Source organism: Aeromonas sp. FDAARGOS 1414 (genome assembly GCF_019047065.1).
GTDB classification, from domain to species: domain Bacteria; phylum Pseudomonadota; class Gammaproteobacteria; order Enterobacterales; family Aeromonadaceae; genus Aeromonas; species Aeromonas veronii_A.
In genome coordinates, this window is record NZ_CP077210.1 from 3,376,590 (window position 1) to 3,433,383 (window position 56,794).

Annotated in this window: 56 protein-coding genes and 1 tRNA gene (2 of these 57 only partly in view); 28 read left to right on the plus strand and 29 right to left on the minus strand. The window is 58.3% G+C overall.

The annotated features are described in order from the left end of the window. Window positions 1–411: the 3' portion of an outer membrane protein assembly factor BamD gene (locus I6L44_RS15245; protein ID WP_019446583.1), read on the plus strand. The gene continues 345 nt to the left of window position 1, outside the view; the window shows 411 of its 756 coding nt (coding positions 346–756); its start codon lies beyond the left edge, outside the window; it ends in the stop codon at window positions 409–411. Between the two features lie 289 nt (window positions 412–700). Here I6L44_RS15245 and I6L44_RS15250 read toward each other — a convergent pair whose 3' ends face one another. Next, window positions 701–2,383, minus strand: a complete 1,683-nt coding sequence (locus I6L44_RS15250; protein WP_216952252.1) for a glycosyltransferase family 39 protein — start codon at window positions 2,381–2,383, stop codon at window positions 701–703. Continuing rightward, the gene (locus I6L44_RS15255) at window positions 2,370–3,737 is read right to left on the minus strand and encodes a UDP-glucose/GDP-mannose dehydrogenase family protein (protein ID WP_216952253.1); all 1,368 of its coding nucleotides are present in this window, start codon (window positions 3,735–3,737) and stop codon (window positions 2,370–2,372) included. Before I6L44_RS15255 ends, I6L44_RS15250 begins: the two co-directional genes overlap by 14 nt. Before the next feature lie 401 nt (window positions 3,738–4,138). Here I6L44_RS15255 and arnB point away from each other — a divergent pair, with 401 nt between their 5' ends. Genes arnB through arnF form a run of 7 tightly spaced genes read left to right on the plus strand, consistent with a single transcriptional unit; the run spans window position 4,139 to window position 11,565 of the window. Next, window positions 4,139–5,275, plus strand: coding sequence for a UDP-4-amino-4-deoxy-L-arabinose aminotransferase (arnB, locus tag I6L44_RS15260; protein ID WP_216952254.1), 1,137 nt, complete (start codon window positions 4,139–4,141; stop codon window positions 5,273–5,275). 6 nt (window positions 5,276–5,281) lie between these two features. Then, complete coding sequence (gene arnC, locus I6L44_RS15265) at window positions 5,282–6,262, plus strand: undecaprenyl-phosphate 4-deoxy-4-formamido-L-arabinose transferase (RefSeq protein ID WP_216952255.1); 981 nt, start codon at window positions 5,282–5,284, stop codon at window positions 6,260–6,262. Beyond that, window positions 6,259–8,250, plus strand: a complete 1,992-nt coding sequence (gene arnA / locus I6L44_RS15270) for a bifunctional UDP-4-amino-4-deoxy-L-arabinose formyltransferase/UDP-glucuronic acid oxidase ArnA (protein WP_216952256.1) — start codon at window positions 6,259–6,261, stop codon at window positions 8,248–8,250. The genes arnC and arnA overlap by 4 nt, the downstream gene beginning before the upstream one ends. Further along, window positions 8,243–9,142: a 4-deoxy-4-formamido-L-arabinose-phosphoundecaprenol deformylase gene (arnD, locus tag I6L44_RS15275; protein WP_216952257.1), complete on the plus strand. Its 900-nt coding sequence runs from the start codon at window positions 8,243–8,245 to the stop codon at window positions 9,140–9,142. The genes arnA and arnD overlap by 8 nt, the downstream gene beginning before the upstream one ends. 31 nt (window positions 9,143–9,173) lie before the next feature. Then, window positions 9,174–10,817: a lipid IV(A) 4-amino-4-deoxy-L-arabinosyltransferase gene (gene arnT, locus I6L44_RS15280; RefSeq protein ID WP_216952258.1), complete on the plus strand. Its 1,644-nt coding sequence runs from the start codon at window positions 9,174–9,176 to the stop codon at window positions 10,815–10,817. Continuing rightward, window positions 10,817–11,161, plus strand: a complete 345-nt coding sequence (locus I6L44_RS15285) for an EamA family transporter (protein ID WP_216952259.1) — start codon at window positions 10,817–10,819, stop codon at window positions 11,159–11,161. Before arnT ends, I6L44_RS15285 begins: the two co-directional genes overlap by 1 nt. After that, window positions 11,158–11,565: a 4-amino-4-deoxy-L-arabinose-phosphoundecaprenol flippase subunit ArnF gene (gene arnF / locus I6L44_RS15290; RefSeq protein ID WP_216952260.1), complete on the plus strand. Its 408-nt coding sequence runs from the start codon at window positions 11,158–11,160 to the stop codon at window positions 11,563–11,565. Before I6L44_RS15285 ends, arnF begins: the two co-directional genes overlap by 4 nt. 72 nt (window positions 11,566–11,637) lie before the next feature. Here arnF and I6L44_RS15295 read toward each other — a convergent pair whose 3' ends face one another. From I6L44_RS15295 to yqhD, 7 genes are all read right to left on the minus strand, one after another. Next, on the minus strand, window positions 11,638–12,966 hold the full coding sequence (locus I6L44_RS15295) for a CoA-disulfide reductase (RefSeq protein ID WP_216952261.1): 1,329 nt from the start codon (window positions 12,964–12,966) through the stop codon (window positions 11,638–11,640). Window positions 12,967–13,063: 97 nt separating this feature from the next. Then, window positions 13,064–14,464, minus strand: coding sequence for an L-cystine transporter (locus I6L44_RS15300; RefSeq protein ID WP_088870353.1), 1,401 nt, complete (start codon window positions 14,462–14,464; stop codon window positions 13,064–13,066). A 133-nt stretch (window positions 14,465–14,597) separates the two neighbouring features. Beyond that, window positions 14,598–15,884, minus strand: a complete 1,287-nt coding sequence (locus I6L44_RS15305) for a serine dehydratase subunit alpha family protein (RefSeq protein WP_216952262.1) — start codon at window positions 15,882–15,884, stop codon at window positions 14,598–14,600. Between the two features lie 279 nt (window positions 15,885–16,163). Further along, entirely contained in the window at window positions 16,164–16,940 is a 777-nt protein-coding gene (locus I6L44_RS15310; RefSeq protein ID WP_216952263.1) for an ABC transporter substrate-binding protein, read from the minus strand. 98 nt (window positions 16,941–17,038) lie between these two features. Continuing rightward, entirely contained in the window at window positions 17,039–18,523 is a 1,485-nt protein-coding gene (pntB, locus tag I6L44_RS15315; RefSeq protein WP_005339759.1) for a Re/Si-specific NAD(P)(+) transhydrogenase subunit beta, read from the minus strand. An 11-nt stretch (window positions 18,524–18,534) separates the two neighbouring features. Continuing rightward, complete coding sequence (gene pntA / locus I6L44_RS15320; protein WP_216952264.1) at window positions 18,535–20,061, minus strand: Re/Si-specific NAD(P)(+) transhydrogenase subunit alpha; 1,527 nt, start codon at window positions 20,059–20,061, stop codon at window positions 18,535–18,537. A 507-nt stretch (window positions 20,062–20,568) separates the two neighbouring features. Next, on the minus strand, window positions 20,569–21,732 hold the full coding sequence (gene yqhD / locus I6L44_RS15325; RefSeq protein ID WP_139476757.1) for an alcohol dehydrogenase: 1,164 nt from the start codon (window positions 21,730–21,732) through the stop codon (window positions 20,569–20,571). Window positions 21,733–21,889: 157 nt separating this feature from the next. On the opposite strand from yqhD, the gene I6L44_RS15330 reads away from it, so the two are divergent. The 6 genes from I6L44_RS15330 (at window position 21,890) to I6L44_RS15355 (ending at window position 26,481) form a co-directional block, all read left to right on the plus strand. Continuing rightward, window positions 21,890–22,792 (plus strand): AraC family transcriptional regulator, encoded by a 903-nt coding sequence (locus I6L44_RS15330; RefSeq protein ID WP_005339751.1) that lies wholly within the window; start codon window positions 21,890–21,892, stop codon window positions 22,790–22,792. Between the two features lie 17 nt (window positions 22,793–22,809). Further along, window positions 22,810–23,322 carry a lipocalin family protein gene (locus tag I6L44_RS15335; protein WP_216952265.1) on the plus strand — a complete coding sequence of 171 codons (513 nt, stop codon included), beginning with the start codon at window positions 22,810–22,812 and terminating at the stop codon, window positions 23,320–23,322. A 456-nt stretch (window positions 23,323–23,778) separates the two neighbouring features. After that, window positions 23,779–24,435: a DUF969 domain-containing protein gene (locus I6L44_RS15340; RefSeq protein WP_198284053.1), complete on the plus strand. Its 657-nt coding sequence runs from the start codon at window positions 23,779–23,781 to the stop codon at window positions 24,433–24,435. Then, window positions 24,435–25,358: a DUF979 domain-containing protein gene (locus I6L44_RS15345; protein ID WP_216952266.1), complete on the plus strand. Its 924-nt coding sequence runs from the start codon at window positions 24,435–24,437 to the stop codon at window positions 25,356–25,358. Before I6L44_RS15340 ends, I6L44_RS15345 begins: the two co-directional genes overlap by 1 nt. A gap of 14 nt (window positions 25,359–25,372) precedes the next feature. Continuing rightward, window positions 25,373–26,020 carry a pyroglutamyl-peptidase I gene (gene pcp / locus I6L44_RS15350; RefSeq protein ID WP_254204228.1) on the plus strand — a complete coding sequence of 216 codons (648 nt, stop codon included), beginning with the start codon at window positions 25,373–25,375 and terminating at the stop codon, window positions 26,018–26,020. Further along, window positions 26,017–26,481, plus strand: coding sequence for a gamma-glutamylcyclotransferase (locus I6L44_RS15355; RefSeq protein ID WP_042657314.1), 465 nt, complete (start codon window positions 26,017–26,019; stop codon window positions 26,479–26,481). Before pcp ends, I6L44_RS15355 begins: the two co-directional genes overlap by 4 nt. A 65-nt stretch (window positions 26,482–26,546) precedes the next feature. Here the strand turns inward: I6L44_RS15355 and I6L44_RS15360 are convergent, their stop codons facing one another. Both I6L44_RS15360 and I6L44_RS15365 read right to left on the minus strand, forming a co-directional pair. Further along, window positions 26,547–28,439: a methyl-accepting chemotaxis protein gene (locus I6L44_RS15360; RefSeq protein WP_216952267.1), complete on the minus strand. Its 1,893-nt coding sequence runs from the start codon at window positions 28,437–28,439 to the stop codon at window positions 26,547–26,549. 207 nt (window positions 28,440–28,646) lie between these two features. Beyond that, window positions 28,647–29,144, minus strand: a complete 498-nt coding sequence (locus I6L44_RS15365) for a lactoylglutathione lyase family protein (protein ID WP_005339743.1) — start codon at window positions 29,142–29,144, stop codon at window positions 28,647–28,649. Window positions 29,145–29,244: 100 nt separating this feature from the next. On the opposite strand from I6L44_RS15365, the gene I6L44_RS15370 reads away from it, so the two are divergent. After that, entirely contained in the window at window positions 29,245–30,117 is an 873-nt protein-coding gene (locus I6L44_RS15370; RefSeq protein ID WP_216952268.1) for a LysR family transcriptional regulator, read from the plus strand. A gap of 144 nt (window positions 30,118–30,261) precedes the next feature. Here the strand turns inward: I6L44_RS15370 and I6L44_RS15375 are convergent. Continuing rightward, window positions 30,262–30,338 (minus strand) — tRNA-Trp (locus I6L44_RS15375). Window positions 30,339–30,539: 201 nt separating this feature from the next. Between I6L44_RS15375 and I6L44_RS15380 the strand changes: the two genes are divergently transcribed. From I6L44_RS15380 to I6L44_RS15400, 5 genes are all read left to right on the plus strand, one after another. Next, window positions 30,540–31,082 (plus strand): hypothetical protein, encoded by a 543-nt coding sequence (locus tag I6L44_RS15380; protein ID WP_216952269.1) that lies wholly within the window; start codon window positions 30,540–30,542, stop codon window positions 31,080–31,082. A gap of 99 nt (window positions 31,083–31,181) precedes the next feature. Beyond that, complete coding sequence (locus I6L44_RS15385; RefSeq protein WP_133249581.1) at window positions 31,182–31,376, plus strand: hypothetical protein; 195 nt, start codon at window positions 31,182–31,184, stop codon at window positions 31,374–31,376. Then, window positions 31,357–32,277 carry an aspartate carbamoyltransferase gene (pyrB, locus tag I6L44_RS15390; protein ID WP_005339735.1) on the plus strand — a complete coding sequence of 307 codons (921 nt, stop codon included), beginning with the start codon at window positions 31,357–31,359 and terminating at the stop codon, window positions 32,275–32,277. Before I6L44_RS15385 ends, pyrB begins: the two co-directional genes overlap by 20 nt. 15 nt (window positions 32,278–32,292) lie before the next feature. Then, window positions 32,293–32,757 (plus strand): aspartate carbamoyltransferase regulatory subunit, encoded by a 465-nt coding sequence (gene pyrI / locus I6L44_RS15395; protein ID WP_005339730.1) that lies wholly within the window; start codon window positions 32,293–32,295, stop codon window positions 32,755–32,757. A gap of 201 nt (window positions 32,758–32,958) precedes the next feature. Next, window positions 32,959–33,450, plus strand: a complete 492-nt coding sequence (locus tag I6L44_RS15400; protein ID WP_005339728.1) for an arginine repressor — start codon at window positions 32,959–32,961, stop codon at window positions 33,448–33,450. Window positions 33,451–33,582: 132 nt separating this feature from the next. Here I6L44_RS15400 and I6L44_RS15405 read toward each other — a convergent pair whose 3' ends face one another. From I6L44_RS15405 to arcA, 4 genes are all read right to left on the minus strand, one after another. After that, a complete protein-coding gene (locus I6L44_RS15405) occupies window positions 33,583–34,989 on the minus strand; it encodes a YfcC family protein (RefSeq protein ID WP_120416203.1) in 1,407 nt (468 codons plus the stop codon). Window positions 34,990–35,112: 123 nt separating this feature from the next. Next, window positions 35,113–36,117 (minus strand): ornithine carbamoyltransferase, encoded by a 1,005-nt coding sequence (gene argF, locus I6L44_RS15410; protein ID WP_021231476.1) that lies wholly within the window; start codon window positions 36,115–36,117, stop codon window positions 35,113–35,115. A gap of 79 nt (window positions 36,118–36,196) precedes the next feature. Then, window positions 36,197–37,123, minus strand: coding sequence for a carbamate kinase (gene arcC / locus I6L44_RS15415; RefSeq protein WP_216952270.1), 927 nt, complete (start codon window positions 37,121–37,123; stop codon window positions 36,197–36,199). 62 nt (window positions 37,124–37,185) lie between these two features. Next, on the minus strand, window positions 37,186–38,406 hold the full coding sequence (arcA, locus tag I6L44_RS15420) for an arginine deiminase (RefSeq protein WP_005339718.1): 1,221 nt from the start codon (window positions 38,404–38,406) through the stop codon (window positions 37,186–37,188). 747 nt (window positions 38,407–39,153) lie between these two features. Here arcA and I6L44_RS15425 point away from each other — a divergent pair. The 3 genes from I6L44_RS15425 to I6L44_RS15435 all read left to right on the plus strand — a co-directional run bounded on the left by I6L44_RS15425 (window position 39,154) and on the right by I6L44_RS15435 (window position 40,445). Then, the gene (locus tag I6L44_RS15425; RefSeq protein ID WP_216952272.1) at window positions 39,154–39,330 is read left to right on the plus strand and encodes a hypothetical protein; all 177 of its coding nucleotides are present in this window, start codon (window positions 39,154–39,156) and stop codon (window positions 39,328–39,330) included. Between the two features lie 97 nt (window positions 39,331–39,427). After that, window positions 39,428–40,075 carry an AAA family ATPase gene (locus I6L44_RS15430; protein ID WP_216952274.1) on the plus strand — a complete coding sequence of 216 codons (648 nt, stop codon included), beginning with the start codon at window positions 39,428–39,430 and terminating at the stop codon, window positions 40,073–40,075. A gap of 1 nt (window position 40,076) precedes the next feature. Further along, the gene (locus I6L44_RS15435) at window positions 40,077–40,445 is read left to right on the plus strand and encodes a CopG family transcriptional regulator (protein ID WP_216952276.1); all 369 of its coding nucleotides are present in this window, start codon (window positions 40,077–40,079) and stop codon (window positions 40,443–40,445) included. Window positions 40,446–41,163: 718 nt separating this feature from the next. On the opposite strand, the gene hemN is transcribed toward I6L44_RS15435, so the two are convergent. The 4 genes from hemN to I6L44_RS15455 all read right to left on the minus strand — a co-directional run bounded on the left by hemN (window position 41,164) and on the right by I6L44_RS15455 (window position 45,059). After that, complete coding sequence (gene hemN / locus I6L44_RS15440) at window positions 41,164–42,537, minus strand: oxygen-independent coproporphyrinogen III oxidase (RefSeq protein WP_216952278.1); 1,374 nt, start codon at window positions 42,535–42,537, stop codon at window positions 41,164–41,166. Between the two features lie 31 nt (window positions 42,538–42,568). Then, the gene (locus I6L44_RS15445; protein ID WP_216954465.1) at window positions 42,569–43,009 is read right to left on the minus strand and encodes a DUF2489 domain-containing protein; all 441 of its coding nucleotides are present in this window, start codon (window positions 43,007–43,009) and stop codon (window positions 42,569–42,571) included. Window positions 43,010–43,020: 11 nt separating this feature from the next. Then, window positions 43,021–43,605 carry a Der GTPase-activating protein YihI gene (gene yihI, locus I6L44_RS15450; RefSeq protein WP_216952280.1) on the minus strand — a complete coding sequence of 195 codons (585 nt, stop codon included), beginning with the start codon at window positions 43,603–43,605 and terminating at the stop codon, window positions 43,021–43,023. Between the two features lie 836 nt (window positions 43,606–44,441). Then, window positions 44,442–45,059 carry a cytochrome c gene (locus I6L44_RS15455; RefSeq protein ID WP_005339710.1) on the minus strand — a complete coding sequence of 206 codons (618 nt, stop codon included), beginning with the start codon at window positions 45,057–45,059 and terminating at the stop codon, window positions 44,442–44,444. A 142-nt stretch (window positions 45,060–45,201) separates the two neighbouring features. Here I6L44_RS15455 and yihA point away from each other — a divergent pair, with 142 nt between their 5' ends. Beyond that, window positions 45,202–45,858, plus strand: a complete 657-nt coding sequence (yihA, locus tag I6L44_RS15460; protein ID WP_216952281.1) for a ribosome biogenesis GTP-binding protein YihA/YsxC — start codon at window positions 45,202–45,204, stop codon at window positions 45,856–45,858. Window positions 45,859–46,634: 776 nt separating this feature from the next. On the opposite strand, the gene I6L44_RS15465 is transcribed toward yihA, so the two are convergent. From I6L44_RS15465 to I6L44_RS15505, 9 genes are all read right to left on the minus strand, one after another. Next, entirely contained in the window at window positions 46,635–46,895 is a 261-nt protein-coding gene (locus I6L44_RS15465) for a DUF1488 domain-containing protein (protein WP_005357522.1), read from the minus strand. Next, the gene (gene aroE / locus I6L44_RS15470) at window positions 46,892–47,713 is read right to left on the minus strand and encodes a shikimate dehydrogenase (protein ID WP_216952282.1); all 822 of its coding nucleotides are present in this window, start codon (window positions 47,711–47,713) and stop codon (window positions 46,892–46,894) included. The genes I6L44_RS15465 and aroE overlap by 4 nt, the downstream gene beginning before the upstream one ends. Before the next feature lie 103 nt (window positions 47,714–47,816). Continuing rightward, window positions 47,817–48,725, minus strand: a complete 909-nt coding sequence (gene hemF / locus I6L44_RS15475; protein WP_216952284.1) for an oxygen-dependent coproporphyrinogen oxidase — start codon at window positions 48,723–48,725, stop codon at window positions 47,817–47,819. A 112-nt stretch (window positions 48,726–48,837) separates the two neighbouring features. Continuing rightward, complete coding sequence (locus tag I6L44_RS15480; RefSeq protein WP_216952285.1) at window positions 48,838–49,398, minus strand: L-threonylcarbamoyladenylate synthase; 561 nt, start codon at window positions 49,396–49,398, stop codon at window positions 48,838–48,840. A gap of 135 nt (window positions 49,399–49,533) precedes the next feature. Continuing rightward, window positions 49,534–50,037, minus strand: a complete 504-nt coding sequence (gene purE, locus I6L44_RS15485) for a 5-(carboxyamino)imidazole ribonucleotide mutase (RefSeq protein ID WP_005339704.1) — start codon at window positions 50,035–50,037, stop codon at window positions 49,534–49,536. A gap of 73 nt (window positions 50,038–50,110) precedes the next feature. After that, window positions 50,111–50,668, minus strand: coding sequence for a type I DNA topoisomerase (locus tag I6L44_RS15490; protein ID WP_216952288.1), 558 nt, complete (start codon window positions 50,666–50,668; stop codon window positions 50,111–50,113). Window positions 50,669–50,723: 55 nt separating this feature from the next. Next, window positions 50,724–51,197: a DUF494 family protein gene (locus tag I6L44_RS15495; protein WP_005339699.1), complete on the minus strand. Its 474-nt coding sequence runs from the start codon at window positions 51,195–51,197 to the stop codon at window positions 50,724–50,726. Further along, a complete protein-coding gene (dprA, locus tag I6L44_RS15500) occupies window positions 51,190–52,305 on the minus strand; it encodes a DNA-processing protein DprA (RefSeq protein ID WP_216952290.1) in 1,116 nt (371 codons plus the stop codon). The genes I6L44_RS15495 and dprA overlap by 8 nt, the downstream gene beginning before the upstream one ends. 1 nt (window position 52,306) lies before the next feature. Next, window positions 52,307–53,401: a LysM peptidoglycan-binding domain-containing protein gene (locus I6L44_RS15505; protein ID WP_216952292.1), complete on the minus strand. Its 1,095-nt coding sequence runs from the start codon at window positions 53,399–53,401 to the stop codon at window positions 52,307–52,309. A gap of 108 nt (window positions 53,402–53,509) precedes the next feature. On the opposite strand from I6L44_RS15505, the gene def reads away from it, so the two are divergent. From def to trkA, 4 genes are all read left to right on the plus strand, one after another. Then, a complete protein-coding gene (gene def, locus I6L44_RS15510; RefSeq protein ID WP_216952294.1) occupies window positions 53,510–54,022 on the plus strand; it encodes a peptide deformylase in 513 nt (170 codons plus the stop codon). A 12-nt stretch (window positions 54,023–54,034) separates the two neighbouring features. Further along, window positions 54,035–54,979, plus strand: coding sequence for a methionyl-tRNA formyltransferase (gene fmt / locus I6L44_RS15515; RefSeq protein ID WP_216952296.1), 945 nt, complete (start codon window positions 54,035–54,037; stop codon window positions 54,977–54,979). 60 nt (window positions 54,980–55,039) lie between these two features. Next, complete coding sequence (gene rsmB / locus I6L44_RS15520; RefSeq protein ID WP_216952298.1) at window positions 55,040–56,332, plus strand: 16S rRNA (cytosine(967)-C(5))-methyltransferase RsmB; 1,293 nt, start codon at window positions 55,040–55,042, stop codon at window positions 56,330–56,332. A gap of 87 nt (window positions 56,333–56,419) precedes the next feature. Beyond that, window positions 56,420–56,794, plus strand: partial view of a Trk system potassium transporter TrkA gene (trkA, locus tag I6L44_RS15525; protein WP_005339689.1) — the 5' portion only. Its footprint extends 1,002 nt past the window's final position; only the first 375 of its 1,377 coding nucleotides appear in the window; it begins with the start codon at window positions 56,420–56,422; the stop codon falls past the right edge of the window.

Below are 56,794 nucleotides of genomic sequence, written 5' to 3' on the forward strand. Positions count from 1 at the left end.
ACCAACATGGCGGCGGATTACAACTTCTTCCAGAGCCTGTTCGGTATCGATCGGGACGACAAAGACCCGGCTTATGCCCGTCAGGCATTCCAGGACTTCAAGACCCTGTTGCAAAACTACCCCAACAGCGTCTATGCCGCCGATGCCCGCGCCCGCATGATTGGCCTGAAGAATCGTCTGGCCCGATATGACCTGAGCGTGGCCGAGTATTACGTGAAGCGTGATGCGCTGGTTGCGGCCGCCAACCGGGCCAAGCTGATTGTCGAAACCTACCCCGACACAGCCGAAACCGAGAAGGCGCTGGAGATCATGGTCGAGTCTTACGACGCTCTGAAGATGCCGCAGTTGGCCAAGCATGCCCGCGAAGTGCTGGCCAAGAACTACCCGGAGAACCGCCTCGGCCGTGGCTGAGTGATACGGATAAACCGGTAATAAAAAACCGATGCCTTGGCATCGGTTTTTTTATCTTTGCAATCCACCAATCCGGCTGGGTGAAGTTCCTGCAACCCATAGCGGTCGCGGCCCCTCACACCCCATCTATCCCATTCATTAGCCACCTGCGAGATGGCCGCATCGTGAAGTTCGCTTATCACCAAGGGTTGCAAACCCGCTGTCAGCCCGACGCCAGGCCGGGAAGAGCGGAACCGTCACCACACGGCCATATTGCCTCATACAGTGCCCCTGAATGGGAATAGATGGCTTAATGGCACTGTAATCCTGTCACCAGAGTCAGTAGTTGCCCCTTGTCCGAGCGCAGAGCGGTCTGGGCCAGCAACTGATAGGGAATCCCCTCCAGCAGCTTGACCCTCTCCCCGGCCGTACCATTGACCAACACGGCATCAAACCGGGCATCACGACAGGCAACCACATCCCTCACTTTCTCCCTGTCCAGATTCATTACCTGCATCTGCTCATAGGCAGAGAGCAGACCAAGCTCCGTCTCCCCCAATTGCCAGCCGGCGATGCGATCCCGCTTCTCGAGCGGTATTCCCTCAAGCAACCGGGCCATCTTTCCCGATACTCCCTTGGCGGCATCGATCAAGGGGTAAACCAGTGTAAAGGTGAGCAGAAACATGATGGCCACCGAGCTGGCAACATGAGTAGCGCCATGCACCTCCTTGCGCCGCAACAACAGCGCCAGCGCAATCACGAAGAGCATACTGGCGGGGATATAACGCCACCCCAGCTTGCTGGCGACCTGTAGCACGTCTGCCGGAACATGACTGGCCACCGGTAGTGAAGGGCCCAGCAGAGGTAGCCCTATGACCACGACACAGAACAGCAGCATGAAACAGAGCCATCCCCGACCATAGCGAGCCGTCCATCCCGGCCAGTTCAGGCTGACCTGACCCAGCATGATGGCAAATACCGGCAACAACGGAAAAAGATAGAGGGTGCGCTTGGTGGATGAGAGGGTTAACAGCAAAAGGGTGCCCACTGCCCAGCACAACAGAAATAACCTCTCACGACTCCAGCGTCGCTGTTTGATGGTTTGCCAACCCCAATAGAAAATGAATGGCAACCAGGGGATGGTATATTCAGCCATCCCCCATAAATAATAAAGATATGCCCCTTTCTTGATATGGCCGAGTTCGGTCGAGGTGCCTGTCAGGCGGCCTACCTGATTCTGCCAGAACCACTCATTCCATAAAGCATCGCCATCGACATGATTAATTAATTCACGAATCCACGCTGCCACTGGCAATATAAAACAGAGCAGCATCAGCAGATGCTGCCAGATAAATCCTGGCAGTTTTTTGTCGATGGCGGCACATATTGCAGCGAAGAAGAATAGCGGGAACCAGCCAAAAAAAACTGTCAGTGGCCCAATAGGACCTTTTGCCATAAAACAGCCCGCCAACCCTATTCCGGCCAGTATCGCCATCCACCGACGGCTTACAAGGTAATATTCTGAAAATGCCCAAAGGGTAAATATGACAAAGAAGGCAAGCGCACTGTCCGTTCTAATCCAGTGCGTGTTGATGATAAATCCTTCCATGGTGCCCAGTGCGATCACCGACCAGATCGCGGCCGATCTATTGCCAAGCAGGCGATAGGCCAGCAGGCCGGTAAAGAGCAGCATACCCGCCGCCCAGACCACGCCCGCCAACCGCAGGCTATTGGTCACCCCCAGCCAGGATTCAAACCCATCAAGAAACGGCAGAGCGGCCATATAGAAGAGCGGCGGCTTCTCGATAAAGCTGTGCCCGCCAAGGGTCGGTACCACCCAATCGCCATTGCGGTACATCTCGAGTGCAATGGCTGCCTCACGCGGCTCGTCAGGGGTCCAGAGCTGATGGTCAAACTGGCCAAACAGCAGCACCAGCGTAACCAGCAGCAACATCCAGCAGAGCGTGCGCTCCGAAATATCAGCACTCTGCATGGCTCATACCTTCTGTAATGGTCTCCCCACGCCCGATGGCATAGTAGGAAAAGCCCAGCCCCTTCATCTTGAGCGGATCGTAGAGATTGCGACCATCGACGATGAGGGGGTGCGCCAGCATCTTCCTGATCTGGGCAAAATCGGGCGCCTTGAACTCGTTCCACTCGGTACAGATGACCAACGCATCCGCCCCCGCCAGCGCTGCCTCCCTGGTCCCCATCAGCGACAGCTCGGGCTGGCAACCATAGATACGCTGTGCCTCCTTCATCGCCACCGGATCGAAGGCCTGCACCCGGGCCCCCTCCTGCCAGAGCGCCTCCATCAACACCCGGCTCGGCGCTTCGCGCATGTCATCCGTATTGGGCTTGAAGGCGAGTCCCCAGATGGCGATGGTCTTGCCCGCCAGCGACTCGCCTCGCTCGTGAAAGTGGCAGGCCAGGGTGTCGAAGAGCTTGAACTTCTGCCGCTCGTTGACCCGCTCCACCGCACGAATAAGCGGCGTGTCGTAGTCGAGGGCCGCTGCAGTCGCCAGAAATGCCCTCACATCCTTGGGGAAACAGGATCCGCCATAACCACAACCGGGATAGATAAACTGGTAGCCGATGCGCTGGTCGGCACCAATCCCCTGCCGCACCAGTTCGATATCGGCACCGACCCGCTCGGCCAGCCCGGCCATCTCGTTGATAAAGCTGATCTTGGTGGCCAGCATGCAGTTGGCGGCGTATTTGGTCAGCTCGGCACTGCGAACATCCATAAACAGAATGCGGTCGTGATTGCGATTAAATGGCTCATACAACTCGCGCATCACGGCTCTGGAACGCTCCTTGCCGGTGCCGATAACAATGCGATCCGGGCGCTGGCAATCCCTGACGGCCGCCCCCTCTTTCAGAAATTCCGGATTGGAGACCACATCGAATTCAAACTGCTTGCCAAGTTCGGCCTGCTGCTCCCTGACCCAGTAAAACACCTTGTCTGCCGTACCAACCGGCACGGTGGATTTGTTGACGATGATCACCTCATCTGCACGATGCTGGGCAATCGATCTCGCCACCGCCCTGACGGCGCTCAGATCGGCCGAACCATCCTCATCAGGGGGCGTACCGACGGCGATAAATTGCACGTCACCATGGGTAACCGCCATGGGAATATCCGTGGTGAATGTCAGCGAGCCATTTTGCAATGTCTGGTGTAATAACACATCCAGTCCCGGCTCATATATTGGTAATTCGCCATGGGATAATCTATTTATTTTATCTGCATCGAGATCGATACAAACAACCTGGTGCCCTACATCTGCCAATACAATTGCCTGTACCAGTCCGACATAGCCACTGCCAAACACTGTGATATTCATAACGATTTTTCCATAATGCGTAATGATGGAAACTTTACATCCTTTACTCAATTGCACTACGGGCAATTTGTAACAAGCAATGTCAATTCTGAATGACACCCAACCTGTTGAGCAATAGCAGATGATTTAGATGGCGACAGTCAAAAAAGTGGCTAAACACCAACCTAAAATAAAGCCAAGCGATTTTTTGTTACGAGATATTTCCATATTAAGCCACGCCATCAAAACGGCAGTAATTGTTACCAAGTGTTGCTATGCGCTTGAATAAAAACTCGTTATTCAGCTACTTTCAAAATATATCGAGCAATCTCGACACTTTCCCCAAGCATATTTCCAGTGAAAATCAGCAATGCAGATTTTCATCGTCATTTTATTTTTTGCGACATTAAGACCGGAGTCGTATGAAAGACTTTCTGCCATTCTCAAAGCCTGCCATGGGCGAGGCCGAGATCCGTGCCGTCAGCGAGGTGTTGCAATCGGGATGGATCACCACGGGCCCGAAAAATCATGAGCTGGAGCAGCGTTTCTGCGAGACCTTTGGCTGCCAGCATGCGGTCGCGCTTTGCTCCGCGACCGCGGGCATGCATGTCACCCTGATGGCGCTGGGGATTGGCCCGGGTGACGAGGTGATCACGCCCTCCCAGACCTGGGTCTCCACCATCAACATCATCACCCTGCTGGGGGCCACCCCGGTCTTTGTCGATGTGGACAGGGATACTCTGATGGTCAGCGCCGACCAGATAGCGCCGCTCATCACCCCCAACACCCGGGCCATCATCCCGGTCCACTACGCAGGGGCACCGGTCGACCTCGACCCCATCCTCGCCCTGGGTCGCCAGCACGATATTCCAGTCATCGAAGATGCCGCCCATGCAGTCGGCACCCGCTATCGCGCGCGCTGGGTCGGGGAAACCGGCACCGCCATCTTCTCTTTCCACGCCATCAAAAATCTTACCTGTGCCGAGGGAGGAATGCTGGTGACCGATGACCAGGCGCTGGCCGACAAGGCTCGCATGCTGAAATTTCACGGCCTGGGAGTCGATGCCTTCGACCGCATGACGCAGGGACGCAAGCCGCAGGCGGAGGTGATCATGCCGGGCTTCAAATACAACCTGGCCGACATCAACGCCGCCATCGCCCTGGTGCAGCTGGCCCGCCTGCCCGAGCTCAATGCCAAGCGGGTCGAACTGGTGTCTCGCTACCATGAACGTCTGGCCAACCTGCCGCTGGCACCGCTGGCCATCCCCACCTACCCCCATCTGCATGCCTGGCACCTCTTCATGGTGCGGGTCGACCCCGAGCAGTGCGGCCTCGATCGCGATCAGCTGATGCAGGCGCTGCAGGAGCGAGGCATCGGCAGTGGCCTGCATTTTCGCGCCGCCCACACCCAGAAGTACTACCGGGAGCGCTATCCGGATCTTTCGCTACCCAACACAGAGTGGAACTCGTCACGGCTCTGCACCCTGCCCCTCTTCCCCGACATGACGCTCTCCGACGTGGATCGGGTTGTGGCAGCCCTGACCGACATACTGGAGTAACAATACGTGAACCATAACGACATCAAACGGGTCTCAGTCATCATCCCCGTCTACAACGAGGAGGCGAGCCTGCCGGAACTGCTGCAACGGGTGACCGACACCTGCGAGCAGCTGAGCCAGGATTACGAAGTGATCCTGATCGACGACGGCAGCAACGACCGATCCGCCACCATCATCAGCGAAGCCGCCAATCGCGAAGGGAGCAAGCTGGTCGCCGTGCTGCTCAACCGCAACTATGGCCAGCATGCCGCCATCATGGCCGGCTTCGAGACGGCAACAGGGGATCTGGTGATCACCCTGGATGCCGATCTGCAGAACCCGCCGGAAGAGATCCCGCGGCTGGTCGCCAGCGCCATGGAAGGGTATGACGTGGTCGGTACCATCCGCCGCAACCGGCAGGACTCCTGGTTTCGCAAAACAGCCTCCCGCTTTATCAACAAGTCGGTACAGCGGGCCACCGGCGTCCAGATGAGCGACTACGGCTGCATGCTGCGTGCCTATCGCCGCCACATCATCGACGCCATGCTCTGCTGTCAGGAGCGCAGCACCTTCATCCCCATCCTGGCCAACAGCTTTGCCCGCCGAACCACAGAGCTGGAGGTGGGCCACGCCGAGCGGGCCCACGGCGAATCCAAATACGGCCTGATGCACCTTATCAACCTGATGTACGACCTGGTCACCTGTATGACCACGGCCCCGCTACGTCTGCTCAGCATCGTTGGCAGCCTGGTGGCGGGGATCGGCTTCACCTTCTCGATCCTGCTGCTGCTGCTGCGCCTGTTACTGGGCGCCGACTGGGCAGCAGATGGCGTCTTCACCCTGTTTGCCATTCTCTTCACCTTTGTCGGCGTACAGCTGATCGGGATGGGGCTGCTGGGTGAGTACATAGGCCGCATGTATACCGATGTGCGCGCCCGCCCCCGCTACTTCATTCACCAAATCGTTCGCTCCACACCGGATGCTTCGCAACAGGAAACTCAATCATGAACGTTGTCGTCTTTGCCTATCACGATATCGGCTGCACCGGTATCGAGTCACTGCTTCAGGCCGGTTATCAGATCCAGGCGGTCTTCACCCACGCCGATGATCCGGGCGAGAACCGCTTCTTCGGTTCGGTGGCCCAGCTCTGCGCCGAACATGACCTGCCGGTCTACTCTCCCGAAGACGTGAACCACCCGCTCTGGGTCGAGCGTATCCGCGAACTGGCGCCCGAGGCCATCTTCTCCTTCTACTACCGCAACCTGCTCAAGCAGGAACTCCTCGATATCCCGACCGTCGGGGCCTTCAATCTGCATGGATCCCTGCTGCCTGCCTATCGTGGCCGGGCGCCCATCAACTGGTGTCTGGTCAACGGCGAACGCGAAACCGGCATGACCCTGCACCGGATGACAGCCCGTGCCGATGCCGGCGATATCCTTGCCCAACAGGCAGTAACCATTGCCCACGATGACACCGCGCTGACCCTGCATGGCAAGATGCGCCAGGCAGCCCGCGCCCTGCTGGAAGGGGAGCTGGTCAAACTCAAGCGCGGTGACGCCACCTTCACCCCGCAGGACGAGAGCAAGGCAAGCTACTATGGTCGCCGCACCCCGGCCGATGGCGAACTGCACTGGGATAAGCCCGCCAGGGATCTCTATAACCTGGTACGTGCCGTTACCCAGCCCTACCCGGGAGCCTTCAGCTTCGCCGGTGATCGCAAGCTGACGGTCTGGCAGGCAAAGCCGCTGGCGATCCAGAGCGACCAGCAGCCGGGCACCATTCTCTCCCACGACCCGCTGCGGGTGGCCTGTGGTGAAGGGGTGCTGGAGATCCTGGCCGGTCAGGTCGAAGGGGGGCTCTATGTACGCGGCGCCCAACTTGCCCGCGAGCTGGGGCTGATGGAAGGGATGAAGATCGGCGACAAGGCGAGCAAGGCCATGCGCAAGGCACGGCTGACCCGGGTGTTGATCCTCGGCGTCAACGGCTTTATCGGCAACCACCTCACCGAGCGCCTGCTCAAGGATGGCGGCTACGAGGTCTATGGCCTCGACATCGGCTCCAGCGCAGTGGAACGCTTCATCGGCCACCCCCACTTCCACTTCGTGGAGGGGGACATCAGCATCCACACCGAGTGGATCGAGTACCACATCAAGAAGTGCGACGTGATCCTGCCGCTGGTGGCCATCGCCACCCCCATCGAGTACACCCGCAACCCGCTGCGGGTGTTCGAACTCGACTTTGAAGAGAACCTCAAGATCGTCCGCTACTGCGTCAAGTACCACAAGCGCATCATCTTCCCCTCCACCTCCGAGGTGTACGGGATGTGCGACGACCACAGCTTCGACGAAGATGAATCCCGCCTCATCGTCGGCCCCATCAACAAACAGCGCTGGATCTACTCGGTCTCCAAGCAGCTGCTGGATAGGGTGATCTGGGCCTACGGCAAAAAAGAGGGGCTCAACTTCACACTGTTCCGTCCCTTCAACTGGATGGGCCCACGCCTCGACAGCCTGGACTCTGCCCGCATCGGCAGTTCCCGCGCCATCACCCAACTGATCCTCAATCTGGTGGACGGCACCCCGATCCAGCTGGTGGATGGCGGCGCCCAGAAACGCTGCTTCACCGATATCGAGGATGGCATTGAAGCCCTGTTCCGCATCGTCGAAAACAGGGGCAATCGCTGCAACGGCCAGATCATCAACATCGGCAACCCGGATAACGAGGCGAGCATTCGCGAGATGGCCGAGGTGCTGCTCGCCAAGTTCGAGGCCCACCCGTTGCGCCACCACTTCCCGCCATTTGCCGGCTTCAATCTGGTGGAGAGCAAGTCCTTCTACGGCGACGGCTATCAGGATGTCTCCCACCGCCGCCCGAGCATCCGTAATGCCCGCAAGCTGATCGACTGGGAACCGACCATCGAGATGGAAGAGACCATCGGCAAGACACTGGACTTCTTCCTGCAGGGGGCGGTCACGACGGGAGTCGAGCATGACTGAAGTGGGTCTGCGGATCGACGTCGATACCTTCAGGGGAACCCGTGACGGGGTTCCCCGCCTGCTGCAACTGCTCGACAAGCATCAGGTGAAGGGGAGTTTCTTCTTCTCGGTCGGTCCGGACAACATGGGGCGCCACCTGTGGCGCCTGCTAAAACCCCGCTTCCTGCTCAAGATGCTGCGTTCCAACGCCGCATCCCTCTATGGGCTCGATATCCTGCTGGCTGGCACCGCCTGGCCCGGCAAGTCCATCGGCAGAGAGCTGGGTTCCCTGATGCGCGACACCGATAAGGCGCACCATGAGGTGGGGCTGCATGCCTGGGATCACCACGGCTGGCAGGCCAATACCGGTCGCTGGGACGAAGCCGAACTGATCCGCCAGACCCGGCTCGGAGTCGATGCCCTGAGCGAGATCCTGGGGCGCGAAGTGGATTGCTCCGCCGCCGCCGGCTGGCGAGCCGATCCCCTCACCACCCAGGCCAAGGAGCAGTTCGGCTTTCGCTACAACAGTGACTGCCGTGGCTGCGGCCTGTTCCGTCCCATTCTGGAGGATGGTCGGCCCGGCACCCCGCAGATCCCGGTCAACCTGCCCACCTTTGACGAGGTGATTGGCAGCCAGGTGACGGCCGAGCGCTTCAACCACTTCCTGCTGGAGCAGCTGACTGCGGCACCGCAACCGGGCCCCCATGTCTACACCATCCACGCCGAGGTGGAGGGGATCGTCATGGCCGAGCAGTTCGATCTCCTGCTCGATGAAGCCAGGTCGCGCGGCATCCACTTCATCCCCCTTGGCAACCTGCTTCCCCCCGACCCAGCCCTCTTGCCGACCAGCCATCTGCTGCGCGGCTCCCTGCCAGGACGCGAAGGGTGGCTCGGTTGCAAGATGACGCCATGAACCCGCTCGCCAGATTGCAACAGAGAATCTCATGAAGATGACCCGATGGGCCCTGCCCCTTTTCTTCCTCGCCTTTTACCTGCTGCCACTCAACCAGCGGATGCTGTGGAGCCCGGACGAAAACCGTTACGCCGAGATCAGCCGGGAGATGATCACCACGGGTGACTGGGTGGTGCCCCACTTCCTTGGCCTGCGCTACTTCGAGAAACCCATCGCCGGTTACTGGTTCAACAGCCTCAGCCAGCTGCTGTTTGGCGAGAGCAACTTTGCGGTCCGCTTCGCCTCGGCCGCAGCCACCGGCCTGAGCTCCCTGCTGATCTTCTGGTTCGCTCTGCAGCTGTGGCAGTGCCGGCGTACAGCGTGGTTCGCCAGCCTGATCTATCTCTCGACCCTGATCGTCTACGGCATCGGCACCTACAGCGTGCTGGATGCCATGGTCACCCTCTGGCTCAATGCCGCCATGGTGAGCTTCTACCTCATCCTGCAAGAAGGGCCGCCCGGTCGCAGAGTGGCAGGCTATCTGCTGTTCGGCCTCGCCTGCGGCATGGGCTTTCTCACCAAAGGCTTTATCGCACTGGCGGTACCCGTGGTAGCCATCATGCCCTACGCCATCTATCAGCGCCGCCTGCGCGAGCTGGTATGTTTCGGGCCGCTGGCCATCCTTAGCGCGGCTCTGCTGGTCGCCCCCTGGGCCATCGCCGTACACCTGCGCGAGCCGGACTACTGGCACTACTTCTTCTGGATTGAGCACATCCAGCGCTTCGCCTCGGAAGATGCGCAGCACAAGGCGCCATTCTGGTACTACCTGCCGATGGGGCTGCTCGGCACCCTGCCCTGGCTCGGCCTGCTGCCGGGGGCACTGAAGCAAGGATGGCAAGCGCGCAAGAACAGCCCGGAAACCCTCTATCTGTTGGCCTGGGTGGTGTTGCCGCTGCTCTTCTTCAGCATTGCCAAAGGCAAGCTGCTCACCTATATCCTGCCCTGTTTCGCCCCGCTGGCCATGCTGATGGCCACCAGCGCCGTGGACAAAATCAAGGAAGTTAAAGAGCGGGCCTTCAAACTCAACGCCTGGCTGAACGGCCTGTTCGGCCTCATCGGACTGGTAGTGCTGACCGTGCTGGCTTTATCCCGCGACCAAGCCATCTACGGTGAAGAGGATCACGGGGCACTGTCGGTGGCCATGGCCATCTTTATCGGCTGGTCCCTGCTCGGACTCATCCAGTTGCAGGCGGTCAGTCGCCGCTGGGTCCTGAGCGCGCTCTGCCCCATGATACTGGCCATCGGCCTGCCCTGGGCGCTGCCGCAATCACTGATCGACTCAAAGCTGCCAGAGCGTTTCATCGAGACCAATCAGGCCGTGCTGCAGGGTTCAGAGACTCTGCTGGCCAGCGATCCGGGACTGGCATCCGCTCTCGCCCGGAGCACACGGCGCGGCGAGATCATGCTGTTCGACGACAAAGGAGAGCTAGCTTACGGCCTGGGCTATCCGGATGCCAAGGGCCGCTATGTTGCCCGTGCAGAGTTCCCGAGATGGTTGGCACAAGCGCGCGAGAAGGGGCAAGTTGCCCTGCTGATGAAGACCGATCACGACGGAGAGACCGGCCCTCTGCCCCCTGCCGACGAGACCCTCGTCAGCCACCGGCTGACCCTGCTCATCTACCATGGAGTACGCTGATGGATATAGTGCTGCTATTACTGGTGTGCCTGCTGACCAGCAGCGGCCAGATGCTGCAAAAGCAGGCCGTTATCTGCTGGCAGCGTAACCCCTGTAACCACCTGCAAAAGCTGCGTTCCCCCTGGCTTGTTGCCAGCGTGGCAGCACTTGGCAGTGGCATGCTGCTCTGGATTTATCTGTTGCAACGACTGCCGCTGAGCATGGCCTACCCCATGCTCAGCATTAATCTGGTGCTGGTGCTGCTCGGCTCACGCCTCTTTTTCCACGAGCCGGTGAGCAGCCACAACTGGCTGGGAGCTGCCACCATCATCGTCGGCGCCCTGCTGCTGGGAGGCCTGCGATGAAGGGCTATCTCTACGTGTTAGGCAGCATAGTGCTGGTGACGGTGGCGCAGCTCTGCATGAAGTGGGGAGCGATCAGCCTCCCTGCATGGCAGGCCGATCCCGCCGTGATGCTGGCTCACCCCCTGCCACTCCTCACCATCGTCATCGGCATCCTCTGCTACGGGCTATCGCTGCTCTGCTGGCTGGCCGCGCTGCACTCCACACCGCTCAATATCGCCTACCCACTGCTCAGCACCAGTTACGGGCTGGTCTATCTGCTGGCGGTGAGCATGCCGGTCTTTGCCGAACCGCTGGTGGCAAGCAAGGCGGCAGGTGTTGCGCTTATCTTCTTCGGCGCCGTGCTGGTCGGCAGCAAACCGGCGACAGGCAAGCCGGAGCGGCAAGATCCCCCTGCCAATCCCTGAGGCAGCTTTAAACAAAAAGAAGAGGCGGCCCCCTGTGCCGCCTCTTCTCATTTTCCGCCTGACCAGCGCCTGTTACTTCGCGACGTTACCCGCCACGTTCAGGGCATCCCAGGTGCGGGAGAAGGGCGGCGCGTAGGCAAAGTCCAGCATGCCGAGCTGCTCGGTGGTCACCCCCATGGTGATGGCCACTGCCAGCGCGTCGATGCGGTGGACCGCCCCCTTGCGACCGAGGATCTGGCCGCCCAGCAGCCGCTTGCTGCCCGCCTCATAGACCAGTTTGACGTGAATGTCGGACTGACCCGGGCAGTAGTTGGTGTGGCACTTGTCCTTGATCACCACGGTGCGATAGTCGATGCTCATGGCCCTGGCTTCCTGCTCGGAGAGGCCGGTTCGGCCCGCCTCCAGCCCCAACACCTTGAGCGCGGCAGAGCCGAGAGTGCCCGGGAACTCCTGCTCGGCCCCCGCCAGGTTCTCGCCCACCATGCGCCCCAGCTTGTTGGCGATGGTGGCGAGCGGTACATAGACCTGCTGCTGCTTCACGCTGTGCCAGACGCTGGCACAGTCACCGGCCGACCAGACGTTGGCGAGCGAGCTGCGCCCCTGACGGTCCACCTTGATGGCGCCGTTACCGAGCCGCTCGATGCCGGTATCGGCCAGAAACTCGGTGTTGGGCTTGACCCCGGTGCAGACCACCACAATATCGGCCTCGTACTCGCCCTGGCTGGTACGCACGCCGGTCACCCGGCCATCCCCCATCAGCGCTTCAACTCGCTCACCCAGATGGAGAGAGACCCCCTGCTCGCGCAGTTCGGTTTCGATGTGCTGGGTGATCTCGCCATCAAACGCGTCGGGGATGACCCGATCCGCCAGCTCGATGAGACGCACCTCCTTGCCCTGATGGACCAGCGCCTCGACCACTTCCAGCCCGATAAAGCCGGAACCAATCACCACGGCGCGGCGATTATTCTTGTCTTGCACCGCAGCTTTGAGCGCCAGCCCGTCGGCCATCCGGCGCAGACCGAATACCCCTTGCTGCTGCAAACCGGGGATGGGGGGCATCACTTCGCGGGCACCGGTGGCAATCATCAGCCGATCGTAGCGATCGGTGAAGATGTCGCCATTGTGCTCCACCTGCAGGGTCTGGGCAGTTGCGTCAACGCTCAGCACCCGATGGCCAATCTTGACCTCGATCCCCTTGGCGGCAAACTGCTCGGGGGTGAACTCGGCCATGTAGCCGGGCTCCTGAAACTCGTCACCGACGAAGTAAGGCAGGCCGCAGGCACCGAAAGAGATCACCTCGGAGGTCTCATACACCACGATTTCGGCATCTTTGGCCAGACGGCGTGCCTTGGCGGCCGCGCTCATACCGGCGGCTTCGCCACCGATGATCAGAATTCTCATTGTTTTTCCTCTCAATGGCGCAGGGAGGGCATGCCCTCCCTGCGGTCTATGACGGGAAAGGGTCGCCCCTTTCCACAGGCAGATCAACCGACGCAAATCAGACGGTGGACTCTTCGCCGTCCAGACTCACTTCGTGATCGCTGTTGAACACATGCATGTCGGTCTCGCCCATCAGGCGGCTGGTGACCGTCCCTGCGGTGATGGAGCCGGAGACATTGAGGGCAGTGCGGCCCATGTCGATCAGCGGCTCGATGGAGATGAGCAGACCGGCCAGCGCCACCGGGAAATCCAGCGCGGAGAGCACGATCAGCGCGGCAAAGGTAGCACCGCCGCCAATCCCGGCCACCCCGAAGGAGCTGACGGTAATGATGGCGATCAGAGTCATGATGAAGCCCGGCTCCATCGGGTTAACCCCGACGGTCGGGGCAATCATCACTGCCAGCATGGCCGGATAGATACCGGCACAGCCGTTCTGGCCGATGGTGGAACCGAAGGAGGCGGCGAAGTTGGCGATCCCCTCCGGAATACCCAGCGACTTGGTCTGGGTCTGCACGTTCATCGGGATGGAGCCCGCACTGGTGCGCGAGGTGAAGGCAAACGCCAGCACCGGAGTGATCTTCTTGAGGAAGCGCAGCGGGTTGATGCCGACCATGCTCACCAGCAACAGGTGCACGACAAACATGATCGCAATGGCGCCGTAAGAGGCCATCACAAAGCTGAGCAGGTTAAGAATATCCGCATAGTTGGAGCCGGAGACCACCTTGGTCATCAGCGCCAGTACGCCGAACGGGGTCAGGCGCAGCACCAGGGTCACCATTCGCATCACGATGGCATGAGCCACAGCCACGAAGTGGCTGAAGCTGGCGAAGATCTCCGGCTTCTTGCGGGCGATGCCGGTAGCGGAGAGGCCAATGAAGATGGAGAAGATCACCACGGCGATGGTGGAGGTCTTGCGCGCCCCGGTCATGTCGAGGAAGGGGTTGGCGGGAATGAACTCCAGCATCATCTTGGCGAAAGACATGCTCTCGACGCTGCCGAGGGTGGTCTGCAGCGCGGCACCACGGGCGCTTTCGGCGGCACCGGAGGTGAGCCCTTCAGCGGTCAGGCCAAACAGGTTGGACATCAGGATGCCCGCCCCGGCGGCGATGGCGGTGGTGAAGATCAGCACGCCGATGGTCATGGCGCTGATCTTGCCCAGCGCGGTGCCACCATTGAGCTTCAAGATAGCGCTGATGATGGAGACCATGATGAGCGGGATGATGATCATCTGCAGCAGCTTCACATAGCCGCTCCCCACGATATCCAGATAGTCGATGGTCTGAACAATGACGGGCGAGCCTGCACCGTAAAGCAGTTGCAAAGCGGCGCCGAACAGAATACCGAGCCCCAGACCGGCAAATACCCGGCGGGTGAAGCTCACATGTTTTTCCTGTAACCGGTAGAGAAAGAACAGCAAGATGGCGGCGATGGCCAGATTGCCGATAACGCTAAATGTCATGGTATGACTCCCCAAAAAGTGGGCTTGGGCCCGAGAAACAAGAGCAAGCGCCATGCTTGCCCTGGCAACCGTGTCAGACGGTCTGCGCCGTCGTGACAAGAACAAGGGGGTCTATCGCCCCCTTGTCACAGATTCACTGCTTCTGCTGTTTCGCTCGCATGATGTTGATGATTTCGATGTCTGTATCCAGCATCCCCTCTTTGGAGAGGCGGCCCAGATTGGCGATGGTCTGGTCCACATCGTCGGAGACGATCCCCTCGCTCTGGGGGACGTGCAGGTTGTTGATAGCCATCAGCGAAGACTTAACCGCCGCCGAGGTGGAGGTGGAGACCTTCATGGAGCAGGCGCTGCCCGCGCCGTCGCAGATGATGCCGGAGACATCGCCAATCATGTTGTTGATGCAGTGGCTGATCTGCTGATACTGGCCGCCCAGCAGCCAGGTGATGGCGGCACCGGCCCCCATGGCGGCGGTACTGGCGGCACAGAGGGCCGACAGCTTGTTCTGATAGGTCTTGATGTAGATGGCCACCAGATGGCTCATCACCAACGCCCGGGTCAGCTGCTCGTCGCTCGCCTTGAGGAAGCGGGCGGCCGCGACCACCGGCATGGTGGCGGCAATGCCCTGATTGCCGGAACCGGAGTTGGACATGGCGGGCAGCATGGCGCCATCCATCCGCGCATCGGAGGCAGCGGAGGAGAGGCGCATGGCCAGGGTCATCAGATCGTCGGAGAGCAGCTTGCGCTCCACCTGCTCGGTGAGGATCTTGCCGATCTTCAGGCCGTAACCCTGCAACCCTTCATCTGCCAGCGCCTGATTCATGGTGGCGGCATCGCGGATAAAGTCGATCTCCGCCAGCGGCACTTCCAATGCAAAATCGACGATCTCCCGCAGGGTCATGGCCGGTTTGGCGGATTTGGCCGGCTGGATCTGCACGCCGGGAGCGCTGGCCTGCGCCATCAGCACCTCGCCATCCTTCTCCATCAGGATGATGCGAGTGTGGTCGGTACAGATCACCACCCGGGCACTGTGCCCTTCAACTTCGGCCAGCACCTCGGCATAGAGCACGTCCGGCACATCCTTCACATCCACCTTGATGACCGGCAGCAACGTCTTGGCCGCTTCCACCTGTTCTGGTGTAAGGGTCTTGAGCACCTCCAGCCCGGCATCCGGGTTGCCGCCGGTGATGCCGACCGCAGCGGCCACCGGAAGACCGATCATGCCGGTGCCCGGCACTCCGACCCCCATGCCGTTCTTGAACAGATTGCCACTGACCCAGACGCTGATGCGGGTCGGAGTCTCCCCCAGCAGCTTGCGGCAGTTGGCCGCCGCCAGCGCCACCGACATCGGCTCGGTACAGCCCAGGGCCGGCACCACTTCACGCTTGAGCAGGGTAATAAAGTCGGTCCATTGTGGTTTCATCTGTGCATTCTCATCTTGGTGGCGCAATGCCTGTCATCGCCACAGGCAACAGCATGGCAAAAAAGGGTGACACGGGATCAACATCAAGCAGGAGCGCGTCGCCAAGGCGTCGCGAGAGAGGTGGCCGTCTGATGACTGCCCCATGCAAATCAACTTAATTTGATTCTAATATCAATAAAATCAAATTAAGTTGCGCAACATCGCTTTTTTAGCGCCATTATGCCCGTCTTTTAACAAAGCGCGACAATTTGTGATGCAACGCACAGACGATGGAGTCACCTAGAGATGATAGCGGGCCAGCAGCTGCTGGTAGGCCGGGGTCTGCTTGAACTGTTTCAAGGCGGCCGAGAAGCGCCTCGCCAACTGGTCATGGCCGGGCTTGTGGGTAAATCCGAGAAAGTTGCGGTTATCGTCGGTCAGCAGGCGGCGACCATTGAACACCTGATCCTGCAGCCCCTGGGTACGCAGCAGATAACGACCAACTTGTTCATTGAGCACGACACCATCCAGTCGGCCGGCCATCATCAGATGCAACTGCTTGACCATCTTGCCATCGCCCGTCATGGCGACCCTGATCACCCCTTCATCGGCCAGAAAATCGGGGCTGTAGGCATAGTCGGCCTGAATGCCGATCCGCAACCCCTTGAGGTCGGAGAGCTGCCTGAAATCCACCGGACGAGCCGATGGATAGAAGAGCACTTCACCGCTGTAAGAGAGCGGCTCTTCGGGGTAGTGGAGCCACTCTTGGCGATCCTTGTTATAGAAGACGTCGAGTACCGCATCCCCCTGCCCGAGGCGGGCCTGTTGCAACACCCGCTTCCATGGCAGCACCTTCACCTCGGTGCGATAGCCGAGCTGCTGCAGCACGGTGCGAGCCAGCTCGAGATCTGCGCCCACCAGCTCCCCCTTGTCGCTGTGCATCACATAGGGGGGCCACAGTTCTGTCAATATGGTCAGGGTCGGCTTGTCATGAGCCATAGCCATGCCACCGACGAGAAGAGATGCCAGCAGCCAGCCGTACCACCCGATCCTTCGCCAACCCTGACACCACATCATGGAGATCCCTCATGGTCCGTATGGATTGAGGATATACAAGGGATGAGCAATAAAAAAGGAGGCCGAAGCCTCCTTGATATTCACTCTCTGAATGGCACTTACAGTGCTTTCAGGATTGCCTCGACGCTGGCCTTGGCATCGCCAAACAGCATCTGGGTATTTTCCTTGAAGAACAGCGGGTTCTGGACACCGGCGTAGCCAGTGTTCATGGAACGCTTGAAGCCGATGACGTTCTGCGCTTTCCATACTTCCAGCACCGGCATACCGGCGATCGGGCTGCCCGGATCTTCCATCGCAGCCGGGTTGACGGTGTCGTTGGCACCGATCACCAGCACGGTATCGGTATCGGCGAAGTCATCGTTGATCTCGTCCATTTCCAGAACGATGTCATACGGGACTTTCGCTTCCGCCAGCAGCACGTTCATGTGGCCAGGCAGACGACCGGCAACCGGGTGGATACCGAAGCGCACCTTGACGCCACGGTCACGCAGCTTCTGGGTGATTTCAGCCACCGGATACTGGGCCTGCGCCACCGCCATGCCGTAGCCCGGGGTGATGATGACGGAGCTGGAGTTCTTCAGCAGGTCAGCCACTTCCTCGGCGCTGGTTTCGCGGTATTCGCCCATCTCCTGATCAGCCGTGGAGGCCACGCCATCGGAGCCGAAGCCACCGGCGATCACGGAGATGAAGGAGCGGTTCATCGCCTTGCACATGATGTAAGAGAGGATCGCACCGGAGGAACCCACCAGAGCGCCGGTGACGATCAGCAGGTCGTTGGAGAGCATGAAGCCCGCCGCCGCTGCCGCCCAACCGGAGTAGGAGTTCAGCATGGAGACCACCACCGGCATGTCGGCACCGCCGATGGAGGCAACCAGATGCCAGCCGAAGGCGAAGGCGATCAGGGTCATCACCAGCAGGGCGAAGGTAGAGCCGCCGGCGTTGACGAAGTAGACCATCAGCGCCAGAGAAGCGACCACGGCCAGCAGGTTCAGCTTGTGGCGGTGCGGCAGCATCAGCGGCTTGGAGGAGATCAGACCGCGCAGTTTGCCGAAGGCAACCACGGAACCGGTGAAGGTCACGGCACCGATGAAGACGCCCAGGAAGATCTCGACCAGATGGATGTTCAGCATGGCGCCGGTCAGGTGCTCGACCTGAGCAACGCTGTTGGCCTGCTCGAACGCCGCACGGGCGGCTGCCAGGGTGGCATCCAGGTTGGAACCGACGGAGACGACCACCTCAGCAGGTGCAGAGGGGTGCAGATCGATGAAGCTGTTGAAGCCCACCAGTACTGCCGCCATACCCACGAAGCTGTGCAGCACGGCCACCAGCTCGGGCATCTCGGTCATCTCGACCTTGAGCGCCAGACGCACGCCGATGGCACCGCCGATCACCATGGCCAGGATGATCCAGTGAACACCACTGGTCTCCGGGTTGAATACGGTGGCGAGCAGGGCGATAGCCATACCCGCGATACCGAACAAGTTGCCATGCTTGGCCGTTTCTTGCTTCGACAGTCCCGCGAGACTGAGGATGAAGAGCACGGCGGCAACGATATAGGATGCTGTTACCAGTCCTTGAGACACGTTAAACCCCCTTAATCCTTACGGAACATCTTCAGCATGCGCTGAGTGACGGTGAAGCCGCCGAAGATGTTGATACTGGCAATCAGCACGGCGACGAACGCCAGCGCGGTGACCAAGGTCGACCCTTGCCCGATCTGCAGCAGGGCACCGACCACGATAATGCCGGAGATGGCATTGGTGACCGACATCAGCGGCGTATGCAGGGCGTGCGAGACGTTCCACACCACGTAGTAACCGACCACACAGGCCAGGATGAATACGGTGAAGTGGGAGAGGAAGGCTGCCGGGGCAACGGACGCAATCCAGCCGAAGGCGGCGATGCCGAGAGCACCGAACACGAACTTCTTGTTGGAAGGCTTGGCCTCTTCCTTCTTGGCGGCCGGTTTGGCGGCGGCCGGTTTCTGCGGAGCGGCAGAGACGGAGATGGCGGGCGGCGGGAAGGTCACTTCACCGGCCTGGATCACCGTCATGTTGCGCTGAACCACGTCTTCGAAGTCGATAGCGACGTTGCCGTCCTTCTCCTTGCACATCAGCTTCATCAAGTTGACCAGGTTGGTACCGTAGAGCTGGGAGGATTGGGCAGGCAGACGACCCGGCAGATCGGTGTAACCAATCACCTTGACGCCGTTGGCGGTGACATGCAGCTCACCCGGCACTGTGTATTCACAGTTGCCGCCAGCCTGAGCGGCCATGTCCACGATGACGGAGCCCGGCTTCATGCTGCCGACCATCTCTTTGGTGATCAGCTTGGGAGCCGGCTTGCCCGGGATCAGGGCGGTGGTGATGATGATATCCACCTCTTTGGCCTGCTGGGCGAACAGCTCCATCTCGGCCTTGATGAACTCATCGGACATGACTTTGGCGTAACCATCGCTGGATGCGCCATCTTCGCCACCGAAGTCCAGCTTGAGGAATTCCCCACCCATGGATTCGATCTGCTCGGCCACTTCCAGACGGGTATCGAACGCACGCACGATGGCACCGAGGGAACCGGCCGTACCGATGGCAGCCAGACCGGCAACACCGGCACCGATCACCAGTACCTTGGCAGGCGGCACTTTACCGGCTGCGGTGATTTGACCGGTGAAGAAGCGACCGAACTGGTGCGCAGCTTCAACCACGGCGCGATAGCCACCGATGTTGGCCATGGAGGAGAGGGCATCGAGGGACTGGGCACGGGAGATCCGCGGTACCATATCCATCGCCATCACATTGATGTTGCGCTCGGACAGCTTCTTGACCAGCTCAGGGTTCTGGGCAGGCCAGATGAAGCTCACCAGAGTGGCGCCATCTTTAATTTGTGCGATCTCGGCATCGGTCGGCGCATTGACCTTGAAGATAAGGTCGGCTTGCCAGACATTCGGCACCACGCTGGCACCGGCAGCCTCGAAGGCGGCATCATCGAAGCTGGCCGACAGGCCTGCGCCGGTCTCGATGGCGACCTCGAAGCCGAGCTTTTTCAGCTGCTCGACGGTAGCCGGGGTCGCTGCGACCCGGGTCTCACCGGCGAGACTCTCTCTCGGTATTCCAATCTGCATGACTATTCCCTGATGGTTAATAAACAATCGCTGCCCAGTGTCTCACTTCTGACGAAACAAGACATGACCAAAGTGCAGGTCCAGGGCTCTTTGTTATGAAAATCAGTAGGCTTTACCTCAACCTCCTGTCATGGTCAGGCCCCCGCTTTTCAGGCGCGAAGGTGATTAGTATCAAATTTTGGAGTTTTATTACAACCGCAGTCCCGACGGCACTCGTACAGAATTCAGCCCATCCCTGGCTACGATTAAAAAAAACAAACCAAATTAGAGGCTTATACCAGTAAAAACGGCTGAAAAAAGTGATCCAACCAGTCAAAAAAAATGTTTTACCGGCCCTCTATCTTAGCGTTTTTTGTTCTTACGAAATCCGCTTTCGTCTCACTTCTCGCAGCGAAACGCCGAAAAGTAACATTTTCCCAACAAAAGCGGGGCCACTCAGCCGCCAGAAGGCGGGAGAGGGCCCCGACAATTCAATCGTTTCGCCCGTTTGGCGCCGATTGACGGCCCTTACCAGGCCGCTTCATAAATATGCTGGCTCTGCACCAGATCGATATCGCTGTGCTCGCCCAGACGGGTCATGCCGTGCTCACCCAGCTTGCCGATCAGGGTGTCGATACCCAGATCTTTGAGACCGTAGTCGCGCAGTCGGGTCTTGACCCCCATCCGCTCGAAGAAGTCGCGGGTCGCAGCGATGGCATCGTCGATGCGCTCCGCTTCGCTGCCGCTGTTCAGACCCCACACCCGCTCGGCGTATTGCAGCAGCTTGGCATGTTTCTGTTTGCGCTTGGCCTGCAGCAGGGCAGGCAGCACCACCGCCAGAGTCTGGGCATGGTCGAGGCCATGCAGGGCGGTCAGTTCGTGACCCAACATGTGAGTGGCCCAATCCTGTGGCACACCGGCACCGATCAGGCCGTTCAACGCCATGGTGGCGCTCCACATGATGTTGGCGCGCACCTCGTAGTTGTGCGGCTCGGCCAGCGCCTTGGGGCCCTCTTCGATCAGGGTCAGCAGCAAGCCTTCGGCGAAGCGATCCTGCACCTTGGCATTAACCGGATAGGTGAGGTACTGCTCCACGATGTGAACAAAGGCATCCACTACACCGTTCGCTACCTGACGCTCGGGCAGGGTGTAGGTGAGCACCGGATCCAGCACGGCGAAGCGCGGCATCACGAACGGCGAGAAGAAGTGCACCTTGTCGCCACTGCTGCGACGGGTGATGACGGCGCCCATGTTCATTTCAGAACCGGTCGCCGGCAGGGTCAGCACGGAACCGAGCGGGATGGCGGAGCGCACTTCGCTGCCAACGGTTTCGAGAATGTGCCAAGGATCCTTGGCCGGATCGTAGTGCGCGGCAGCGGCGATAAACTTGGTGCCATCGAGCACGGAACCACCACCAACGGCGAGCAGGAAGTCGACCCGCTCGGCACGGGCCAGCTCCACGGCGCCCATCAGGGTCTCGTAGGCCGGGTTCGGCTCGATGCCGCCAAATTCAAACAGGGTCATGCCAGCCAGCTCGTTGCGGATCTGCTCCAGCAAGCCGCTGCGTACCACGCTGCCGCCACCGTAGGTGATCATGACGCGGGCATCGCTCGGAAGCTGCTCGCGCAGCTGGGCGATCTGCCCTTGGCCGAACAGGATTTTGGTCGGGGTATGGAGAGTAAAGTTGTTCATCGACATTGCCTTCTTCTGATAGTCAGGGCGGCCTGGCCGCGAAATCGTGATTGCATTTTTCTCCAGAACCACCCTACCATCAAGACAATATCCTGCTTGATTCTTGCCTATTTCTACAAAGCAGCGAAAACCGGAACTGTCGAATCAAAGAGCGCCCATGCAAAACCGTTACAGCGACCTCGCAACCAGATTGACCCGCCACGTCACCGCCCCCGGCATCACCCCATCACCGGTGAAACAGGTCAACCTCATCTATACCACCGAGCACCATGGCCGCACCCCGGTGCTCTACCAACCGCGGATGATCGTTATCCTGCAGGGACACAAGGTGGGTTATCTGGCGGATCAGGTGTTTCGCTACGACCCCAACCACTATCTGCTGATGACCCTGCCGCTGCCCTGCGAGTGCGAGTGCTTCGCCTCCCCCGAGCAGCCGCTTATCGGGTTTACCATCGAGATCGATCTGGTAACCCTGCAAGAGCTGCTGCTGGAGCTGGGCGATGCCCTGCCCGCCCCCGCGCCACAAAAGAGCGGCGTCCACTCAGTCCCCCTGTCGGAAACCATGTTTTGCGCTGCCGAGCGACTGATCGAGCTGATGGACAACCCGCTGCACGCCAGGGTGCTGGGACCGCAGACGGTGCGCGAGATGCTGTTCCACGCCCTCACCGAGGGGGGCGGCCCGGCGCTGCAGGCGCTCGCCAATCGCCACAACCATGTGGGCCAGATCGCCCGGGTGCTGCGTATGATAGAGTCCCGTTATGCCGACAACCTCACCATGGAGGAGCTGGCGCGGGAGGTGAACATGAGCGTCTCCGCCTTTCACCACCACTTCAAGGCGGTCACCGCTACCTCGCCGCTGCAGTACATCAAGTCGTTTCGCCTCCACAAGGCGCGGATGATGATGTTGCACGACGGCATCAAGGCGGGCACCGCGGCGGCCAGAGTCGGTTACGAGAGCAACTCCCAGTTCAGTCGGGAGTACAAGCGCTTCTTCGGCAGCACGCCGACGGATCAGGCCTCCCGCTTCCGGGATGGCCAGCTGCGCATCATTGAGGGATAACAAGAGAGGGATTACTTATGCGTTCACTGCTTTGCCTGTTCACCGCTTTGCTGCTGACGGCCTGTACCGGGATTGCCGACGGCATTCGCCCCGTTACCGGCTTCCAGCTCGACCGTTATCTTGGCACCTGGTACGAAATCGCCCGCCTCGACCACAGCTTCGAACGGGGGCTGGAGCAGGTGAGCGCCACCTACAGCCTGCGGGACGATGGCGGCGTCAAGGTGCTCAACCGCGGCAAGCAGCGCGATGGCAGCTGGCGCGAAGCCGAAGGCAAGGCCTACTTCGTCGGCAACCCGGACGAGGCGCGGCTCAAGGTGAGTTTCTTCGGCCCCTTCTACGGCGGCTACAACGTCATCGAGCTTGATCCCGATTACCAGCTCTCGCTGGTGACCAGCTACAACCACGACTACCTCTGGATCCTCTCCCGCTCACCCAACCCGCCCAAGGCGAAGGTAGATGCGCTGGTCGCCAAAGCGAAGTCGCTGGGCTTTGCCACCGACCAGCTGATTTGGGTCAAGCAGACCCCCTGAGACAGCACCGGTGGCGATGCCGTCGCCACCGGTTCTCTCCGCCTCTCCCTTTCACTTTCCTCACCCCAGCTCCGAACAACCACAGTCATACCCAGCCATTCGCTGACGGTTGCCAGATAGACATTGCGCAACAATCCCCATCACCCACCAACGGAAGAGAATAGCGATCATATTGTCAGCCCAATTTTGTCGCCAGGCTCCCCAAAATAATCTGAATGACTGATTAGGGGGCAAAAAAAAGCCTGGACGGTGCAGGACTCACCATTTACCAGCGAACAATAAACCGGCAAAAACCCCCAACATAAAACCAATTGAATCCCTTTTTGGGGATTTTTTGTTGCCATCGCAGTAACCAGATGATAAACAGCTCGGCCACCCCAAAATGCATATAAATATTCACTTTAACGAGGTGATTAATTGGAATTTATTAAATTAAGCGGAATTCTTATTATTTTATTGGGATTTTATTTCAAACTCGACACTCTGGCCGTCGTACTGGTGGCCGCCGTCACCACGGCGCTGGTCTCCGGTCTCTCCATGACCGATTGCCTCTCCCTGCTGGGGGAAGCCTTCGTCTCCAACCGCATGGTGACGCTGTTTCTGCTGACCCTGCCGATGATCGGCATCTGTGAACGCTACGGCCTCAAACAGCAGGCGGTCACCCTGATCGAACGGATCAAGAAGCTCACCCCGGGCAAGTTCATGACCCTCTATATGTTTATCCGCGAACTGGCCGGTCTCTTCTCGGTGCGGGTTCAGGGTCACACCCAATTTATTCGTCCGCTGGTCAACCCCATGACTCAGGCTGCCGCCACCAAGGTACACGGCAAATTAAGCGAAGAGGACGAGGAATATATCAAGGCAAGGGTTTCAGCCACCGAAAACTACGGCAACTTCTTTGCCCAGAATACCTTCGTCGCCTCCGCCGGGGTATTGCTGATCGTCGGCACATTTGAATCTCTTGGATATAGCGTCTCTGCCGTCGATATTGCCAAGGCATCCATGCCGATCGCCATTATCGCCCTGCTGATGGTGGCTATTTCCAATATGTGGTTTGACCGTCAGATGGCCAAGACATATACCGTGAGCAGCGACAAGGAGGGGCAACAATAATGGCGACCCTCATCCCCAACATGCTCGAATTCTTTTATGTGCTGATCGGCGTCATCCTGTTCAGCAGCGCCTGGCGCGTCCTGCGTGACCCCAGCCACCCGGCCAAAATCGGTACCGCCCTGTTCTGGACCATCCTGGGTGTGCTGTTCGCCTTCGGCAGCTATATCCCCAATGTCATCAATGGCGTGCTGATCCTCGCCATGGGGGTCATCACCCTGCTCAAGCAGGTGAAGATCGGCAAGCTGGAGCAGGCGAGCGAGGAGGAGTCCCAGCGCCACGCCAGCCGCATCGGCAACCGGATCTTCCTCCCCTGCATCCTGCTGGCCGTGCTGGCGGTGGTGATCGCCCAGTTCACCCCCCTTGGCGGTCAGGTCGGTATCGGTCTGGCGGCGGTCATCGCCTTCGTCATCACGGTACTGCTGACTCGTGCCACCCCCTCTACCGTAGTGGGTGACTCCGACCGGATGATCCAGCAGGTCGGCATTACCGGCATTCTGCCGCAACTGCTGGCCGCGCTCGGGGTGATCTTCAACAAGTCCGGCGTCGGCGATGTCATCTCCCACGGCATCTCCACCGTAGTGCCGGTCGGCAGCCCCTTCGTCGGGGTGGTGGCCTACTGCCTCGGCATGATGGTCTTCACCATGATCATGGGCAACGCCTATGCCGCCTTCACGGTCATCACCGCCGGCATCGGCATCCCCTTCGTCATCGCCCAGGGCGGTGACCCGGTGGTGGCCGGGGCGCTGGCGATGACCGCCGGCTTCTGCGGCACCCTGATGACCCCCATGGCCGCCAACTTCAACGCCCTGCCCGCCGCCCTGCTGGAGATGAAGGATCTCAACAAGGTGATCAAGGTGCAGGTACCGATGGCGCTGACGCTGGTGCTGATCCATATCGCCCTCATGTATTTCTGGGCATTCTGACCATTCGGGAGAAGATGATGAAAGTACTGATTACCGGTTTTGACCCCTTCGGCGGCGAGCCCATCAACCCGGCATGGGAGGCGGTCAAACGCCTGCCAGAGACCATTCTGGACGCCACCGTGATCAAGGCGCAGATCCCCACCGTCTTTGGCAAGTCAGCCACCCTGCTGGCGGAGCTGATGCGTCAGCACCAGCCCGACGTGGTGATCAACGTCGGACAGGCGGGCGGTCGCTTCGCCATTACCCCGGAGCGCATCGCCATCAACATCGACGATGCCCGTATCCCCGACAACGAGCAGCAGCAGCCCATCGACGAAGTGATTCAGGCCGATGGCGCACCGGCCTACTTCTCCCGTCTGCCCCTCAAGGGGATGGTGCAGCGCATCAAGGAGAACGGCATTCCGGCGGCGGTTTCCAACACCGCCGGCACCTTCGTCTGCAACCACATCATGTACCAGCTGCACTACCTGATTGAGAAAGAGTTCCCGGCGGTGCGCGGTGGCTTTATCCACGTTCCCTACATCACCGAGCAGGTAGCGGACAAGGTGAACCAGCCCTGCCTCGCCATGAGCGAGATTACCCGCGCGCTGGCGCTGGCCATCGAGGCGGTGGTGCTGCAGCAGGATGGCGATATCAAGGTCGTGGGCGGCGAGATCTCATGAGCCTTTGCCAGCCACGCCCGCTGTTCGTCTACGGCAGCCTGATGGACGGGCTGTTCAACTACCGCCGCTATCTGGCTCACCACGTGAGCCAGACGCCCCGGCGCGCTCGGGTGCGCGGCGCTCTCTATCACCTGCAGCACAAGGGCTACCCCGCCCTGCTGCAGGGGGATGACTGGGTCTATGGCGAGCTGTTTGTGCTGGACGACTTCCCTGCCGCCATCGCGGCGCTCGACGAGATGGAGAACTTCCACGGCGAGGATGATCCCCAGAGCGAATATCTGCGCCAGCTCATCGAGGTGGAGATCTTCGACCCGGCGCAGGGGCGTTATGTCGGCCAACAGCAGGCCTACCACTACCGCTACGTAGTGCAGCACGATCCCAGGTGGCAACAGGGCAAGCACTACCTGCCCGACGGCAACTGGCGCGCTTTCCATCTGGCGCAACTGGAGAGCGCCGCCTGACGGTCAGCGACAATAACAAAGGGCAGCCCGCGGGCTGCCCTTTTTCATGGAAGATGGCCTGAGGATCAGAGCCGGAAGCGCCCGATCTCCTGCTCCAGCCGCTCGGTCAGCGACTTGAGTTCGGCCGCCTGCGCCGCCTCGTTGCCCGCCTGCTCGGCCAGCTCTTGCGAGACGTGGCGGATATTCTCGGTATTGCGGCTGATCTCGCCGGTCACTGAAGTCTGCTCCTCGGCCGCCGCGGCGATCTGGGTCGCCATGTCGCTGATGGAGCCGATCGCCTCGTTGATCCGGGCAAGGCTCTGGTTGGCCGCTTCCGCATCCTCGACGCTGGTGCCCGCCAGCTGGCGGCTGGTCTCCATACCACCCACGGCGCGGCGGGTGGTCTGCTGCAGGGTCTCGATCATCTGCTGGATCTCGTCGGTGGAGTCATGGGTGCGGCGCGACAGCACCCGCACCTCGTCCGCCACCACCGCGAAGCCACGGCCCTGCTCACCGGCCCGCGCCGCCTCGATGGCGGCGTTGAGCGCCAGCAGGTTGGTCTGCTCGGCAATGCCGCTGATGGTGGCCAGAATGCCGCTGATCTTCTGGGCATGGGCATCCAGCTCGTTGATGATCTGGCTGGCATCAGCCACCTCATCCGCGAGCCCGGTAATGCTGCGCTGGCTCTGACCGACCTGCGACTGACCCGCGACCGCCAGCTTGACCGCCTCGCCGGAGGTGGTAGCGGCAAACTCGGCGTTGCCGGCGATCTCCTGCGTAGCGGAGGCCATCTCGGTCACCGCGGTCGCCACCATCACGATCTCGTCCTGCTGCTGACGCACCCGCTGGCTGCGGGAGTGGGCGCCGGCCGCCTGAGCACGGGACTGGGCCGCCAGCTCGACGGTGACATCGCGCAACCGGCTGACAATCCCGTGCAACCGGGCCACGAACTGGTTGAAGTTGCGTGCCAGCTGACCCACCTCATCCTGACTGCGGGTGTCGATATGGACGGTGAGATCCCCCTCGCCGTGAGCGATGTCGTGCAGCGCACCGGCCACCCGGCCCAGATCGGCAAACAGATACTTGAACATGGCGGTGAGCAGGGCGCTGAACACCAGCATCAGCAGCAGCGTCAGCCCCACCAGCTGCCACAGCAGGGAGGCGAGCGGCGCCTCCAGCACGTCGCGGTACATCACCATGGCCAGCAGCCAGTCGGTGCCCGGCACCGGCTGTACCGCCAGCAGCACGTCGCGCCCGTCGAGGGTAGCTGCGTGCAGTTCGTTGTTCTCGCGGCCCCACTGCTGGAAGGTGGCCGCCGACAGATCGGGGGAGAGCTCGCCAATCTGCTTGAGCGCCAGCTCCTTGTTGGGGTGACCGACGATGAGGCCGCTGCTGTCGAGCAGCATGGCGTAGCCCTCACCCTGCACCTTCATCGCCAGTACTTCATCGATCAGCTTGTCGAGCGCCAGGTTGGCCCCCACGGCGCCGACCAGCTCGCCCTGATGGCGCACCGGCTCGGAGAGAGTAACCACCAGCTTCTGCATGGTGACGCTGACATAGGGGGCAGTGACGATCAGCTGCCCCGCCTTCACCGCATCCTGATACCAGGGGCGCTCGCGCGGGTCATAGTTGCCGGTGTTGAGGGAGGGATCCTGCCGGGTCATCCCCCCCTGCGCGGAGCCAAAATAGGTGAGGCCGAAGCCGCCGGAGGTGTAGGCCTGCTTCAGGTGCGGCACCAGCTCGGCTTGGGGGTTATCGCTGATCAGGTTGACCAGCGCATGGACGGTGTTCTTGCGATCCGTCATCCATTCGCCGATGGCGACCGAGTAGGCGTGGCCATAGTTGACCGCCTCGCTCTGGATGGCGCTCATGGTGCGGGATTTTAGGGTGTGAAAGGCAACGATGCCGAGCAGTGATGCCATCAGCAGCACTACGCCAAGACTGGTGGCCAGCAGCTTGCCGCGCAGAGAGAGGGTCATGACGACGAATCCTTGTTGTTGTGTCAGGCAGGGAAAACCCTGATGTATCAAAGGCTATCGGCCGCAATATGAACAGACTTTAGTGAATCTGTATATTTTCCCATCTATCAACAACAGAACGCGCTATTCGTGTGAACCAGATCGCTATTCCATGCTACTGACTCTTGTAACAACAAAGCAGCAGGCCGCCCGAAGGCGGCCTGTCACTTACCCCTGATATGCACCGGCGGAGTAGGTCAGCTCATAGCTGTGGCTGTAGATCTCGACGATATTGCCGAAGGGATCTTCCATGTAAACCATGCGGTAAGGCTTCTCGCCCGGGTAGTACTCGCGTACCGGCATCCGCTGCTTGCCGCCCGCCGCGACGATGCGCGCCGCCAGCCCCTCGACATCCGGATCCTGCACGCTGAAGTGGAACACCCCGGTCTTCCAGAATTCGAAGTTGTTCTCACGGCGCTCGCTGTTGGGAAACTCGAACAGCTCGATGCCGATCTTGTCGCCGGTGGAGAGGTGGGCGATGCGGAAGGAGCCCCAACCCGGGCCAAACACGTCGTTGCACATCACGCCGATGGCGGAGTCATCCTCGGTGATGGTGGTGGCCGGCATGATGAGATACCAGCCCATCACCTTGGTATAGAACTCGACCGCTTTGTCGAGGTCAGTCACCGTGATGCCGATGTGGGAGAAGTTGCGTGGATAGGTCATACGTCACCTTGAAATTGTGTGTGGGAAACAGGTGACATGATAGGAAGGGGCGACATAATGAAAAATAAGGTCAAACTAATTGAAGGCATAAATTAAATTTATGGTTAATCCACTCTGGCTCCACACCCTGGTGGTGGTGCATGAAACCGGCAGTTTTACCCGCGCCGCCGAGCGGCTGGATCTCACTCAGGCCGCCGTCAGTCAGCATATCTCGCGTCTCGAGGCCGAATTTGGCACCCTGCTGCTGCGCAAGCCCCGTCAGCTGGAGCTCACTCCGCGCGGGCTGGTGCTGCTCGACTTTGCCCGCCAGCAGGCGCAGGCAGCCGAACAGCTGCGAGCGCGCCTCTCTGACGACGACCCTCACCGCGGCGCCATCACCCTCACCACCCCCGGCAGCATCGGTCTGCTGCTCTATCCCCTGCTGCTCGACCAGCAACAGGAGCACCCCGGACTCACCATCCAGCACCGTTTCGCCCCCACCCCCGACATAGTGCAGGCGGTACTGGCAGGGCGCAGCGATCTGGGACTGGTGGATCAGCCGCCGGAACACCCCAGCATCGCCGCCGAGCCCTTCGCCCGCGAACCCCTCTGTCTGGTGGTGCCCAACGATGGCGAGGAGCCGAGCTGGCAGCACCTCTGTCAGCTCGGCTTTATCGACCACCCGGATGGCCGCAGCATGGCACAACGCCTGTTGGGACGACGCTACCCCGGCCAGCGCGTTGACGAGATCCCGCAGCGCGGCTTTACCAACCAGATCGGCCTGATCCTGGAGCCGGTCGCCCGCGGCCTCGGCTTTACCGTGCTGCCCCGCTTCGCCGTCACCGCCTTTGCCCAACAGGAGAAAATCCGGGTGATCCAGAGCAGTATTGAGGTGATCGACACCCTCTGGCTGATCTACCGCGCCGAGTGGCCGCTCCCCGCCCGCCACCAGCGGCTGGTCACCGTCCTGAAACAGCGGGTTGCTGCACATTGAACGCTCTTGCGGCAGACATAGAGATCAATGTGGCCACAGTCACCGAGAGCTAGCGGCAAGAAGGAGAAGAGAAAGGAGAGAGGGATAAATTGGCGAACGCCGGAAATGCGAAAGGCCAGCTCAATGAGCTGGCCTTTCTGAAAATGGCAGGGGCGGCAGGACTCGAACCCGCAACCATCGGTTTTGGAGACCGCTGTTCTACCAATTGGAACTACGCCCCTGCAACAAACGAGGCGTAGTATACAAAGCGGGTTTCAAAGGTAAAGGCTTTTTTCACACTTTCAATGCGATTGCACAAATCCCGAACAAGTCGCGCTTGTTTGTGCAGCAAAGCGGGATAACTTGCTGTATTTGCAGCCCTGCCGGGGTAGGAATGGGACATAAATGGGGGTAGGGTGAAATCAGGTACCGGGAGGCCACTTATGCTCAATTACCGACTGCTCCAACAATTGGCGCCCCTCAATTTCAGGGATGAACGCAAGACAGAAGCCCTGCCCGCCTATCTTGAACGGGTCGCGCCGCTGGTGCCCTTTATTCCTGAAAATGTGCTCTCCCAGTGGATTTACCGTCATTGGCGCGGTTTTGAGTCCAACTGGAGCTTTATCGATCTCGCCAGCCATCAATTCACCTGTGAAAGCTGGCCCACCGCGCAACTGGTGGATCAGGTGGACTCCCGCCATATGGAGGTGATCGAGCGCTGGGGCGAGATGCTGCGCAGCAACCGCTATGTGCGTCGCTCCTGGCTCGGCGAGAAGATGCTGAGCGACGGCACCTGGCCCGAACCGGTCATCGTACTGGCGCCGGAGGAGGGAGCCAGCTACCCGAACGGTCATCCCCTGCCCCGCCCCTATTGCCTGCTGGAAGGACACCACCGACTCGGTTATTTGCGCGCCATGGCCCGCGATGGGGAATCGCTGCAAGAGACGCACAAGGTGTGGATTTGTCGTCATGTTTCCGCCACTTAAACGTTTTTCATGCTGAAATTGGCATCGGAAATAAAATTTTGACAATTAAAAAAGCGGCCCTATAATCTGTCCGGTTTTGAAAAAGGTCGGGACGAAACGATGCAGTTTTTGATTCAGAAAACAGCCTTGCAGACGGGTGGTGCGCACCAGAGCGGCCCCGTTGTTTCCGGTTCCCACCCCAAAGATCCCCAGTTATTTTTAAAAAAAGCCCCTGTTTCAGGGGCTTTTTTTTGTGCCCGAAAAACCTCCAATGATGTCAAAGGGAATGCAGACGATGACCAATCCACTCTATAAGAAACATGTCATCTCCATTTCGGACCTGACCCGGTCAGAAATGGAACTGGTAGTCTCAACCGCACAACGGTTGAAGGCTGAACCTGACACCAGCCTGTTGAAAGACAAGCTGGTTGCCAGCTGCTTCTTCGAAGCCTCCACCCGCACCCGCCTCTCGTTCGAGACCGCGGTACAGCGCCTTGGCGGCAACATCATCGGCTTCGCCGACGGTGGCAACACCAGCGCCAAGAAGGGCGAGACGCTGGCTGACTCCATCAAGATCATCGGCTCCTATTCGGATGCAGTGGTGATGCGCCACCCGAAAGAGGGGGCTGCCCGTCTGGCCTCCGAGTTCTCCCGCGTGCCGGTCATCAACGGCGGCGACGGCTCCAACCAGCATCCGAGCCAGACCCTGCTCGACCTGTTCACCATCCATGAGACCCAGGGTCGTCTGGACAACCTCAACGTCGCCTTCGTCGGTGACCTGAAATATGGCCGCACCGTACACTCGCTGGCCCAGGCCCTCAGCCTGTTCAACTGCCGCTTCTTCTTCATCTCCCCGGAAGCGCTCGCGATGCCGGACTACATCTGCGAAGAGCTGGAAGAGAAGGGCATCCAGTTCAGCGTCCACCAGACCATGGAAGAGGTGATGCCGGAGCTGGACATCCTCTACATGACCCGCGTCCAGAAAGAGCGCTTCGACGAGACCGAATACAAGCACATGGCTGCCAAGTTCATTCTGGAGCTGGCAACCCTGGAAGGGGCCAAGCCCACCATGAAGATCCTGCATCCCCTGCCCCGCGTCGACGAGATCGATGTAGCGGTCGACAAGACTCCCCACGCTTGCTACTTCCAGCAGGCTGAGAACGGGGTCTATGCACGCCAGGCGCTGCTGGCACTGGTACTGAACGAAACTGTCTGAGCTTAGGGGAATATCATGTCTGACAAGAACCAACTGCAAGTCGAAGCCATCCGTCACGGCTCCGTCATCGATCACATCCCCGCTGGCCAGGGCATCAAGATCCTCAAGCTGTTCCAGCTGGTTGAAACCCAGGAGCGGATCACCGTCGGCTTCAACCTGAAATCCGGCGCGCTGGGCAAGAAGGATCTCATCAAGATCGAGAACACCCGCCTGACCGAACAGCAAGCCAACCAGCTGGCACTGTTCGCCCCGAAAGCGACCGTCAACATCATCGAAGACTTCAATGTGGTGAAGAAGCACCAGCTGGAGCTGCCGGAGTTCATCGCCGGCGTGTTCCACTGCCCCAACTCCAACTGCATCTCCCACAACGAGCCGGTAGACAGCTACTTCCGGGTGCGCGAAGTGAAAGGCGTGGTACGGATGAAGTGCAAATATTGCGAGAAGTCCTTCACTCAGGACATCGTCAGCGAGCGTTACTGATATCTGATTGGGCCCCGCGGGGCCCATTTTTGAACCCTGTCACATCACCGAATTTCCAGTCAGCTATAATTTGCCATCGCAAGATGGTAATGCCCGCTCATTCCCTGCATATAGATGGATTATCAGTATTTTTGCCTGATAACTGACTGCTATGGCAGATATCGCGCGTTTACCTTCCGGTCATCATCAAAGGAATTCGCCGTGGTCAAAACCCTCAGTCGTCCCGTTGCCCAAGAGCCCGATCTGGCCCAGCTGGATGCCTGTCGCCAGATCATCGGTCAGCACTGCTACAGCACCCAGGAAGAGATCCGCCGCGAGCTGTCGGAGCGCGGCTTTGCCGACATCAGCCAGTCCACCATCTCCCGCCTGCTGCGCCGCCTCGGCGTTGCCAAGGCCCAGAATGCCAACGGCAAGAAGGTCTACACCCTGGTCGACGAGCAGCTGGAACCTGCCGGCAGTACCCGCTCGATCCACGACATGGTGCGCGAAGTGGTGCACAACCAGCAGATGGTGCTGATCCACACCACTCCGGGGGCCGCCACCGTGGTGGCTCGCCTGCTGGATCGCAACGCCAATCCCGAGATCATGGGCGCCGTCGCAGGCAATGACGTGGTGCTGGTCGCGCCGCGCCATATCAGCCGTACCCGTCAGGCCCATGCCGCCGTGGTGCGCACGCTGGCGCAGGCCCGCTAAGCCATTTCCCCTAAATATATCGAGGCGACCCGCGGGTCGCCTTTTTGTTGCCTGCTACTTTGTGTCCATCACTTCTTGCGCCCATAAAAAACGGGAGCCAGCAGGCTCCCGTTTTATCTTGCTTGTTATCCCTCAGGAGAGCACGGCCCCCAGGCTCAGGCAGATCACGATCAGCACAGTCAGGATACCGAGCAGCGGAGCCACCCACTTCAGCCAGCGCACATAAGGCACTTTGGCGATGGCCAGACCGCCCATGACCACGGCGGAAGTCGGGGTCACCAGGTTCACCAGACCGGAGGCAGACTGGTAAGCAGTCACCACCAGATCGCGGCCCACGTTGGCGAAGTCGGCCAGCGGCGCCATGATCGGCATGGTCAGTACGGCCAGACCGGAGGAGGACGGCACCAGGAAGGAGAGCACCACTTCCAGCACGAACATCACGTTGATAAAGACGATGGTGGAGAGGCCGGTCACGATCCCTTCTGCACTGTGCAAAATGGTGTGAGTGATCATGCCGTTATCCATCACTACCACGATACCGCGGGCGATACCGATGATCAGCGCCACCCCCAGCAGGTCGCGAGCACCATCGATAAAGTTGGAGGTCAGCTCCTCCTCGCTCATGCGGGAGATGAGACCAACGATGATGGCGGCTGCCAGGAACACACCGGAGATCTGCGCCATCCACCAGCCCAGCACGGCCACACCATAGATCATCACGGCAAAGGCGGCGACGAAGATACCCAGAACGATTTTACGGGTCAGGGTGAACTCCAGCATCTGGTCGCTCTTGTTGCCGAGGAAGTGGGCACGGTTCTCTTCCCACTTGTCAGCCACCAGAGATTTGCTCGGATCACTGCGCACCATCTTGGCGTAACGCATGACGTAGGCAACGCAGAGCAGCCAACCGGCGACCAGCATGGCAACGCGCAGCCAGATACCATCGGTGAAGGAGATACCGGCGGCGTTGGCCGCAATAACGGTCGCAAACGGGTTGATGGTAGAACCGAGAGTACCGATACCGGCGCCCAGCAATACGGTTGCCGCCGCCACCACAGGGTCAAAACGGGCGGCCATCATCACCGGCACCAGCAGGGTGTAGAAAGGCAGCGACTCTTCGGCCATGCCGTAGATGGTGCCCCCTGCGGCGAACAGCGCCATCAGGATCGGGATCATCCACTCTTCACGGCCACGCAGACGGTCGGTCACACGTTCGATACCGGCATCGATGGCACCTGTCTTGGTCACAATGCCAAGAAAACCACCGATGATCAGGATAAAGAGGGAGACGTCGATGGCGCCTGCCTCATAGGTGTCGTGGTTGTAGAGGCCATCGATAGGTGCCAGCAGCACGTCAACGATCCCCTGGGGATTCCCCTCCACCAGTTTGTAGGTACCCGCCACCGGCACTTCTTTGCCGAGGGCTTCGTTCATGGTCATCTCGTATTTGCCGGCCGGCACTATCCAGCTCAGGGCGGCCACCAGGGCGATCAGCACAAACAGTATCGTGTAGGCTGACGGGAACTTGAATTTGGTCATGGTCCAGCTTCCTTCTGTGGGTGTGGTATCCATGCAGGCTGCGGGTTGTAGGGTTAGAGGTATTATGCCGCTGTCACATGGTCGAAAAGCCGGGGGTCGCCCCCCGGCACCACTACTGCGACCTTAGTCGCCCAGCGTAGCAACCATCACTGCCTTGATGGTGTGCATCCGGTTTTCGGCCTCGTCGAACACGATGCTGTGCTCGGATTCGAACACGTCCTCGGTCACTTCCAGGCCTTTCATGCCATATTTGTCAGCCACTTCCTTGCCCATGGTGGTCTCGTCGTTGTGGAACGCCGGCAGGCAGTGCATGAACTTCACATCCGGGTTCTTGGTGGCGTTGATGACATCCATGTTGACCTGATACGGGGTCATCAGTTTGACGCGCTGATCCCAGGCTTCTTTCGCTTCACCCATGGATACCCAGACGTCGGTGTAGAGGAAGTCAGCACCCAGCACACCCTCTTTCACATCTTCGGTCAGGGTGATGCGTGCGCCGGTCTCTTCGGCGATCTGGCGGCACTTGGCAACCAGCTCCTCTTCCGGCCAGAAGGCTTTCGGTGCGACCAGACGGATGTCCATGCCCATTTTGGCGGCGCCGACCATCAGGGAGTTACCCATGTTGTTGCGGGCATCACCCAGGTAGGCGAACTTGATTTGATCCAGACGCTTGCCCTTGCCGTGCTCCAGCATGGTCATGAAGTCGGCCAGGATCTGGGTCGGGTGGAATTCGTTGGTCAGGCCGTTCCAGACCGGGACACCGGCGTAGGCGCCCAGCTCTTCCACGATCTCCTGACCGTAGCCGCGGTATTCGATACCGTCATACATGCGACCCAGTACACGAGCGGTGTCCTTCATGGACTCCTTGTGACCGATTTGGGAACCGCTCGGGCCAAGGTAGGAGACTTGTGCGCCCTGGTCGAAGGCCGCCACTTCAAACGCACAACGGGTACGGGTGGAGGTCTTCTCGAAAATCAGGGCGATGTTCTTGCCGACCAGATGCTTGCGCTCGTAGCCACCGTATTTGGCTTTCTTCAGGTCGATGGCCAGATCGATCATGTATTGGATTTCGCGCGGGGTGAAGTCCAGCAGTTTCAGGAAGTTACGGTTACGCAGATTAAAAGCCATGATGAGTTCTCTCTATATATGTTTCAGACCAGTTCGGGCAGTAGTGTTGACTACGCATTCTCAGTACAGATATCGGTAATTACGCATGTACGGTGCGGGTGGCGACGATATTGGTGCCGGCTTCACCCTTGAGGATGGCGAGGCCATCTTCCAGCGAGCCGATGCCGACCATGCCGCCGGTCGCTTTGACAAATTCACAAGAGGCTTCGACTTTCGGCCCCATGGAACCTGCATCGAACTTGACCCCGGCCAGCTCGTCCGGGCTGGTGACGCGCAGCGGACGCTGGGTCGGTTTGCCCCAATCCAGATAGACGGCATCGGCATCGGTCAGGATCAGCAGGGCGTCGGCCTTGATCTGCTTGGCCAGATAGGCGGCAGACATGTCCTTGTCGATGACGGCTTCAATACCGGTCAGGCTCTCGCCATCCCAGGTCACCGGGATGCCGCCACCACCGGTACAGATGATGAGATGGCCCTGGGCAATCAGAGTCTCGATAGCGTCGCCTTCGACGATGCGCTGGGGCAGCGGGGATGGCACTACGCGGCGGAAGAACTTGCCGTCAGCCTTGACCACCCAGTGCTTCTCTTCTGCCAGGGTGCGGGCTTCAGCCTCTTCGTAGACGGGGCCGATAAATTTGGTCGGGTTGGCGAATGCCGGATCCTTGGGATCGACCTGCACCTGAGTCAGCAGCGCGGTGACGTTGCGGCTCGGCATCAGGTTTTTCAGCTCCTGGATCAGCATGTAGCCGATCATGCCCTGAGACTCGGCACCCAGCACATCCAGCGGATAGGGGGATACCTTGGTGTAGGCGCTGTTCTGCAGGGCCAGCAGGCCGACTTGCGGGCCGTTGCCATGCACCAGCACCACGTTGTACTCCTGAGCGATGAGGGCGATGGTCTTGGCGGCAGTTGCAATGTTCTTGCGCTGGATATCCGCTTCCAGTGGCTCACCACGACGGAGCAGTGCATTGCCACCCAGAGCGACGACGACAGTTGGTTTTTTCATAGTGGTTAATCTCGAGTTTGGTTCTGTGTGGCGCCAGCTTCTGCCGGCGCCACGCCGTCTCATCAGATGCTGTCACGTTCCATCGGGCAGCTCATGCAGCGGGCGCCGCCGCGGCCACGGCCCAGTTCATCACCCGGGATGGAGAGAACTGTGATGCCGGCCTTGTCATACTTCTCGTTGGTGTAGGTATTGCGCTCGTAACCCACCACCACGCCGGGACGTACGGTCAGTACGTTGTTGGCGTCGTTCCACTGCTCGCGTTCGGCTTCGAAGCTGTCACCGCCAGTGGTGATGATCTTCAGCTGATCCACGCCCAGTGCTTTCTCGATGGCGGTGACGAAGTAACCCTCTTCCTTGATGTTCATGCCGGTGGCGCCGCCCGGAGTCAGGCTCCAGCACTGCACATCCTTGCGGATCACTTCCGGATAGACGGAGAAGGTGTCGATGTCCATGTGAGTCATGACGGTATCCAGGTGCATGCAGCTGCGATGTTTCGGCAGCTCCATGGCGATGACCTGCTTGGCCTGACCATGTTTGAACAGGCTGCGAGCCAGGTGCTCGACACCTTGCGGGGTAGTGCGCTCGGACATGCCGATCAGCACGGCGCCGCGGCCGATAACCAGTACGTCGCCACCCTCGATGGTGGAGTTGTCGTAGTCACGCTCCTCGTCACCGAAGTACTTGATGAAGTCCTGGCCGGCAAACATCGGGTGCCAGCGGTAGATGGCCTTCACATGGTTGGTCTCGCGGCGACGAGCCGGCTTGGCCATCGGGTTGATGGAGACGCCGCCATAAACCCAGCAGGAGGTGTCACGGGTAAAGAGGTGGTTGGGCAGCGGCTCGATGATGAAATCGGTCGGAGCGTGCATGCCCACTACCATGTTGACGCCGCTGTAGGGCATCTCGGAGTAAGTCAGGCCGCCGGAGAGAATGCGGGCCAGTTCGCGGTGCGGCATGTCAGCCAGGAAGCAGCGCACGTCGTTGGCAAAAGAAGAGCCGAGGCGATAGTCGGAGACCTGATGTTGCAGCAGCCAGGTTTTGGCTTCCGGCACATCCAGGGTTTCCGCCAGCAGATTGGTCAGCAGGAAAACTTCGACATTCTGATCGCGCAGTACCTGAGCGAATTTGTCGTGCTCCTGACCGGCACGTTCAACAGACAGGACGTCATCGAACAGCAGATCCTGGCAGTTGGAAGGAGTCAGACGCTTCAGACTGAGGTTGGGGCGGTGCAACATGACACGGCGCAATTGGCCAACTTCAGAACCTACATAAAATTTGCTCATGATTATATTCCGTCTAGCAGTGGTCCCTGCGAGTGATTGAATAGATTCCTTCTATTCATGCTCGTGGCTAAGGCGGGATATTCTTTATGTAGGGTAATCGGCTTATGTTCTATCCTGCCCTTGCCTTTCGAGACCGAGGTTAGCCCTGCTAATCACGACAAACTTAGACATTGATCACATTCACTTTGAACTGAATATATTCACCTTTCAATCTATGACTCCAGTAGCAATTTACGCATTTTCCTCCCAGCAAACCCTGAATCTTCATGCAAAACCACCCCGATATATTTCAGGTTGATTCAACTTTTATTCATGCCAACTCACTGGAAAGATTAAAAGAAAAAACAAAAAAACATTAAAAAACAATGAAATGGGCGACAACTAAAATAATATCTGAATATTACTACCTGTGTATTGAATACATCGCCGTAACGAGAGGAACGCGGGAGAAATAAATACTCACATCGACCACATTCACTGCATAAATCTTTTCTTGTTCCAGATCATGGCATTGATGCCAACCCCATCAGGCCCAGCCTCATAAGTCACCACCTCTTTTTGCGGTTCAACTTAATATGCACAAAGTCCGCATCAAGGTGGGCAGCCATCCTCGTCGGTCACCACAACGCCTTTTGATACTTTTTTCATTAATTGAATTTATTCACCTCACCTTGCGCTGGCGCCAACCTCGACTTAACTCAGAAAGTGATCCGGATCACACAGGAATGGCACTACCAAGGAGTTGTTATGAAGATGAAACCCATGCTGTTGCTCGCGACTTTGCTGCTCTCTGCGCTCCCCACCCTCAGTCAGGCTGAAGGAGCCCCTGCCATACCCATGGTGGTATGCCATGTCGACAAGACCCCCCAGATGCTGGTGCCCGACTATGTCTGCCGCTGGCATGGCGGCAGTGTTCACTATTAACCTGCAGAACGAGAGGAGCATCACTCCTCTCGCCTTGTGATGAGCCAACCCCCTCCTATACTGAAATCAACGGTTTTCTCATGGATAGGGGAACGTCATGATCTTGTTGGTCGGTGGGGAGAAGGGTGGCAGTGGCAAGAGCTGCCTGGCGCAAAATCTGGCGGTCTACCTCAGATCCCAATTTCAGGGAGAGGTGTTACTGGTCGACTGCGACCCGCAACGCACTACCTCGGACTGGATTCAGGAACGCAATGACAACCCGGATCTGCCACAAATCAACTGCGTTCAGCTCTATGGCAATATTCGCAACGATCTGCTTAGCCTGAAAAATCGCTATGACTACGTCATCGTCGATTGCGGCGGGCAAGACAACCGGGCACTGCGCTCCACCATGGCTGTCGCCACCCACGCCCTGATCCCCTTGCGCCCGAAACGCCGCGACCTCAAGACCCTACCCCACATGGAAGATCTGATCACCACCTGCAAGATGGTCAATCCGACCCTCAATGCAGCCGTTGTATTGACCCAATGTCCATCTTTGCCCAATCAGGTAAAGCGGATTCTCGAGGCCAAAGAGGTATGTGCCTCGTTCGGAGTCGACGTACTGAATTCCATCACCTATGGCCGCAACGTCTACGACGATAGTGAGGAAAAGGGATTATCGGTGATGGAGATAGAACCGGATGGCAAATCTGCCGAAGAGATCCGGGCCATCGCCAAAGAGTTCCTGAAAGTGGGGGTATGAGATGGGCTTGGCGGACCTGAAGAAAAAGCATCAGCTGCATCACCAGAAGAAGTTCACTGTCGATGAATTTATCGAAGATGCTGAGTTCTACGCCAAGGGTAAACCCAAGGTTGTCAGCCTTGAGTTGAGTCTGCATAGGGATGAAGCCTTGTCGGCACTGGCCTTTATCGAGAGTGGTGAGCATCTGAAGCCCAGCTTTAAAAAAGCGACCTTCTCCATGAGTACAGTGGCCATCGATGAGCTGGGTAATCTGACCCAACAAGACGGCATGAACAAGTCCCTGCTACTGCGCCTCTTTACCCACTACTTCTCTTCGCTCACCCCTGAAGAGCGCCAGACCATCTATGAGCGCCTCAACCAGCACCTATAAATACCCCATTCACTGCTCTTTTCCTGCCGTCACACCCACATTGGGTGATCACCATCAGAGCACAGAATCTGTTTCCAAAGTAACCAAAATCCCGTGTAAGAGATCTGCCATTGCACATGTAAGTAAACAGCCTAAAAGATCCTCGAGATAATCGGAAAATAGGATCTTAAAACGTGAAGGCGATTAACTTAAGTAGCTGTTTATAAATGAATAAATCGAAGAACACCACTTTCGAAACAGCTAATAGAAAAAACGTTTTCCATTCTGACGTTGTAGCCGGTTAGAAAATCCTTATAGTTACTCATGCACGGACGCAATGAAGTCGGTCAGGAAGACTGGCTGCCAGGGTTGGGCAAATGGACTCACCACAGGATGTGGTAAAGGACACCTCCCAGGACGGAGAAAGTGCGACGGGACAGGATGACTCGTCAGGCCAAGATGGCTAAAGGACACCCCAAAGGATTGGGAAGGGGAAACCTAAAGGAAGAGGTAAACAGTCAGGGATTGCAGGGAGCAACTTCGTTCAAGGATCTGAGCGATACGACTACCGGGGGCGACGCAAGTCGCCCCCATCTTTTTATCTGCGTTTCACAGCCCTATCGCTTGCCTCAGCCCACGGCCTTCTTGCCAGAACCTTCCCGACCCGCTGCCTAAGCAAAATACATATGAAAGGGCGCCACTATGGCACCCTTTTCTGTTTTCTAATCGGCAAACAAGCTTATATCACGCGAGAGAACTGCTGCTGACGCGCCTTGTTGCGCAGGTACACGTCGAAGCACATGCAGATATTGCGGATCAGCAGCTGCCCCGTGGAGGAGACCTCCAGGCCATCCTCCGTCATACGCACCAATCCATCGTTGATGAAAGTCTGCAGCAGCTTGAGATCGTCGGCAAAATACTCTCTGAAATTGAGACCGTGCGCCTGCTCGACAGACGCAAAGTTCAGACGGAAATCACAGATAAGCCGCTTGATCACCTCACGGCGGATCAGGTCATCCTGATTGAGCGAGCAGCCTTTCCACTGGGCATGACCCAGCTCTGCAACCTGTGCGTAATAGGTCTTGAGCTCTTTCTGGTTCTGGGAGTAGGCATCACCGATCATGCTGATGGAGGAGACCCCCAGCCCCAGCAGATCGCAATCACCTTGAGTGGTATAGCCCTGGAAATTGCGGTGCAGCTTGCCCTCGCGCTGCGCCACCGCCAGCTCGTCATCGGGTTTGGCAAAATGGTCCATGCCGATGAACTGGTAACCCTGGCCAGTGAGGAAGGCAATGGTGTCCTGCAGCATGGCCAGCTTCTCCTGCGGCGCAGGCATATCAACCTCTTTCAACTTGCGCTGGGCAGCAAAGCGACTCGGCAGATGGGCATAGTTGAAGATGGAGAGGCGCGCCGGATCCGTCTTGAGCACTTCTTCCAGCGTATGGTGGAAGCTGACACGATCCTGATGCGGCAGGCCATAGATAAGGTCTAGGTTGGTCGAGCGGAAGCCTAGTTCACGGGCCCGTTCCAACATGGCTTTAATAAAGTCGTTGTCCTGCTCGCGGTTGACTGCGACCTGTACATCCTTGTTGAAGTCCTGCACCCCAAGGCTGATGCGGTTGAAGCCGACATCTCGCAGCACATCCAGCATGGTAATGGCAATCTCGCGCGGATCGACCTCGATGCTGAACTCCCCCTCTTCGGCGAAATGGAAGTGCTCACGCAGCATGGCCATCAGACGGCGCGTTTGCGCTTCATCCAGATAGGTGGGTGTACCGCCACCCCAGTGCAGCTGGGTGACCAGACGATGCTTGAAGAACGGGGCTTGCGCCTTGATCTCCTGCTCCAGGTAGTCGAGGTACTCGTCAGCCTTGTGCTGATGACGGGTAATGACCTTGTTGCAGCCGCAGTAGTAGCAGAGCTTGTGACAGAAAGGGATATGCACGTAGAGCGACAGATTGCGCTCGGGATACTGGCCAGCAGCGTGGACAAAATCCGGATAGCCGAAGCTCTCGTTGAACTCCAGCGCAGTGGGATAAGAGGTGTATCGCGGGCCACTGTAGTTATATTTTTCGATCAGGGCCTGATCCCACACAATCTGTTCTGCTTGCACGCTCGCTTCCTCTCTTGTTGTTATTGTTGGCTCACCGACCTAACTGAAAATCCTTCAGCTGGGCCACATCCTTGAGGATCTGAGCCTCCAGCTCGGCCTCGTAGCCGCTGCGTTCGAGATCCATCTTCATCACTTCATTGCGCTTGAGGGCACGTCTGGCCTCATGAGTCGGCATATCTTTCACCTTCTCATACAGCCCGTACAGACCCGGGAACTCGGCAACAAACGCCCGTCCCCCCTTGATCTGCAACGCATCCAGCAGATTGGTCAGCCGAATGGCGCCTTCGGAGTAATCACACTGCCCCTCCCGCACCGCATGGGCAATGACCCGCACGCTCTCCAGAATTCGTTCATTGCGAGCGGTAATCGCCTGCCACTGCATCGCTTGCTGTCGTCTCAGCCTGGCCAGCAGCATGCCTGCATAGATGGCCAACCCTGACAAAATCAGGCCGCCCAACAGGGCGGCCAGCATCCATCCACTCATCACTTTTTCTTCGGCTCAGGCTTGGGTTCCGGCTTGAAATCGACCTGGTTGAAACGGTCCCACAACTCCTCTTCGGAGGCTGGTTTCTGCTCGTCGAACTCGGCGTCATCGCCATCATCAAACGGCAGATCATCATCTTCATCATCGTCGTTGTCGATGATGCCCAGCTCATCCATCAGCTCCTGATAACGGTCGACGCGCTGATCAACCCAGGCCTGCTCGGCCGCTTCCAGGGTTTCACCGGCATCCAGACGATCCAGCAGATCATTCAAGCGGTCATCGTTTTCGATAGAAGCCAGTTCCTGCTCGGGCGTCATCACCAGCTTCTCTTTCACCGCCTTGGGGGCTGTCGGCTTCTTCTGTTTGTCATCCACCACCAGTACCACCGGCTTGCGGGAACCGATACGCGGATCTTTGGACTGGCTGTTGCCAGACTTGCTCTTCGGCTGTTCAACTTGCTGACGAGAACCAGCCTTCAGGCCTTTGCGCTTGGCAGCCCGTTTACGCTCACGGCCTTCTTGAGCACTGACATCAGATTCTTTGCGCTTGCCAGTAGGCTTGCGAGTGGGTTGTTTGGCAGACATGAATGGCTAACTCCGAAAATAACTGGTTTGACCCGTACCCGGGATGATCTCACCCGGTGGGATACGATGCGAGGAACAGTAAGGCTGGAACAAGAGCAGGATCCCGCACCAATCAGGCCCAATCAGGCCACTGAACACCGCAGGATCGGTATCCTCTGGGCATGTTGCTGGTATTTTGACACAGAATGGCTAATCGGGTTAATGACCCAAAAGAAAAAAGGCAGCCGAAGCTGCCTTGATATGTTCATGCGTGCGCCATCCTGAATGGCAAAACAGTCTGTTTCGTCCTCTCCATGACAACTTGTCGCCGCATCATATCGTTGTGTGGTCATCCTGACCTTATATTGGTCGTTCCTGAATGTGCGTGTGCTTGTTTGACCCGTCTCGACCGCATCCTGCCATCGTGCCGGGGAGTCTGCATCCCGCAACCCCATCCCGCTCCGGAGATGGTCACCATCCTGATCCTTCAATCCTTTGCCAGCTCATCCGAGCCCATGGCATCCCGCCACGCCAGCCATCCTCTGCTCACAACACCCTGTCGTGAAACCGTCACCCAATCCGTGGGTGAATCCATTAAGCCTACTGTACCAACTCTATAAAGCGGCTCAATCCACTCAAAACATTCTCAACATGTCGAAAAATGTCAATATTTATATAATTCACTGATAAATAATGATTATTTAATATTTTATGCAATTTTATGAGCCTTGGCCTGCCTTGAGAATGGGAGATCTCTTACAGAACGGGGGGATTAAACCGAGAATTATCTGAAAGCCATAAAAACAACAGGGAGCCCAGGCTCCCCGTTTCAACTCAAATCGACCGTATCGACTATATCAGTGCAGACCCGCCACATATTTGGAGAGGGCTTCGATATCCTGATCAGTCAGTTTCTTGGCAACATCCCGCATCATGCCATTCGGATCGTTGTCACGCGTCCCGGCACGGAATGCGGTGAGCTGAGCCTTGATATAGGCAGGATGCTGGCCGGACAGGTTGGGATACTTCGCCTGTTCGACACCCGAGCCACGAGGACCATGGCAAGCCGTACAAGCTGCCAGACCGCGACTCATGTCACCACCCATATAGAGAGCCTTGCCCGCTTCGACCACGTCGTCAGGGACAGCGATAGGGGTAACCTTCAGGCTGGAGAAATAAGCCGCCAGGTCATCCATGTCCTGTTCCGACAAAGGTAACGCCATCGGCCCCATCACTGGCGCAACCCGGCCAATTTGACCAGAAGCGGCAGCCTTCAGTTCAACTAACTGCTTTTTGATATATGATGCGTGCTGACCAGCAATTTTGGGGTACATATCAACCAGGCTGTTTCCGTCCGGTCCATGACAAGCCGCACAAACGGCAGCCTTGGTCTGTCCCGCAGCGGCATCGCCCTTGGCTTGTGCCATCCCCGTTACGCCAACCATCAGAGCAAGAGTAATGACTAGGTTCTTCATGGCGTTCCAACTTTTCGTTATTAGGCTTCCAGATCCCATGCCGCTGAAGGCATGTTAAAATAAACGCGTTTAAGCGACGCTATTTTACACCATTTTACAAAAAAGTAACTCTATAACCCTCTATCTCCATGGGGAATTTACGTTGGAAACACAAACTCTGAATTTCAATAAGGTGCATTTTGTGACCAGCGCACCCGACATCCGTCACCTGCCAAATGATGGGGGTGTCGAGATCGCGTTTGCCGGCCGTTCCAACGCCGGTAAGTCATCTGCATTGAACACCTTAACCAAACACAAGAACCTGGCGCGCACCAGTAAGACACCCGGTCGTACCCAGCTGATCAACCTGTTTGAGCTGGAACCGGGCAAGCGTCTAGTCGACTTGCCGGGTTATGGTTATGCGCAAGTTCCGCTGGAAATGAAGCTCAAGTGGCAAAAGTCACTGGCAGAGTATCTGCAGCGCCGTGAGTCATTGAAAGGTCTGGTGATCCTGATGGACATCCGCCATCCGCTCAAAGATACCGACATGAACATGCTGGAGTGGAGCTCGCACCGTCAGCTGCCCGTCATGCTACTGCTGACCAAGGCTGACAAACTGAGCCCCGGCCCGCGCAACAACCAGGTGATCAAGGTGCGCCAGGCCGTTGCCAACCTCGGTTCCCAGATCCAGGTCGAAGCGTTCTCCTCCCTCACCAATATCGGTGTGGAGAAGCTGGCGCAAACCCTGACCGAATGGTACGTCAGTGGTGACGATACCGACCTGCTGAACGCTGACGAACAGCAACCTGCCGAGGAGTAATCTACTCCTCGCTCTCCTTGCAATTGGCGGAGCACTCCTCCGCTGATTGAAAGGGTTTCAGATTGTCGCTTTCACCTGCCTCACGACAAACACCCCGTATTCAGCTCCCTTGCTATATCCATTACCGCTTACAGTTCATATAGATAGGCAGTTAATTCACATAAATAATTAACTTAAGTAGGCGTTGATAGCGTTTTCAAATTCGTTCTTTCAAAACGAACAATAATTACAAAAAGAGACAAAAATGAAATTTAATTACAAAACCTAACCGAAAGGGATAAAAATGAGGCCGGACGACAGTGATGCCATCCAGCCTGAAATAATAAGTTCAAAAAATTGGGAAGAAGCTGAATCTTGAGTACCAGACGACAGGTATTCCTCAAGAAGCAGCCTCATTCTATCAAATGTATCGCCAATTTAAAGCATTTACTCTAAATGATGCGCATAAAAAAACACCCCGACGAGAACCTCATCGGGGCAGCTATTCAGCCACATTCAATTACGTGAAATAAAAGGTCTGAAAGATAGAACATCTTACCTCTGTACCCTACGCAGACAACTGTACAGCAAAGCAGCAGAAAGTGAAAGTAATTTATGTAATTTAGTTTCACAACTTACAGATTAAGAAAAAATCTTTTATTTTCATATAGATAAAAAAATCCCCAGTACGAATACCGGGGAGTTATAAAGGTGACTAGCTAGCACTTCCTCAACTATCTAGTTAGTCAGCGCCATTTCAAAGTAGTTCCGCTACAAAACAAAAAAACTTTAAAAAATCAGAGGTAGATAGCGCCATCCTCAGCAAACTCTTGTTCTTCAATGAGTTTTTCAGCCATGTCTTCAATATCAAAACGTACACTTTCGAAGGCTCTGACGATGTCATCCTCTCTCGTCAGCGCCAGACCTGTCATTCTCTCCAGTCGCCGATGGCTGATGTAACAATCTATCAGCGCCCCCATCTGCTGGGCAGGAAAACGCACCCGCTGTTCGTCAGCCTGCCACTCCATCAGGTCGGGAAACAGAATACCCTGGTTCATATCACCCCCAAGTTACGCTTCAACTCTCTCAATACCTGTTTAGTCCCGGGACGAATTCCGCGCCACACGGTAAACGCTTCGGCGGCCTGTTCCACCAGCATGCCGAGTCCATCCATGGTTTGACGAGCCCCATGCTGTTTGGCCCAACTGATAAAAGCCGTATCCGAGGCGCCATACATCATGTCGTAGATGGCAATATCAGTGTGGATCAGGGCTGGGGCCAACGGCGGCAGCTCTCCTTGCAGGCTGGCGGAGGTAGAGTTGATGACGAGATCGAATGGCCCTGCCAACTGCTCATAGGTCTGAGCAGTCACAGGCCCCAGATCGTGGAATTCGGCAGCCAACTGTTGCGCTTTTGTGTGGGTACGGTTGGCGATCACCAGCTCGCTCGGCAACTCAGCCAGCAGCGGCGCCAATGCACCGCGAGCAGCGCCACCGGCACCCAGCAGCAGGATCCGGCTATCCGCCAGCGTCACACCATGGGACTTGAGATCGGCGACCAATCCGGCGCCATCGGTATTATCCCCCAGCAACACGCCATCATTGGTCAGCTTGATGGTATTGACCGCGCCCGCCCGCTTGGCCCTTGGGCTCAACCGATCAACCAGCGCGAATGCCTGCTCCTTGAACGGCACTGTGACGTTGCAGCCCTTGCCCCCTTGGTCAAAGAAGGTGCACAGGGCTTGGGCAAACTCGTCGACGGCGGGTTCAGCCAGCCCATACTCCAGCTCTTGCTGGGTTTGTCTGGCAAACAGGGTGTGAATGAAGGGGGACTTGCTGTGGCGCACCGGGTGGCCAAAAACCAGATAACGATCCATCAAAGAGTTCCATCAGAGGGCAATATTCCGATTTAACGGGTTTTCACTCTCGGGAACAAGCCGAATAACGGCCAGTAAAAAGGGACCATCATGGTCCCTCGGGTCACAGCCACTCTCGCGGCGTGAGGTAATCGGTGTAGAGCAAGGCTTCAGGAGTGCCCGCCTCCGGCTGCCAGTCATACTCCCAACGTGCCAGCGGTGGCATCGACATCAGGATCGACTCGGTACGTCCGCCGGTCTGCAGCCCGAACAGGGTGCCACGGTCATACACCAGATTGAACTCCACATAACGACCGCGACGATAGAGCTGGAACTCCCGCTCCCGCTCGCCATAGGGCAGTGCCTTGCGTCGTTCAATGATCGGCAGGTAGGCATCGAGATAACCTCGACCTACCGCCTGCATAAAGGCAAAGCAGTCGGCAAAAGGCCAGCGATTCAGATCGTCGAAGAAGAGACCGCCCACCCCTCGCGTCTCGTTGCGGTGCTTGAGGAAGAAGTAGCGATCGCACCAGGATTTGAACTCTGGGTAGATCTCATCACCAAAGGGCTGGCAGAGATCATGGGAGACCTGATGCCAGTGCTGCACATCCTCGGCAAACGGGTAGAAGGGCGTCAAATCGAAGCCACCGCCAAACCACCAAATGGGCTCTTCCCCCTCTTTCTCGGCGATGAAGAAACGGACGTTGGCGTGGCTGGTAGGCACATAGGGGTTGTGCGGATGGATCACCAGCGACACGCCCATAGCCTCAAACTTGCGACCGGCCAACTCTGGCCGATGTGCTGTAGCAGAGGCAGGCATGGCATCGCCATAGACATGGGAGAAGTTGACGCCCCCCTGCTCGATCACCGCGCCGTGGCGCAGCACGCGGGTGCGTCCGCCACCACCGCCTTCACGGCTCCAGGCATCTTCCACAAAGTGTCCACTGCCATCGGCCTGCTCCAGACCACGGCAGATCTCGTCCTGCAACTGCAACAGGAAGGCCTTGACCTGGGCCACATCCGGTTTGCTCATCTTGTCTCCAGTCAGGCAGGATCGTGAACGCCCTGTCCATTTTTATAGTTAAATCAATCCGATGAGCTCACCGCTCAGCGGATTGATAGCAAATCATGACGTATCCGCCTGCTCAGGAGGGGCGAATAATGGCGCCGGTTCGGGCGTCCTTGATCTCGGATGGGTTAGCTTGACCACCCACTTCACCGGGCAGGATATAGGCTAACTTGCTTGCCAGCCGCTCACCGATATCGGCCACCCGACGGGCAGGCTCCTCACCGGTCAGGTTGGCGCTGGTAGAGACCAGCGGCTTGCCAAAGGCGCGACACAGCGCCTGCACCTGAGGATGAGCCGTCACGCGTACCGCGATGGTCTCGAACTGCCCGGTCAGCCAGGCCGGCGTCGTTGCACGGGCAGGCATGATCCAGGTAAAAGGACCAGGCCAGCTGGCTTCAACCAGAGCCAGTTGCTCACCGCTAAGCTGACTCAGATCGATGTAATCCTGCAATTGCGCCACGTCGGCAGCAATCAGGATCAACCCTTTCTCTACCGGACGCTGTTTGATGGCCAGCAGTCGCTGCACCGCCACTTCGGAGTCGGGATCACAACCCAGACCAAACACAGCCTCGGTCGCATAGGCAATCACCCCTTCCTGCTGGAGGGCGGCAACCGCCTGTTCAAATTCATTTGGCATAGGAAAAATGCGGCAGCCAGGCTGCCGCCTCGTCACTTAGTAGCAAGTTGAATCCATACGGCGGCGACCACAACAAAGTGACGTTTTGCTGTAGCACAGGAAAAATACGACACCTCCGGATCGCCACCCGTTCACTTACTTGAGTTGAGCCTGCAGGGCGGCATCCTTGGCCATCACCTCTTCGGCATTCTTCTGGCGTTCGGCCCGAACCTTGGCTGCCAGTTCATCATCGGCTACTGCCAGCATCTGGGCGGCCAGATAACCTGCGTTCTTGGCACCGGCTTTGCCGATCGCCACGGTCGCCACCGGTACACCACCCGGCATCTGCACGGTGGAGAGCAGCGCATCCAGCCCCTTGAGCGGGCCACCATCGATGGGCACCCCGATCACAGGACGAGTCGTGATGCCGGCTACGGCACCCGCCAGATGCGCCGCCAGACCGGCAGCACAGATAAAGACCTTGCAGCCACGGGCCTCGGCATCGGTCACATACTGATGGGTCGCAGCCGGCGTGCGGTGCGCGGAGGTGACTTTGACTTCCACTGCGATATCAAATGACTTGAGCACCTCGAGGGTGGTTTGCATCACGGGGAAATCAGAATCAGAGCCCATCAATACGGCAACAAAGGGTTTATTCATGGGGGAATTTCCTTACTCCAAGTGGGGGGTTGAAGTTCACCGAAAACGTTTCAATCCGGTTGCGGCGGCCGGATTATACCTGCTCACTTTGGTGGCCGCATTTCTTTTGCGGACAGACCCAACGCAGAGTTCCCCTCACTTTTTTCTCTACCATGATGCCCCAACCACACGCGGGACAAGGCATGGAGATCGGTTTGTCGTTCACCACATATTTGCAGTGTGGATAGCCATCACAAGAGTAAAACTGCTTGCCGTAGCGGGAAGTGCGGCTCACCAGATGAGCCTTGCCGCACTCGGGGCAGAGGATCTGGGTATCGTCACTCTCCTGCAGGGATTCGATGTGCTGACAGGCCGGATACTGGGTACAACCGACAAAGAGACCGTAACGCCCCTTCTTGATCGCCAGCGGCTCTCCGCAATCGGGACAAGCAGAGCCTTCGAGCACCTTTTCGATGTCGCGGCCGGATGGCGTCAGGGAGCGTATGTAATCACAGGCAGGATAGGCAGAACAGCCGAGAAAGGGGCCATGTTTGCCCTGGCGGATCACCAGCTCGGCCCCGCACTGCGGGCACGGCTCGCGCTCGAAGGCATGTTCGTGGGCTGAAAAGAGGTGATGATCGATTTTTGACATGGGCCGCGCCTTGAAATCCAGATGGCCTGAATTCTACCAGCGCGGCACCGGACTGTCAGTGAATGACGCCGTCTGACTCATCAAACACCAGCTCTTCCATCTGCTGGTAGGCATTTTCACTGCCCGGTACGTTGAACAGCACCATCATGACGACCCACTTCAGGTCATCCAGCTCGATATCCGGCTTGTCCAGCTCGAGCAGGCGCTCGATACAGATCTCGCGGGTTTCGGCATTCAGCACTTGAGCCTGTTCCAGAAAGAGCAGGAAGCCGCGGCACTCGGTGCTGAGGCGCGCCAGCTCTTGCGGAGCATAGATACGCATCGAGCCTTGTGCGCTGGCGGTAACATAGACCTCCCGCTCGCTATCGTGCAGATTGGCCAGTCGCTCCAGCCAGTCGAGCGCCTTGTCGATCTCTTCTTTATCGAAACCGGCCCGGCTCAACTCGTCGGTGAGCTCATCCTGCTCGACCATCACATCTGCATCGCTGTGGATGTAGGTCTCGAAAAGGTACATCAATACATCAAACATGATTCGCCCTCCTCGCTCTGACGTATCCACCGGCTACCGCCATCACTGCACCGGCCAGCTCCAGCTCTACCAACCTGCCCAATACCACTTCGACAGGAAGCTGGGCCCGCTCGGCAACGGTATCCACGCTCGTGGTCTCATAATCTACGTTATCCAACAAATCGGCATAAGGCAATTCGCTATTATGCGGTTGCTCAGATGGTATGACCGACGAATGTGGCCGTGCGACCCACTCTGGCAGCTCTTCCACTATATCGGCCGCACTCAGCACAAGTTTGGCCCCCTGCTGAATTAATCTGTTGCACCCTATCGCCTGGGCATTTTGCGGGGCACCGGGTACCGCAAACACTTCGCGCCCCTGCTCCAATGCATAGCGGGCAGTGATCAGCGAACCGCTCTGCTCGGTCGCCTCCACCACCAGAGTTCCCAACGACAGACCACTGATAATACGGTTGCGACGAGGAAAATGTTCAGCCAGCGGCCCTTTATCCGGCGCCAGCTCGGAGATAAGCAAACCACCTTTCTCCAGAATCTGACCTGCCAGTCCCTGATGGCGTTTGGGGTAGAGGCAATCCAGCCCGGAGCCCAACACGGCAAGGGTGATACCACCACAAGCCAGCGCCTGCTGATGGCAAACACCATCGATACCGAGCGCAAGGCCCGAGGTGATGGCGAACCCGCATCTAACCAGTTCGCTACAGAGACGGGACGCGTTATCTTTGCCTGCATAGGTGGGATGACGTGTCCCCACCATCGCCAGCTGGGGTAGCGACAGCGCTTCAAGATCGCCACGGCAGTAGAGCAACAGGGGGGCCGCGGGAATTTCACGCAACAAGGGCGGATAAACAGGGTGATCTTGCGGAATAAGGAGATTGCCAGGTAACGCGGCCCAAGCCAGACTCTGCTCAACAACCGGCGAGGGCCAGCGCAGTTGTTTGATCTGCTCTGACGACAGCCCCATACCGTGCAGCTGTGTTTCATCGCTCTGAAACAGGGCATCAATCGAACCGCCGATCTGCTCCAGCAGCCGAACTGCGGTTACAGGGCCGATTCCGGTAACCGCATTGAGGGTTAACCAGAGCGCCAAGCGCTCATCGGGGTAATTCACGTCAGAAGTGAGTGACCCGATAACCCGAGCTCACCATGTCCTTGCTCTGCATGATGAGGCCATAACTCAGCTTGTCATACACCTTGAACAACATGACGCGGGCAATCGCTTCAGAGGGCAGTGGTGCCTTCTGGTTGCCACTACTGTAGAACACCTTGTCGTAGACAGAGGAGAACTCCTTGTATTTCACTGCACCATTCTTGGTGACCAGCGCAGCCCCCGGACGCCGAACATCGAGCACATCGCCCGCGGAGAGTTGATCCCGAGCGCCTTTGTTAATCAAGACCACATCAAACTTGCCCCCTCCCCTGGCTTTGCTCGGCAAGTCGATGATGTAGCCAGGGGCAATCGCCGGGGCAGCCTTGGGCATGAAAACCGCAGGCATGTTCTCCTGAGGGGGCAGCTCCATAATCTTGTCACCCTGCAATACTTCACGCTGGTTATGGGTGAGAGTCACTTCGGTCCGATCACCATCCAGCAGCGCTACCGCACGAACCACGCCTGCAAAGATGGCCTCCTGACCCAAAAGCTCACCTGTCTCGCGATCCTTGTAGACCACCCCGGGATGATAGATGCCATACATCTTGCCCGGTATCAGAGCTCCCTGCACATAGAGGGTGTCCCCCTCAAGCATTCCAATGTGCTTTTCGTCTGAACCCAGCAAATAGGGCAGCATTTTCTGCTGCTGACTGTCGGCCAAAATATGGTCCGTCTGCAAAAAGGGACCTATCTCGCTGAAGGGCAGAGTAGGGATAGGATTTGCCTTGCTCTCATAACGGGTTTTCGGGCCGAGACGGATGACCTGTTTGTCCCCCTGCATCGCTTTGCCCAGCCGGGGCTCACCATTGACCCAGCTCAGGTGCAGCACGTCCCCTGGGTAGATCCAGTGCGGATTGGCAATCTGTGGATTGATGTTCCAGAGCCGGGGCCACAGCCATGGCTCAGAGAGATATTTGCCGGAGATATCCCACAGGGTATCGCCTTTTTGCACTACATAGCTTTCGGGATAACCCGCTTTCAACCTCAGCTGATCGGCCAGAGCAGCTTGGCTCATGGTCACCAGCAGGCAGGTGAGGATGGTTTGCTTCAGATACATAACACTCCCTGTTACCTCTGCGCGCAAAGTGTTGCTGTTTTTTGTCGGCGTAAATGACTAGAATTACGCCAATATTGACTGCATTTATACGAAACTAAAGAAAAAACTATGGCCATTCTAGATGTATTGCGTTTTCCCGATGAGCGTCTGCGTACTATCGCAGCCCCTGTCGAGACCTTTACACCCGAGTTACAACAAATTGTAGATGATATGTTCGAAACCATGTATGCGGAGGAAGGCATTGGCCTGGCCGCAACGCAGGTGGATATTCATCAACGCATCATAGTGATCGATGTCTCTGAAAACCGTGAAGATCCTCTGGTATTGATCAATCCGGAAGTGATCTCCCAGTGTGGCAGCACCGGCATTGAAGAGGGTTGTCTCTCCGTGCCTGGCAGCCGCGCTCTGGTACCGCGCGCTGAGCAGATCAAGATCCGCGCCCTGGATCGCCACGGCAAACCGTTCGAGCTGGAAGCGGACGACCTGCTCGCCATCTGTATCCAGCATGAGATGGACCACCTGATGGGCAAGTTGTTCGTGGATTACCTGTCCCCGCTCAAGCGCCAGCGCATTCGCCAGAAGCTGGAAAAGATGGCCCGTGAAGATCGCAAAGTCCTCTGAGGATCTGCCCCATTGAATAAGCTGAAACTGATTTTTGCCGGTACTCCCGACTTCGCCGCCCGTCACCTGGCGGCGTTGTTGTCTTCCGACCATGAGGTCGTTGCCGTTTATACCCAGCCCGACAAGCCCGCCGGCCGTGGCCAGAAGCTCACCGCCAGCCCGGTCAAAGAGCTGGCACTGGCCCACAACCTGCCGGTTTACCAGCCCGCTACCCTGCGCAAGGAAGAGGCGCAAGCCGAACTGGCCGCCCTTGGTGCAGACCTGATGGTGGTGGTTGCCTATGGCCTGATCCTGCCCAAGGTGGTGCTCGATACCCCACGGCTGGGCTGCATCAACGTCCATGGCTCCCTGCTGCCGCGCTGGCGTGGCGCGGCACCGATCCAGCGCTCCATTTGGGCGGGCGATAGCGAAACCGGCGTCACCATCATGCAGATGGATGTGGGGCTGGATACCGGCGCCATGATACGCAAGGTTAGCTGCCCCATCGCCGCCGACGAGACCTCCGCCAGCCTCTATGACAAGCTGGCCGAGCTGGGCCCGCAAGCACTGGTCGACACCATCAATGCCATGGCCGCCGGTGAAACCGCTGCCGAGGTGCAAGATGATGCGCTGGCCAACTACGCCGAAAAGCTCTCCAAGGAAGAGGCCCGCATCGACTGGTCGATGGAGGCTGTTGCGATCGAGCGCTGCATCCGCTCGTTCAACCCCTGGCCCATAAGCTGGTTTGAAGTAGCTGACCAGACCGTCAAGGTATGGCAAGCCGCCGTTATTGACAGCGACCACGGCCAACCCGCCGGCACCCTGCTCAAGGCCGACAAGCAGGGGATCGATATCGCGACCGGCAAAGGGGCACTGCGCCTGCTGACCCTGCAACCGCCCGGCAAGAAGGCGATGTCCGTTTCGGATCTGCTCAACTCTCGCCGCGACTGGTTTGAACCCGGCACGCAATTGAATTGAACTGGATTGAATTGACACAAGCGGGGCCCAGGCCCCGACTTGCGCATCTAAGGTAACTCTATGAAAACACGTGCACAGGCCGCTCTCGTTATTCAACAGGTGCTGGATCAGGGCCAATCCCTCTCCGCTGTTCTGCCTGCTGCCCAGGAGAAGGTCGCGCCTCGCGATCGCGCTCTCCTGCAAGAACTCTGCTACGGCACCCTGCGCTGGCTGCCCCGCCTCGATGCGGCAGTTAACGAGATGATGGACAAGCCGCTCAAGAACAAGAGCCGCATTTTTCACTACCTCATTCTGGTCGGTCTCTATCAGCTCATCTACACCCGCATTCCGGCTCACGCCGCGGTGGCCGAGACCGTCAACGCAGTCAAACTGCTCAAGGGCACCTCCCTGCGTGGCCTCATCAACGGCGTGCTGCGCAACTTCCAGCGCAGCGCCGAAGTCATTCTGCTGCGCATCGACCGCGTTCCCAGCATTCGCCTCGGTCATCCGGAGTGGCTCACCAAGCGCCTGCGTCAGGCCTATCACGATGAGTGGGAATTCATCATGGAGGCGAACAACCAGCGCCCCCCCATGTGGATCCGCAACAACAGCCAGCGCCAGAGCCGCGATGCCATGCTGGCTCGCATGGCCGAAGCCGGCATCAATGCCGTGGCCGGTGAAGAGGGCGAGGATTGCATCCTGCTGGAGCGACCTTGCGATGTGACCAAGCTGCCCGGCTTCGAGGTCGGTGACTGCTCGGTACAGGATGGTGCCGCACAACAGGCCGCGGCACTGCTCGACCCACAACCGGGTGAGTGGGTACTGGATGCCTGCGCGGCACCCGGTGGCAAGACTGCCCACCTGCTGGAGCGTCAGCCCAAGCTGGCTGGCGTGGTCGCCGTCGATGCCGACGAAAACCGCCTCAAGCGAGTGCAGGAGAACCTGGACCGCATCGGCCTCACCGCCAAGGTGATCCATGGCGATGCCGCGGCACCGGAACAGTGGTGGCCGGAGGGTCAGTTCGACCGCATCCTGCTGGATGCCCCCTGCTCCGCCACCGGCGTCATCCGTCGCCATCCCGACATCAAGTGGTTGCGCCGTGATCAGGACATCCGCGAGCTGGCCGAGCTGCAGCGCCGTATTCTCAATGCCCTCTGGGGCAAGCTGAAAAGCGGTGGCACCCTGCTCTACGCTACCTGCTCCGTCCTGCCGGAAGAGAACCGCGAACAGATCCGTGCCTTCCTTGCCGCGACCAAAGATGCCAAATTGGTACCGCTGCACGAACATGACACCCCGGACTGCCCGGGCCGCCAGTTCCTGCCGGGTGAAGCCGAGATGGATGGCTTCTACTACGCCAAACTGGTCAAGCTCTGAGCCGGGCATGACAAACCTCATTCGGGAGAGCCGCCAGCTCCGTTCTGGCGCTCCCCTTTACTGCCTCAACGTGAGTAGACGTTCCCTATGAAAATCATCATTTTGGGAGCCGGCCAAGTCGGCGGCACCCTGGCCGAGAACCTGGCCGGGGAGAACAACGACATCACCATCGTCGACACCGACAGCGAGCGCCTGCGCGAACTGCAGGACAAGTTTGACCTGCGGGTAGTCAACGGGCACGGCGCCCACCCCAAGGTGCTGCGCGAAGCGGGGGCTCAGGATGCCGACATGCTGGTCGCCGTCACCAACAGTGACGAGACCAACATGATCGCCTGTCAGGTGGCCTACTCCCTGTTCAACACCCCGAACAAGGTGGCGCGGATCCGCTCACCAGCCTATCTGACCGAACGGGATCGCCTGTTCCTGCCGGAATCGGTGCCGGTGGATCACCTGATCGCGCCG

What these genes read in the sequence shown, in the direction of transcription:
- I6L44_RS15250 (WP_216952252.1), bottom strand. Translation starts at nt 2,383, where the DNA reads ATGCAGAGTGCTGATATTTCGGAGCGCACGCTCTGCTGGATGTTGCTG.
- I6L44_RS15255 (WP_216952253.1), bottom strand. Translation starts at nt 3,737, where the DNA reads ATGAATATCACAGTGTTTGGCAGTGGCTATGTCGGACTGGTACAGGCA.
- arnB (WP_216952254.1), top strand. Translation starts at nt 4,139, where the DNA reads ATGAAAGACTTTCTGCCATTCTCAAAGCCTGCCATGGGCGAGGCCGAG.
- arnA (WP_216952256.1), top strand. Translation starts at nt 6,259, where the DNA reads ATGAACGTTGTCGTCTTTGCCTATCACGATATCGGCTGCACCGGTATC.
- arnD (WP_216952257.1), top strand. Translation starts at nt 8,243, where the DNA reads ATGACTGAAGTGGGTCTGCGGATCGACGTCGATACCTTCAGGGGAACC.
- arnT (WP_216952258.1), top strand. Translation starts at nt 9,174, where the DNA reads ATGAAGATGACCCGATGGGCCCTGCCCCTTTTCTTCCTCGCCTTTTAC.
- I6L44_RS15285 (WP_216952259.1), top strand. Translation starts at nt 10,817, where the DNA reads ATGGATATAGTGCTGCTATTACTGGTGTGCCTGCTGACCAGCAGCGGC.
- arnF (WP_216952260.1), top strand. Translation starts at nt 11,158, where the DNA reads ATGAAGGGCTATCTCTACGTGTTAGGCAGCATAGTGCTGGTGACGGTG.
- I6L44_RS15295 (WP_216952261.1), bottom strand. Translation starts at nt 12,966, where the DNA reads ATGAGAATTCTGATCATCGGTGGCGAAGCCGCCGGTATGAGCGCGGCC.
- I6L44_RS15300 (WP_088870353.1), bottom strand. Translation starts at nt 14,464, where the DNA reads ATGACATTTAGCGTTATCGGCAATCTGGCCATCGCCGCCATCTTGCTG.
- I6L44_RS15305 (WP_216952262.1), bottom strand. Translation starts at nt 15,884, where the DNA reads ATGAAACCACAATGGACCGACTTTATTACCCTGCTCAAGCGTGAAGTG.
- I6L44_RS15310 (WP_216952263.1), bottom strand. Translation starts at nt 16,940, where the DNA reads ATGATGTGGTGTCAGGGTTGGCGAAGGATCGGGTGGTACGGCTGGCTG.
- pntA (WP_216952264.1), bottom strand. Translation starts at nt 20,061, where the DNA reads ATGCAGATTGGAATACCGAGAGAGAGTCTCGCCGGTGAGACCCGGGTC.
- yqhD (WP_139476757.1), bottom strand. Translation starts at nt 21,732, where the DNA reads ATGAACAACTTTACTCTCCATACCCCGACCAAAATCCTGTTCGGCCAA.
- I6L44_RS15330 (WP_005339751.1), top strand. Translation starts at nt 21,890, where the DNA reads ATGCAAAACCGTTACAGCGACCTCGCAACCAGATTGACCCGCCACGTC.
- I6L44_RS15335 (WP_216952265.1), top strand. Translation starts at nt 22,810, where the DNA reads ATGCGTTCACTGCTTTGCCTGTTCACCGCTTTGCTGCTGACGGCCTGT.
- I6L44_RS15345 (WP_216952266.1), top strand. Translation starts at nt 24,435, where the DNA reads ATGGCGACCCTCATCCCCAACATGCTCGAATTCTTTTATGTGCTGATC.
- pcp (WP_254204228.1), top strand. Translation starts at nt 25,373, where the DNA reads ATGATGAAAGTACTGATTACCGGTTTTGACCCCTTCGGCGGCGAGCCC.
- I6L44_RS15355 (WP_042657314.1), top strand. Translation starts at nt 26,017, where the DNA reads ATGAGCCTTTGCCAGCCACGCCCGCTGTTCGTCTACGGCAGCCTGATG.
- I6L44_RS15360 (WP_216952267.1), bottom strand. Translation starts at nt 28,439, where the DNA reads ATGACCCTCTCTCTGCGCGGCAAGCTGCTGGCCACCAGTCTTGGCGTA.
- I6L44_RS15365 (WP_005339743.1), bottom strand. Translation starts at nt 29,144, where the DNA reads ATGACCTATCCACGCAACTTCTCCCACATCGGCATCACGGTGACTGAC.
- I6L44_RS15370 (WP_216952268.1), top strand. Translation starts at nt 29,245, where the DNA reads ATGGTTAATCCACTCTGGCTCCACACCCTGGTGGTGGTGCATGAAACC.
- I6L44_RS15380 (WP_216952269.1), top strand. Translation starts at nt 30,540, where the DNA reads ATGCTCAATTACCGACTGCTCCAACAATTGGCGCCCCTCAATTTCAGG.
- I6L44_RS15385 (WP_133249581.1), top strand. Translation starts at nt 31,182, where the DNA reads ATGCAGTTTTTGATTCAGAAAACAGCCTTGCAGACGGGTGGTGCGCAC.
- pyrB (WP_005339735.1), top strand. Translation starts at nt 31,357, where the DNA reads ATGACCAATCCACTCTATAAGAAACATGTCATCTCCATTTCGGACCTG.
- pyrI (WP_005339730.1), top strand. Translation starts at nt 32,293, where the DNA reads ATGTCTGACAAGAACCAACTGCAAGTCGAAGCCATCCGTCACGGCTCC.
- I6L44_RS15405 (WP_120416203.1), bottom strand. Translation starts at nt 34,989, where the DNA reads ATGACCAAATTCAAGTTCCCGTCAGCCTACACGATACTGTTTGTGCTG.
- argF (WP_021231476.1), bottom strand. Translation starts at nt 36,117, where the DNA reads ATGGCTTTTAATCTGCGTAACCGTAACTTCCTGAAACTGCTGGACTTC.
- arcC (WP_216952270.1), bottom strand. Translation starts at nt 37,123, where the DNA reads ATGAAAAAACCAACTGTCGTCGTCGCTCTGGGTGGCAATGCACTGCTC.
- arcA (WP_005339718.1), bottom strand. Translation starts at nt 38,406, where the DNA reads ATGAGCAAATTTTATGTAGGTTCTGAAGTTGGCCAATTGCGCCGTGTC.
- I6L44_RS15425 (WP_216952272.1), top strand. Translation starts at nt 39,154, where the DNA reads ATGAAGATGAAACCCATGCTGTTGCTCGCGACTTTGCTGCTCTCTGCG.
- I6L44_RS15430 (WP_216952274.1), top strand. Translation starts at nt 39,428, where the DNA reads ATGATCTTGTTGGTCGGTGGGGAGAAGGGTGGCAGTGGCAAGAGCTGC.
- I6L44_RS15435 (WP_216952276.1), top strand. Translation starts at nt 40,077, where the DNA reads ATGGGCTTGGCGGACCTGAAGAAAAAGCATCAGCTGCATCACCAGAAG.
- I6L44_RS15445 (WP_216954465.1), bottom strand. Translation starts at nt 43,009, where the DNA reads ATGCTGGCCGCCCTGTTGGGCGGCCTGATTTTGTCAGGGTTGGCCATC.
- yihI (WP_216952280.1), bottom strand. Translation starts at nt 43,605, where the DNA reads ATGTCTGCCAAACAACCCACTCGCAAGCCTACTGGCAAGCGCAAAGAA.
- I6L44_RS15455 (WP_005339710.1), bottom strand. Translation starts at nt 45,059, where the DNA reads ATGAAGAACCTAGTCATTACTCTTGCTCTGATGGTTGGCGTAACGGGG.
- I6L44_RS15465 (WP_005357522.1), bottom strand. Translation starts at nt 46,895, where the DNA reads ATGAACCAGGGTATTCTGTTTCCCGACCTGATGGAGTGGCAGGCTGAC.
- aroE (WP_216952282.1), bottom strand. Translation starts at nt 47,713, where the DNA reads ATGGATCGTTATCTGGTTTTTGGCCACCCGGTGCGCCACAGCAAGTCC.
- hemF (WP_216952284.1), bottom strand. Translation starts at nt 48,725, where the DNA reads ATGAGCAAACCGGATGTGGCCCAGGTCAAGGCCTTCCTGTTGCAGTTG.
- I6L44_RS15480 (WP_216952285.1), bottom strand. Translation starts at nt 49,398, where the DNA reads ATGCCAAATGAATTTGAACAGGCGGTTGCCGCCCTCCAGCAGGAAGGG.
- purE (WP_005339704.1), bottom strand. Translation starts at nt 50,037, where the DNA reads ATGAATAAACCCTTTGTTGCCGTATTGATGGGCTCTGATTCTGATTTC.
- I6L44_RS15490 (WP_216952288.1), bottom strand. Translation starts at nt 50,668, where the DNA reads ATGTCAAAAATCGATCATCACCTCTTTTCAGCCCACGAACATGCCTTC.
- I6L44_RS15495 (WP_005339699.1), bottom strand. Translation starts at nt 51,197, where the DNA reads ATGTTTGATGTATTGATGTACCTTTTCGAGACCTACATCCACAGCGAT.
- I6L44_RS15505 (WP_216952292.1), bottom strand. Translation starts at nt 53,401, where the DNA reads ATGTATCTGAAGCAAACCATCCTCACCTGCCTGCTGGTGACCATGAGC.
- def (WP_216952294.1), top strand. Translation starts at nt 53,510, where the DNA reads ATGGCCATTCTAGATGTATTGCGTTTTCCCGATGAGCGTCTGCGTACT.
- rsmB (WP_216952298.1), top strand. Translation starts at nt 55,040, where the DNA reads ATGAAAACACGTGCACAGGCCGCTCTCGTTATTCAACAGGTGCTGGAT.